The 57671-nt window shown below is 53.9% G+C and carries 48 protein-coding genes and 3 riboswitches (2 of these 51 cut by a window edge); of the genes, 10 read left to right on the top strand and 38 right to left on the bottom strand.

The genetic code is table 11. The features are described from left to right. From EDM54_RS06825 to EDM54_RS06835, 3 genes are all read right to left on the bottom strand, one after another. Positions 1–788, bottom strand: the 5' portion of a protein-coding gene (locus EDM54_RS06825; RefSeq protein ID WP_031932561.1) for a THUMP domain-containing class I SAM-dependent RNA methyltransferase. Its footprint begins 373 nt before the window's first position; 788 of the gene's 1161 nt are visible here — the first part of the coding sequence; the start codon lies at positions 786–788; its stop codon lies off the left edge, out of view. A gap of 210 nt (positions 789–998) precedes the next feature. Further along, positions 999–2294, bottom strand: a complete 1296-nt coding sequence (locus tag EDM54_RS06830; protein ID WP_031932560.1) for a (Fe-S)-binding protein — start codon at positions 2292–2294, stop codon at positions 999–1001. Beyond that, positions 2291–3703 (bottom strand): FAD-binding oxidoreductase, encoded by a 1413-nt coding sequence (locus tag EDM54_RS06835; protein WP_122957968.1) that lies wholly within the window; start codon positions 3701–3703, stop codon positions 2291–2293. Before EDM54_RS06835 ends, EDM54_RS06830 begins: the two co-directional genes overlap by 4 nt. A gap of 463 nt (positions 3704–4166) precedes the next feature. Here EDM54_RS06835 and EDM54_RS06840 point away from each other — a divergent pair, with 463 nt between their 5' ends. Both EDM54_RS06840 and mutM read left to right on the top strand, forming a co-directional pair. Further along, entirely contained in the window at positions 4167–4889 is a 723-nt protein-coding gene (locus EDM54_RS06840; RefSeq protein WP_024983724.1) for a FadR/GntR family transcriptional regulator, read from the top strand. An 82-nt stretch (positions 4890–4971) separates the two neighbouring features. Then, a complete protein-coding gene (mutM, locus tag EDM54_RS06845) occupies positions 4972–5781 on the top strand; it encodes a bifunctional DNA-formamidopyrimidine glycosylase/DNA-(apurinic or apyrimidinic site) lyase (RefSeq protein ID WP_122957997.1) in 810 nt (269 codons plus the stop codon). A gap of 9 nt (positions 5782–5790) precedes the next feature. Here the strand turns inward: mutM and EDM54_RS06850 are convergent, their stop codons facing one another. Together EDM54_RS06850 and EDM54_RS06855 are read right to left on the bottom strand one after the other, a co-directional pair. Continuing rightward, the gene (locus EDM54_RS06850; protein ID WP_122957969.1) at positions 5791–6696 is read right to left on the bottom strand and encodes a GNAT family N-acetyltransferase; all 906 of its coding nucleotides are present in this window, start codon (positions 6694–6696) and stop codon (positions 5791–5793) included. Between the two features lie 238 nt (positions 6697–6934). Then, positions 6935–7330, bottom strand: a complete 396-nt coding sequence (locus EDM54_RS06855; RefSeq protein WP_003388518.1) for a YkvA family protein — start codon at positions 7328–7330, stop codon at positions 6935–6937. 317 nt (positions 7331–7647) lie between these two features. Between EDM54_RS06855 and EDM54_RS06860 the strand changes: the two genes are divergently transcribed. Next, positions 7648–8292 (top strand): thiamine diphosphokinase, encoded by a 645-nt coding sequence (locus EDM54_RS06860; RefSeq protein ID WP_003388519.1) that lies wholly within the window; start codon positions 7648–7650, stop codon positions 8290–8292. Positions 8293–9230: 938 nt separating this feature from the next. On the opposite strand, the gene EDM54_RS06865 is transcribed toward EDM54_RS06860, so the two are convergent. Then, positions 9231–9938, bottom strand: a complete 708-nt coding sequence (locus EDM54_RS06865; protein WP_122957970.1) for a uracil-DNA glycosylase — start codon at positions 9936–9938, stop codon at positions 9231–9233. A 289-nt stretch (positions 9939–10227) separates the two neighbouring features. On the opposite strand from EDM54_RS06865, the gene EDM54_RS06870 reads away from it, so the two are divergent. Further along, entirely contained in the window at positions 10228–10746 is a 519-nt protein-coding gene (locus tag EDM54_RS06870) for a stalk domain-containing protein (protein ID WP_003388522.1), read from the top strand. A 255-nt stretch (positions 10747–11001) separates the two neighbouring features. On the opposite strand, the gene EDM54_RS06875 is transcribed toward EDM54_RS06870, so the two are convergent. The 4 genes from EDM54_RS06875 to EDM54_RS06895 all read right to left on the bottom strand — a co-directional run bounded on the left by EDM54_RS06875 (position 11002) and on the right by EDM54_RS06895 (position 16871). Then, positions 11002–12468: a sigma-54 interaction domain-containing protein gene (locus EDM54_RS06875; RefSeq protein WP_122957971.1), complete on the bottom strand. Its 1467-nt coding sequence runs from the start codon at positions 12466–12468 to the stop codon at positions 11002–11004. A gap of 33 nt (positions 12469–12501) precedes the next feature. Continuing rightward, positions 12502–13710 carry a trans-sulfuration enzyme family protein gene (locus EDM54_RS06880; RefSeq protein WP_031932553.1) on the bottom strand — a complete coding sequence of 403 codons (1209 nt, stop codon included), beginning with the start codon at positions 13708–13710 and terminating at the stop codon, positions 12502–12504. Between the two features lie 687 nt (positions 13711–14397). Next, positions 14398–16116, bottom strand: a complete 1719-nt coding sequence (locus tag EDM54_RS06890; RefSeq protein ID WP_003388526.1) for a GMC family oxidoreductase — start codon at positions 16114–16116, stop codon at positions 14398–14400. Positions 16117–16130: 14 nt separating this feature from the next. Continuing rightward, positions 16131–16871 (bottom strand): gluconate 2-dehydrogenase subunit 3 family protein, encoded by a 741-nt coding sequence (locus EDM54_RS06895; protein ID WP_003388527.1) that lies wholly within the window; start codon positions 16869–16871, stop codon positions 16131–16133. A 158-nt stretch (positions 16872–17029) separates the two neighbouring features. Here EDM54_RS06895 and EDM54_RS06900 point away from each other — a divergent pair, with 158 nt between their 5' ends. Continuing rightward, the gene (locus EDM54_RS06900) at positions 17030–17737 is read left to right on the top strand and encodes a hypothetical protein (protein WP_024983719.1); all 708 of its coding nucleotides are present in this window, start codon (positions 17030–17032) and stop codon (positions 17735–17737) included. A 175-nt stretch (positions 17738–17912) separates the two neighbouring features. On the opposite strand, the gene EDM54_RS06905 is transcribed toward EDM54_RS06900, so the two are convergent. The 6 genes from EDM54_RS06905 to EDM54_RS06935 form a co-directional block, all read right to left on the bottom strand. Next, on the bottom strand, positions 17913–18752 hold the full coding sequence (locus tag EDM54_RS06905) for an alpha/beta fold hydrolase (RefSeq protein ID WP_003388529.1): 840 nt from the start codon (positions 18750–18752) through the stop codon (positions 17913–17915). A 56-nt stretch (positions 18753–18808) separates the two neighbouring features. Continuing rightward, positions 18809–19597, bottom strand: a complete 789-nt coding sequence (locus EDM54_RS06910; RefSeq protein WP_003388530.1) for an energy-coupling factor transporter transmembrane component T family protein — start codon at positions 19595–19597, stop codon at positions 18809–18811. Beyond that, positions 19578–20414: an energy-coupling factor ABC transporter ATP-binding protein gene (locus EDM54_RS06915; RefSeq protein ID WP_003388531.1), complete on the bottom strand. Its 837-nt coding sequence runs from the start codon at positions 20412–20414 to the stop codon at positions 19578–19580. The genes EDM54_RS06910 and EDM54_RS06915 overlap by 20 nt, the downstream gene beginning before the upstream one ends. Further along, positions 20411–21256, bottom strand: coding sequence for an energy-coupling factor ABC transporter ATP-binding protein (locus EDM54_RS06920; protein ID WP_024983718.1), 846 nt, complete (start codon positions 21254–21256; stop codon positions 20411–20413). Before EDM54_RS06920 ends, EDM54_RS06915 begins: the two co-directional genes overlap by 4 nt. Beyond that, positions 21253–21858, bottom strand: a complete 606-nt coding sequence (locus EDM54_RS06925) for a QueT transporter family protein (protein WP_024983717.1) — start codon at positions 21856–21858, stop codon at positions 21253–21255. Before EDM54_RS06925 ends, EDM54_RS06920 begins: the two co-directional genes overlap by 4 nt. A gap of 776 nt (positions 21859–22634) precedes the next feature. After that, positions 22635–24302 (bottom strand): glutamine--tRNA ligase/YqeY domain fusion protein, encoded by a 1668-nt coding sequence (locus EDM54_RS06935; RefSeq protein WP_003388535.1) that lies wholly within the window; start codon positions 24300–24302, stop codon positions 22635–22637. Between the two features lie 317 nt (positions 24303–24619). On the opposite strand from EDM54_RS06935, the gene EDM54_RS06940 reads away from it, so the two are divergent. From EDM54_RS06940 to EDM54_RS06950, 3 genes are all read left to right on the top strand, one after another. After that, complete coding sequence (locus tag EDM54_RS06940) at positions 24620–25579, top strand: MBL fold metallo-hydrolase (protein ID WP_024983716.1); 960 nt, start codon at positions 24620–24622, stop codon at positions 25577–25579. Positions 25580–25793: 214 nt separating this feature from the next. Then, positions 25794–25881: riboswitch (cyclic di-GMP riboswitch) on the top strand. A 142-nt stretch (positions 25882–26023) separates the two neighbouring features. Beyond that, positions 26024–27757: a gamma-glutamyltransferase gene (gene ggt / locus EDM54_RS06945; RefSeq protein WP_003388537.1), complete on the top strand. Its 1734-nt coding sequence runs from the start codon at positions 26024–26026 to the stop codon at positions 27755–27757. 108 nt (positions 27758–27865) lie between these two features. Further along, positions 27866–29860 (top strand): methyl-accepting chemotaxis protein, encoded by a 1995-nt coding sequence (locus tag EDM54_RS06950; protein WP_003388538.1) that lies wholly within the window; start codon positions 27866–27868, stop codon positions 29858–29860. Positions 29861–30002: 142 nt separating this feature from the next. On the opposite strand, the gene EDM54_RS06955 is transcribed toward EDM54_RS06950, so the two are convergent. From EDM54_RS06955 to EDM54_RS07055, 21 genes are all read right to left on the bottom strand, one after another. After that, positions 30003–31160: a GNAT family N-acetyltransferase gene (locus tag EDM54_RS06955; RefSeq protein WP_031932548.1), complete on the bottom strand. Its 1158-nt coding sequence runs from the start codon at positions 31158–31160 to the stop codon at positions 30003–30005. Next, on the bottom strand, positions 31150–32502 hold the full coding sequence (locus EDM54_RS06960; RefSeq protein ID WP_122957973.1) for a F390 synthetase-related protein: 1353 nt from the start codon (positions 32500–32502) through the stop codon (positions 31150–31152). The genes EDM54_RS06955 and EDM54_RS06960 overlap by 11 nt, the downstream gene beginning before the upstream one ends. After that, positions 32493–33341 carry an MBL fold metallo-hydrolase gene (locus EDM54_RS06965; RefSeq protein WP_122957974.1) on the bottom strand — a complete coding sequence of 283 codons (849 nt, stop codon included), beginning with the start codon at positions 33339–33341 and terminating at the stop codon, positions 32493–32495. The genes EDM54_RS06960 and EDM54_RS06965 overlap by 10 nt, the downstream gene beginning before the upstream one ends. Then, positions 33316–34335, bottom strand: a complete 1020-nt coding sequence (locus EDM54_RS06970) for an NAD-dependent epimerase/dehydratase family protein (protein WP_003388544.1) — start codon at positions 34333–34335, stop codon at positions 33316–33318. Before EDM54_RS06970 ends, EDM54_RS06965 begins: the two co-directional genes overlap by 26 nt. After that, the gene (locus EDM54_RS06975) at positions 34332–35609 is read right to left on the bottom strand and encodes an ATP-grasp domain-containing protein (protein ID WP_003388545.1); all 1278 of its coding nucleotides are present in this window, start codon (positions 35607–35609) and stop codon (positions 34332–34334) included. The genes EDM54_RS06970 and EDM54_RS06975 overlap by 4 nt, the downstream gene beginning before the upstream one ends. Then, entirely contained in the window at positions 35599–36594 is a 996-nt protein-coding gene (locus EDM54_RS06980; protein WP_122957998.1) for a beta-ketoacyl-ACP synthase III, read from the bottom strand. The genes EDM54_RS06975 and EDM54_RS06980 overlap by 11 nt, the downstream gene beginning before the upstream one ends. A gap of 310 nt (positions 36595–36904) precedes the next feature. After that, a complete protein-coding gene (locus EDM54_RS06985) occupies positions 36905–37624 on the bottom strand; it encodes a glycerophosphodiester phosphodiesterase (RefSeq protein WP_003388548.1) in 720 nt (239 codons plus the stop codon). Between the two features lie 76 nt (positions 37625–37700). Further along, positions 37701–39038 (bottom strand): ABC transporter substrate-binding protein, encoded by a 1338-nt coding sequence (locus EDM54_RS06990; RefSeq protein ID WP_003388549.1) that lies wholly within the window; start codon positions 39036–39038, stop codon positions 37701–37703. Positions 39039–39197: 159 nt separating this feature from the next. Next, positions 39198–40025: a carbohydrate ABC transporter permease gene (locus tag EDM54_RS06995; protein WP_003388550.1), complete on the bottom strand. Its 828-nt coding sequence runs from the start codon at positions 40023–40025 to the stop codon at positions 39198–39200. A 60-nt stretch (positions 40026–40085) separates the two neighbouring features. Continuing rightward, positions 40086–41039, bottom strand: a complete 954-nt coding sequence (locus EDM54_RS07000) for a carbohydrate ABC transporter permease (RefSeq protein WP_031932545.1) — start codon at positions 41037–41039, stop codon at positions 40086–40088. Further along, positions 41039–42106 (bottom strand): ABC transporter ATP-binding protein, encoded by a 1068-nt coding sequence (locus tag EDM54_RS07005; protein ID WP_003388553.1) that lies wholly within the window; start codon positions 42104–42106, stop codon positions 41039–41041. The genes EDM54_RS07000 and EDM54_RS07005 overlap by 1 nt, the downstream gene beginning before the upstream one ends. Before the next feature lie 3 nt (positions 42107–42109). After that, positions 42110–42766, bottom strand: coding sequence for an HAD-IA family hydrolase (locus tag EDM54_RS07010; RefSeq protein WP_035979427.1), 657 nt, complete (start codon positions 42764–42766; stop codon positions 42110–42112). Continuing rightward, positions 42744–43346, bottom strand: a complete 603-nt coding sequence (locus EDM54_RS07015) for a glycerol-3-phosphate responsive antiterminator (protein WP_003388555.1) — start codon at positions 43344–43346, stop codon at positions 42744–42746. Before EDM54_RS07015 ends, EDM54_RS07010 begins: the two co-directional genes overlap by 23 nt. An 841-nt stretch (positions 43347–44187) precedes the next feature. Continuing rightward, on the bottom strand, positions 44188–44910 hold the full coding sequence (locus tag EDM54_RS07020; RefSeq protein WP_122957975.1) for a nucleoside phosphorylase: 723 nt from the start codon (positions 44908–44910) through the stop codon (positions 44188–44190). A 1-nt stretch (position 44911) separates the two neighbouring features. After that, positions 44912–45574, bottom strand: a complete 663-nt coding sequence (locus EDM54_RS07025) for a sulfite oxidase-like oxidoreductase (RefSeq protein WP_122957976.1) — start codon at positions 45572–45574, stop codon at positions 44912–44914. Between the two features lie 58 nt (positions 45575–45632). Next, complete coding sequence (locus tag EDM54_RS07030) at positions 45633–46550, bottom strand: ABC transporter permease (RefSeq protein ID WP_122957977.1); 918 nt, start codon at positions 46548–46550, stop codon at positions 45633–45635. Further along, complete coding sequence (locus EDM54_RS07035) at positions 46537–47607, bottom strand: ABC transporter permease (protein ID WP_003388559.1); 1071 nt, start codon at positions 47605–47607, stop codon at positions 46537–46539. The genes EDM54_RS07030 and EDM54_RS07035 overlap by 14 nt, the downstream gene beginning before the upstream one ends. After that, entirely contained in the window at positions 47582–49111 is a 1530-nt protein-coding gene (locus EDM54_RS07040; RefSeq protein WP_122957978.1) for an ABC transporter ATP-binding protein, read from the bottom strand. Before EDM54_RS07040 ends, EDM54_RS07035 begins: the two co-directional genes overlap by 26 nt. 84 nt (positions 49112–49195) lie before the next feature. Next, a complete protein-coding gene (locus EDM54_RS07045; protein WP_003388561.1) occupies positions 49196–50227 on the bottom strand; it encodes a BMP family lipoprotein in 1032 nt (343 codons plus the stop codon). Positions 50228–50433: 206 nt separating this feature from the next. Then, a riboswitch (SAM riboswitch) is annotated at positions 50434–50548 on the bottom strand. Positions 50549–50637: 89 nt separating this feature from the next. Then, positions 50638–52110, bottom strand: coding sequence for a methyl-accepting chemotaxis protein (locus EDM54_RS07050; RefSeq protein ID WP_122957979.1), 1473 nt, complete (start codon positions 52108–52110; stop codon positions 50638–50640). A 289-nt stretch (positions 52111–52399) separates the two neighbouring features. Further along, entirely contained in the window at positions 52400–53839 is a 1440-nt protein-coding gene (locus EDM54_RS07055) for an NAD(P)/FAD-dependent oxidoreductase (protein ID WP_024983705.1), read from the bottom strand. Positions 53840–53892: 53 nt separating this feature from the next. Further along, a riboswitch (purine riboswitch) is annotated at positions 53893–53992 on the bottom strand. A gap of 739 nt (positions 53993–54731) precedes the next feature. Between EDM54_RS07055 and EDM54_RS07060 the strand changes: the two genes are divergently transcribed. Next, complete coding sequence (locus EDM54_RS07060; RefSeq protein WP_024983704.1) at positions 54732–55553, top strand: DUF6492 family protein; 822 nt, start codon at positions 54732–54734, stop codon at positions 55551–55553. Between the two features lie 75 nt (positions 55554–55628). Here the strand turns inward: EDM54_RS07060 and EDM54_RS07065 are convergent, their stop codons facing one another. Continuing rightward, on the bottom strand, positions 55629–57056 hold the full coding sequence (locus tag EDM54_RS07065; protein WP_003388566.1) for an alanine/glycine:cation symporter family protein: 1428 nt from the start codon (positions 57054–57056) through the stop codon (positions 55629–55631). 195 nt (positions 57057–57251) lie between these two features. On the opposite strand from EDM54_RS07065, the gene EDM54_RS07070 reads away from it, so the two are divergent. Further along, positions 57252–57671: the start of an amino acid deaminase/aldolase gene (locus EDM54_RS07070; protein WP_122957980.1), read on the top strand. Its footprint extends 768 nt past the window's final position; 420 of the gene's 1188 nt are visible here — the first part of the coding sequence; it begins with the start codon at positions 57252–57254; its stop codon lies off the right edge, out of view.

The following is a 57671-nucleotide window of genomic DNA, read 5'->3' on the forward strand; positions in this document are numbered from 1 at the left end:
TCCTCGTCAATATCGGTTCCGATAATCTCCAGCGGCTGGTCGTATCTGGCCAGATCATGCGTCTCGGCCCGCGCTTCCCGCCATGCCGTCTTCGGTATCGTCGGCCAGCTTTCCGAAACGAATTCCCGGTTCATACCCGGCGCGATGTTTTGCCCGATCAAAGCCGCTTCGATCGGAATTGTCCCCGAGCCGCACATCGGGTCCATCAACGTCCGGTCCGGCTTCCAGCGTGACAGCAGAATCATCGCCGCCGCCATCGTCTCCTTCAAGGGAGCTGCGCCGATCAGGCTCCGGTAGCCGCGCTTGTGGAGCCCCGGCCCCGTCGTGTCAATCGTCAAGGTCGCGATGTCCTTCAAAAGCGCTACCTCGATTTTGTACAACGGCCCCTTTTCTTCAAACCAATCCTGCTTGTACGTCTTTTTCAGACTTTCCACGACTGCCTTTTTGACGATCGCCTGGCAGTCCGGTACGCTGAACAGCGTTGATTTTACCGATTTTCCTTCGACGGGGAATGTCGCATCTGCCGGTATCCAATCCGACCACGGAAGCGCTTTTGTCTGCTCAAACAGCTCGTCAAACGTCGTCGCCCGAAACTCCCCTATCTTTAGACGCACGCGATCCGCCGTTCGTAACCATAAATTTGTCCGGGGAATCGCGGAAATATCTGCCGTAAACTCAACTTTTCCATTTTCTACTCTGACATCCTGATAGCCCAGTGCCCTAACTTCATCGGCTACCACTGACTCCAGGCCAAATGTCGCCGTTGCGATCAATTCCACTTTTTGCATTCCATAATCTCCTGTCCGTGCGTAAATGGGAGGGTCTTTCCCCCTATACTATATTACCCGATTCTGCTGGTGTATTGGTAATCTTCTACAGGGGCAAACCAAAAAGTCCCGTCCAAACGGAAACGGGACTATGATCGTACGGTATGAAACGGCTCGCATTTGTCTGTTTCTTGGCAATTGGCGGCCTGCGGAGGAACCAATTGATCAGCCTTACAATGCCCGGGCCAGCAAATCCATGATGTGGACCGCTTCCATCTGCCCCTCCAGCCCTGCGCGCATGATGCCTTTTTTCATTTGCAGGAGACAGCCGGGATTGGATGTGACGATTACGCGGGCCTTTGTTTCCTTTACATGCTCCATCTTGCCGTCGAGAATTTGCATCGACATGTCGAAGTTGGTGATGTTGTAAATTCCCGCGGAGCCGCAGCAGCTGTCCGCACCGGTCATTTCAATCAGCTCGACGCCGGGGATGCTCCTCAGTAGCTGGCGCGGCTGGTTGCGAACGCCCTGTCCGTGAGCCAGGTGACAGGAATCCTGATAGGTGACACGGACGTTGAGCGGCTTGGAAAAGGTCAGCGGCGGCAGCTCGGCCAAAAGCTCGTTTGCGTCTCTCACCTTGGAGACAAACGCCATGGCCCGCTCCTTCCACTCGGGATCGTCGTGGAACCAGTGGTGGTACTCCTTCAACGCCGCGCCGCAGCCGCCTGCGTTGTTGACGACGAAGTCCACTCCGGCCCGCTCGAACGCTTCCATGTTGCGCTTGGCAAGCTCGACTGCCCCTTCCTTTTCTCCCGCATGAGCGTGCAGCGCCCCGCAGCATACCTGGTTTTCCACGAAAACGACCTCACAGCCCGCTTTTGTCAAAAGCCTTGCCGTCGCCTGATTCGTCTCGAAAAACATCACGTCCATGATGCAGCCCGTAAACATCCCGATCTTCAGGGCGGCCTTTCCTTCCGCTTTCATTACTTTTTCCCGCTGCTTGCGCTCCCTCGGGGAAGCGATTTTGTCGACCGCTTGCTGCATCTCTGCAAGCTCCCGCGGCAGAATGTTGATCAGCCCGGTCTTGTTGGCCATTGTTTGGAGTCCTGCGCTTTGAGCTGCCCATAGAGCCGTACCCAAGGCTTGCATCCGCTCCGGATAAGGAAATACCTTGTCGAACACGAGCTGGCGAAGAAAAGGCGGTGTGGCTTCGCTTTTTTTGTTGTCCTCGACTACTTCCCGCGCCGTTTCCACGAGACTGCCGTAAGGGACCCCCGCCGGACAAGCCGTCTCGCACGCACGGCAGCCAAGACAGGCGTACATGTTTTTCTCGAATTCCGGGTCTACGGAAAGCTGGCTGGTGGCAACGCCTTTCATGAGAGCGATGCGCCCGCGGGGGCTGTGCGATTCAAGGCCCGTTTCCCGGTAGGTCGGACAGGCCGGCAAGCAAAAACCGCAGTGCATGCAGTTCATGATCTCGTCCATGTTGAATTTCGACAGCAGCTCCTGACTGGTCGTCTTGCTCATCGTTTCACCACCACTCTGCGCCGGCCGCTGCTTGCGAACATTTTGCCGGGATTCATGATGTTGTTCGGGTCAAAAGCGGCTTTGATCCGCTTCATCAGCTCGATGCCGCCCGCACCTACTTTCAGGTCGAGGTAGTTCCTCTTGGCCATCCCTACGCCGTGCTCCCCGGTTATTGTTCCGCCCAGGCGAATCGCGGCGTGAAAAATTTCTTCAAACGCCTGCTCTACCCGGTGGATCTCTTCCTTGTCCCGCTCATCGGTCATGCAGGTGGGGTGCAAATTCCCGTCCCCTGCGTGACCGAACGTACAGATCTGCACCTGGTACTTTTCAGCGATTCGCTCCACTTCTTCGACCATCTCGGCCAAACGGGAGCGGGGCACTGTCGCGTCTTCGAGAATCGTGGTAGGACGCAGCCGGGAAAGCGCCGCCAAAGCTGAACGTCGGGCCGCCAGAAGCTTGGCTCCCTCCTCGGCTGTTTGCGCCAATTTGACTTCGGCCGCCCCCTGCTGCCTAGCGATCTCCGCGATCCGTTCCATATCCCGGACGACCAGCTCCTCCGGCCCGTCCTGCTCGATCAAGAGCATCGACTTCATCTCCAAAGGCAGGCCCAGCTTGGCAAAGTCATCGACGACCTTCATCGTGGACTGGTCCAAAAACTCGATCGTCGCCGGAATAATCTTGGAGGCAATCACTGTTTCCACTGTCTTGGCTGCGTCGACGAGGTTGGTATAGTAGGCGACCAGCGTCCGCTTCGTCTCCGGCAGGGGAAGCAGCTTTACCGTAATCTCGGTAATGACGCCGAGTGTACCTTCGGAGCCGACCATCAGTCTCGTCATATCATAGCCGGCCACGTCCTTCATGTTTTTTCCGCCGCAGCGAAGCACTTCTCCGGACGGCAGGACGTATTCCAGCCCCAGTATGTAGTCCTTGGTGACCCCGTATTTCAGTCCTCTCATCCCGCCTGCGCACTGGGCCATGTTTCCGCCGACAGTGGATATCCGCATACTCCCCGGATCGGGCGGATAAAACAGGCCCTCCGCTTCGACTGCCTGATGCAGGTCGGCAGTCACGACACCGGGTCCCAGCGTTGCCGTCAGGTTTTGCTTGTCGATTTCGTAAATGCGGTTGAACCGGTTCATATTCATGACGATGCCGCCCTCGACAGGGATTGTCCCCCCTGCGAGGTTCGTCCCCGAGCCGCGTGGTATGATCGGTATGCCGTGAACGTTTGCCAGCCTAAGCACAGCCGACACCTCTTCTACGCTGCCCGGCATCGCCACCGCATCCGGCATGGCTTGGTGGATGGGCGTCGCGTCATAGGAATACGCGTACAGTTCATTCGGCGTGTCGAGCAAATATTTTTCTCCTACAATCGCTGACAGCTTTTTGCGAATTTCTGTATCCAGCATGTCTAATCCCCCGTTTTAGTGATCAGGTCATCTGATGACTTTTGTCAAATAGTAACGCTTGGCAAGTAGAAACACCAAGTCTCCAGCCGTTGTCCATCAGGCAGCGAACGCCGATACTGCCTGGCCTGCTTCTGAAAAACCCTTGCTACATACCAGTTTATCATATATACCTAAATATTGAATCTATTTTAAAGAATCACAAAGTCAATTTTTGATACTTTGCTCTCGTCTTCACTCATCTGATGACTATACGACTGAATATTCCCAAAATATAGTTTCGAGACAGCTTCCAGCATCCAGCCATGCTCTCCTCGAAAAAAGATGTGACGGAAGCAAACCAACTATACGCGGCTGTGATCTTTTTCCGCATCGACACTGTTTTACTAGACAAACCTGAGGCAGATGCTTCGGGGGTTCCCGTATAGTAAAATGATTTCAGCACAAGGTAAAGGGTGGAAGCACATTGCCAATTCAGCAAATATCCAACAAAAAGATATATGAAGCCGTCACCGACGAGCTAAAGCAAATGATAATGGAGGGGCAGGTAAAGCCCGGGGATAAACTGGATTCCGTGCAGGCTTTGGCGGAAAAATTCCAGGTCGGACGATCTGCGGTCAGAGAAGCATTGAGCGCCCTGCAGGCGATGGGCCTGGTGGATATAAAGCAAGGCGAGGGCACCTTTATCCGCAAGTTTGAAACGTCCAGCCTGACCGCTCCCCTCTCTACCATCCTGATGGGTTCCGAAGACATTCTGGAGCTATTGGAAGTCCGCAAAATCCTGGAGGTCGGGAGTGCCGGTCTGGCTGCGCGAAAATGGGAAGAAGACGACCTGGCTGCGCTCAAACAGGCATTGGATGACATGAGGGCAGGCACCGATTCGGAAGAGGCGAGCGAACAGGCCGACATCGACTTTCACCAGGCGATCGCGCAGGCCAGTCACAACCGGCTGTTGATCGACATGATGAAGACGATCTCCGGAGCCATGACGAAGAGCATGCGGAACACCCGCAAAATGTGGCTGTTTGGCGAGAGGGCGAGCACGGAAAGACTGTACGAGGAACACGTCTTGATCTACAGGGCAATCCGCGAACGCGACGCCTTGATGGCGCAGCAGAGAATGCTCCACCATTTGCTGAAAGTCGAGGATGTGCTGCTAAACCGCCTGGAGCTTGGCAACGACGAGTAGCACGCAGACGCTCTGAGGCAGGACGCAGAAGACAGACGCTTTGAAACAGAACGGGGAAAACAGACTGGAGGGATATACGAAAATGCCGGAGCTGCCGGAAATGGAGACCTATCGCAGACTGCTGCAGGAGCGTTTAACCGGACAGGCGATTACAGATGTCAGCGTGCAGCGGGAGAAAACGATCAATATACCCGCAGCGGCCTTTGAAGAGCATGTGAAAGGCACTGCTTTTTCCACGGTCGAACGCAGAGGAAAGCACATCTTGTTCCGGCTGCAATCGGGCCGTGTTTTGTTGCTGCATCTCATGCTCGGCGGTTTTCTGTACTGGGGGACCGCGGAGGACAAGCTCGACCGGACTGCCCAGATGACGATCTCAGTGGGACGGCACGTTCTCTACTTTCACGGGCTGCGCCTCGGGTACTTGCATCTGCTGACGCAGGAAGAAGCGGAAAACCGGTTGGCGAAGCTCGGTCCCGAGCCGCTCGACCCCCTGTTTACCGCAGAGCAGTTTACCCGCTTGATACAGAAAAAGCGCGGCGTTCTGAAAGCCGCGCTGGTCGATCAGCATGTGCTTGCCGGCATTGGCAACTGTTATGCCGACGAGCTTTGTCATCACGCAGGGATCTTGCCGCTCCGCCGCATCCCTTCCCTCCAGCCGGAAGAGGAAAAACGGCTGTTTCACTCGCTGCAGGCTGTCCTCCACGATGCCTTGGAGCACGGCGGCTACATGGAAACGCCGTTTTTCCGCGGAGACGGTCTGACGGGCGGCTACAATGAACACTGCCGCGTCTATGATCGCGGAGGCGAGCCGTGCCCCCGTTGCGCTCATCCGATTACACAGGACATATGGTCATCCCGCAAAGTGTTCTACTGCACAGGCTGTCAGCAATGAAAAAGCCAGTCAGCCTTTTCTCTCCATCTGACGGGTCATGAATACCTGCTCATTGCCTGATGGGGCAAATCCCGCTTCCTCCAGTACCCGAAGAACCGTTTCCTGTGAGGCCGGGAAATTAAAGGTTCCCCTACGGCACGTATAGTCAAGCGGCCCGTAGGCATGGGCGAGCGCAAAACGAACGATGTCCTCCGCATCCGCTCGGTCAGGGTGATATGCACACTGACGCAAGGTGATCGCAGCCAGCTTTCCTTCCTCGTCGAAGGTCCGTTTGTACAAGGCGTAGCCAAGCGTCTCGCCCAGGGCATCCTCCACAAATACAGCCTCACCGTCGCGGAGGCTTTGCCACTGATTCTGCCAGGGAATGCTCGCCGGGGAAAAGGAAAGCGAAGCGGACTCCTGCGGAATTCCCCTGCGAATCCGGTACGGAAGCGAGGCCGGATCGCCGAACGGATGCGCGCTGGCAAACGCTTCATTATGCTGCCAGAACAAGAGCTTGTCAACCACTTCATAGCCGAGCTGCCGGTACAGCGAGATCGCCTTGTCGTTTTGACTGACTGCCTCCAAAGTGGCCAGCTCCACCTCCGCTTCCCGGTACAGGGCAAGTGTGGCTTCCATCAAGCTTTTGCCCAAGCCCTGACGCCGGTACTCTGTCGCTACTCCGGTGCCGCCGTTCCAGGCCACCTTTTTTCCGCCAATCGTTCTCACACCGCTCGCCACAACCCCCACCGGCGCTCCGTCTGCAAAGGCAACGACGGAAAGGGAAGCAGCATACCCTTCGGTTCCCAGCCTTTGAATCATGTTTTCCACCGTCATATTGACAGGGAAAAAGTACCCCTCAAATCCTCTGTTCCAGGCCTCGGTAATTTCAGACAACGTACACTCCGGAAAACGCTTGATGGAAATCGTGGACACGGGTAATCACTCTCCGTCTTTTTTATAAAAAGCTCGACTTCACCCATCCTTCGGCGAGATTTGCATGGATGCAGGAAGCAAGGAGTGGAATGGTCTTGGTTCGATAAAAAATTTTTAATCAATAAATTCGCAAGATTCAATCGTTTTGTTTTGGTTTCGATCATCCTGGCCATATCGCTTCACTCGAAAAGAAAACCTCTTGTTTACGTGGCTGAAGAAGGAAGAAAGCTGTGTCAGCCTACTCTTCCTTCTTGCTGTTCAGCTTCTCATCGATCTCGGAAAGTTCGTCCAGCACTTCCGTCCCGAACCAATCCGTCAGCTTGCCGCGGGCCTTTCCTTTGACATCGTCGTCAATATAGACAGCGACCATGAGCAAGGCTCCGATCAGCGTTGTCAGGTCATCTCCATATCCCACGACCGGCGTAATATCCGGCACCACATCCAACGGAGTGATGAAGTAGCCCAACGCCCCTAATATGACCGTTTTCGCCCACGCAGGCGTTTTGGGATTTTGCAGGGCGTAATAGAGCAGCAGCGCTACGTAAACTACTTTTCCTCCCGCTTTTTTGGCGAACTTCTTCACTTTGTCCCAAAAGGATTCTTCCGTGTACACCTTCGTATAATTATCGGACATGCTCTCGCCTCCAATAGTCATCTATCTTGGATAGTAAAAGTATCGTAGTACGTTTCCGGCATAGAAAGCAAGCGGGAGGTAGTACCTGTATTGCTTGAGTGCTTGCAGTGTTTGCAGTGTTTGCAGTGTTTGCATTGCCTGCATTGCCTGCATTGCCTGTATTGCCTGTATTGCTTACAGTAACTGCAATGTCTGCCCCTCCTGTCTCTTAACCGCACCTGCATGGTAAGATAAAGAAAGATGCTGTCAGGCTTGGCCGCTCAACAAATCAGCCTTTTCCTTTGACAGCCGCGAATCCACGTAAATGAGGGAACATCATGGAGAAATCGTCCAAAATCATACTGTTTGCAGGAGGAAATCTGGGCAGTTGGGCTTTGGAAGAAATAGACGAGGATGCCTTTTTGGTCGGAGTCGACCGAGGAGCGTTATTTTTGATACAAAACGAGAGACGTCCCCATCTGTCCATCGGGGACTTCGACTCGGTCACACCCGATGAGCGGGAGATCATCTGCCAAAACAGCGAGGAAATGCGTTCCTGCGACCCGGTCATGAAGGACTTGACTGATACGGAGATGGGCCTTCTCTGGGCGCTGGAGCAGCAGCCGGCTGAGATCGTTCTCGTCGGAGCGTTGGGCTCCCGGTTCGACCATACGCTTGCCAATGTTCACTTGCTGTCAAAAGGGCTGAAGGCTGGCGTGCCCTGCCGGATCGTGGACGAAAAAAACGAGATCATGCTCGTCACCGACCGAATCACCCTGCGGAAAAGCCGGTATTCCCACGTCTCCCTGCTGCCGCTCACAGAGACGGTCAGCGGAATCACCCTATCCGGCTTTCAGTACCCGCTGGACAAGGCGACTCTGCGGATGGGCGACACGCTGGGCATAAGCAACGTACTGGTTTCGGAAACCGGAACGGTTTCGATCGAGGCCGGTTGCCTGATTGTGATTCAGAGCATGGATTAGACAGTGAATCTCTCTGGCTGCGGGGAGAAGCTTTTTTTCTACTTTCAAAAAGCGGCTGCGGTGGAGAGAAGCCTGTTTCCACTCTCCGCTCCGGTCTTCGTCCCGCAAAGAAGCTGGGACTGTCCGCTCCGCAATGCTCCCGAGGGAATCGCAAAACGACGCGCAGCTGCGAAGTGTATTCATAGGTTGCGATTCTGCTTCCTCGGGATCATTGCGGAGCTGGGCCGGACTTCGCTAGTCGCTCCGACTGGAAACAGGCTTCTCTGGCGAGCGGGATTTGCTTCTCCCAGCTTTAAAGAGCATGTGGGATCGTTCAAAGGTGTCTAAGGTTCACCTGTCAGTAGGTTGGCTTCTAATTGACTACGGATTTCGAGCAAAAAGTCATGACCACAACTCTGGCTAAAAACCTCCGCAAGCATTTATCAGCAACTGACTTCATGTTGTTTAAGGCCCACGACAAGCCTGATCTCAGCAATCTGACGGATGTTCATTTATACGAGCTTCCTTGCAAACCAGCCTCTCTAAAAACAGTTCGGGCGTATGTCCGAACTGTTTTTTACGAGAAAACCAACAGATGTAGAGATGAAAAAGGAGAAAACCGCGAAGGTCTTTGGGACACCTCCCAGGCGGAATGGAAAAAGCAAAACACGCTTTTAGCGTCCAACTCTGAAACGCTCCATCGAGCAGTCTGCTTTTGGACGCGGTTTTGCTTTTGGAATGGAGCCGGCCAGTCCAGCCCCTTCGCAGTGTCCCACCGAACCTTGAGCTGTTTTCTCCTTTTTCATCTCCTCCACTAGAGCCGGTCCAACCACAAAAAAGAAAAGCGACTGCGTTTGAAGAGAAGCCTGTTACCGCTCCCCGCTCCGGCCTACGTCCTCCAGAGGAACGGTGCCTACCTGCATACTCACATCATTCATGGCTCGCTCATTTTCTAAAGCTTACGACCGAGCCGCAGTCGCCTCTTCCAGCTCCGCCTGCAAAGGAAGCTGCCAATCGATCTCCTGCATTCCCTGCGAACGCAAAAACTGGTTGGTCCGCGAAAAGGGGCGGCTGCCAAAGAATCCGCGATTGGCCGAAAACGGGCTTGGATGCGGAGACGCAATGATGAAATGCTTGTTCGTATCAATAAATGACGCCTTTTCCTGCGCATGCCGTCCCCACAGAATAAACACCAGCGGCGTTTCCCGGTCGTTCAAAGCGGCGATCACCCGGTCCGTAAAAATTTCCCAGCCTTTGCCTTTATGAGAGTTGGGATTTCCTCCCCGTACCGTCAACACCGTGTTGAGCAGCAGCACGCCCTGCTTGGCCCAATTGACCAAATACCCGTGCTGCGGGATCGTACAGCCCAAGTCGCTTTGAAGCTCCTTGTAAATATTTTGCAAGGACGGCGGCGTCGCTACCCCCGGCTTGACAGAAAAACTGAGTCCATGTGCCTGACCAGGACCGTGATACGGGTCCTGGCCGAGGATGACGACCTTGGCTTCCCGATATGGTGTGAGGTGAAGCGCATTGAATATATCGTACATGTCAGGATAGATTGCCTGGCTCTGGTATTCTGTTTTCAAAAATTCACGAAGCTGGATGTAGTATGGCTTTTCAAACTCGTCCGCCAATATCTCAGCCCAATCGTTCCGCAAAATAGACATGCTAGACACCTGCCTTTTCTCAGTAAAGCTTTCCCTCTATCATACCCTCTTCTAATTTGCTAGAAAAGAGACCGGGAAATCATCCCGCCATCAGACGGGCCTTCTTTCCTTGCCTGCCCGGGAAAACCATCCCCCTGCTAGGACCAACGCAGAGGGAACAGAATGCCTTTTTCCCGGTTTCTGGGCGTTCGCTCCTATGACCCTTGCTTGATAGCTTGGTCCTATGTTTTTTGTCATAATATCCCTTGGAATTCATTCATAGAAATAGAGATGGGAAAGAGGGTTTTTCATGAAGTGGGATGTGAAGTCATTTGTTGGGGGAATTGTCGTGGGATCAGCACTGTTCTCCGGACTGGCCTTGGCGGCACCAGCGTACCCGGATTCAAGCGAGATCAACAAGACGCCGTTCACCTATTATTTTGACGGAGTGCCAAAATCACCAGCGATGGACGTACAAGGAATATTGTACAAAAATTCAGTCTATGTACCCATCCGTTTTGTCGCGGAAAATCTCGGCAAGTCAGTCATTTACGACGGGAAAACCAAATCGATCTATCTCGGCAAGCTTCCCGCCGGGAAAATGTATTCCAAAATGGAAGCCGTCGAGCTGGTCAAAAAGAAATTCGCGGGCAGCCTGACACCGCAGCATATCGTCGAATACGATCATGACGACGAAAAAGGGCACTACGTCATCCAGATATACCAGACCGTAGTGAACAACTTCCAATCCGGCGACAGCTACACGAGCACGTATGGATGGTTTGTCGTCAATCCGAATACGGGTGAAATTCGTTCATTGCTTCAATAGCGACAGCATTCATTTTCACGTTTGGCCAAAGTCGCCTTCTGTCCGTTTATTTGGCGCTTGGCAGGCAAACCATGCAATGTCGCAGGAGTTTGTACCGGTCTTTTATTGACATAATCGACCATTCATGCAGAAAGCAGCGGCCCCAAAAGGGACGCTGCTTTTTTGCGACCCCAAGGCTGCTTTTCCCGGGGCTGGCGCTCGTAGAATAGGCCAAGACTGAGGTGACTGACAAGCATACACTCCGCCGAACCACAGTCAAATCAGCCTGTGCTTCTCCAGCTTTCGGTAAAGCGTGGACAGGCTGATTTGCAGCTCCTCCGCAATCCTCGTCTTGTCGCCCCCCCATTTGGGCGAGCGAAAATACTGCTGCAAAATATCTCGCTCATACACGGCTACCATATCCTCCAGGCTTCCGCTGGCCGCCTCGCCTCCCGTCTGTTCAGATACTGCCGGCAGCTCAAGCTGCGCCAGGTATTCCGGCAAGTCGCCAGCTCCGATCACCGTATCCTCGGCCATATTGACCATGTATTCGATCGCGTTCTCCAGTTGTCTGATGTTTCCCGGCCAATCATAGCCTTTCAACCGTTCCATCACGTCCAGATCGACCTCTATTCGACCTTTTTGCAGGAGGGCTCCATACTTGTTCAAAAAATGGTGAATGTAGAGCGGAATGTCCGCCCGCCGCTCCCGAAGAGGCTGCAGCCGAAGCGGAATGACGTTTAGCCGGTAGTACAAATCCTCCCGAAACGCACCTTCCCTCACCATGCTTTCCAAATCCCGATGTGTCGCCGCGATGACCCGCACGTCCACAGCGACAGGCTTGACGCTGCCTACGCGGTCCACCGTCCGCTCTTGCAGCACGCGAAGCAGCTTGGGCTGGAGCGAAAGCGGAATATCTCCGACCTCGTCAAAAAAAATCGTGCCCTTGTGCGCCAGCTCGAATTTCCCCGGCTTTCCCTCTCGTCTCGAACCGGTAAAAGCTCCTCCCTCGTAGCCAAACAGCTCGCTCTCCAGGAGGGTTTCCGGAATCGCCGCGCAGTTTACAGCTATAAATGGATGCGCAGCGCGGTTGCCTTCGCTGTGAATCGCACGCGCCAACAGCTCCTTGCCCGTCCCGCTTTCACCGCGAATCAGCACTGTAGAGAGGCTGTCTTTCACCTTTTTCGCTTTGCGGATGACCTCCTGCAAGCCGGTTTCCGCTCCGATCAGCTGGGCGAAATAGACGGCCTGGGCAGGGTCATAGGGCAATTCCTCCTGGATATTGCAGCCTTGTCTGCTCTCTTCCTCCAGCTCCAGCAGCTTGTGCACGATCAGAGCACTGGTATGGTGCAAAAACGTCATCAGCTTTTCCGAATGCTGTAGCATCTTCTCTTTTTGCTCGGGCAAAAAACCGATGAGGCCGATCACACCAACGGTCTTTTCCCGTTTGTGAACCGGAAACCCGATCGTCGCGAGCTCCCTGCACTGCAGCAGAAACTTGCAGTTCATGCACTGGGATTCGTTCTTCTTCATGTCGTAAATGATACCCGGCTGCCCGGTCTGCAAAATCATCCGAAAAAACGAACCTTCCGGGGCTGGCAAACCGATCAGGTCCCGGTAATCTCCGGTTCCGCTGACCCGGATGCCCTGTTCATCCAGAATAGTGACATCAAGCCCCAGCACCTCCGCAATATTATCCGCGTACCCCTGAATAAATGTGCGGATGCGAGAAAATTCCGTCATGCCCCGACCTCCCTGCCATTTCCCGGTCAAACGTTACACGCCGGCAGACACGTGATTCGCAAGCGGCCGAAGCGCCTGCTCCAGATCTTCGATAATGTCCGACACATCCTCCAGGCCCGTAGACAGCCGGATCAACCCTTCCGTAATATGAAAGGCTTCCCTCTCCTCTGGCGGTATGGAAAAATGCGTCATGGACGCTGGATGCTGAACCAGTGTTTCCGGATCTCCCAAGCTAAACGATATCATAGCCAGGCGCAGTCCGTTAATGAAAGATTTTGCTGCTTCATATCCGCCCCTTACTTCAAACGAAACAATTCCGCCCATCCCGCTCATCTGCCTTTTCGCCAGCTCGTGCTGCGGATGCGAGGCAAGACCCGGATAATACACCCGTTCGATCGCCGGATGCGCCTCCAGATACCGGGCAATCGCCTCCGCGCTCTGGCAGTGCTGGCGAATCCGCAAGCCCAGCGTCTTGAGCCCGCGCAAAATCAAAAAGGCATCCCAGGCGTTCAAATTTTGGCCCAGATCACCCATGATATTTTTCCGAATAAACCGGATCACATCCTGTTTGCCAACGATGAAGCCAGCGATCACATCGCCATGGCCGTTTAGATACTTGGTCGCGCTGTGTACGACCACATCGGCCCCCAGTTCCAGAGGCTTTTGCAGGTACGGCGTCATGAACGTATTGTCGACAATGACCGTAAGTCCGTGCTCGTGGGCCAGTCGGGAAAGCTCCCGGAGATCCAGGACTGTCAGACATGGATTGGAAGGCGTCTCCAGATAAAGCACCCGCGTGTTCGGCTTGATCGCCTGTTTCACAGCAGCGAGCTTGGTACAATCGACAAAATCGACCTCAATCCCGTAGCGTGGAGCAAGCGAAGTCAAAAATTTATGGCTGCCGCCGTACACATCCTTGGTACATACGACGTGGTCACCCTGCTTCAAAAAAGCGAGCAAAGCCCCGGAGATCGCCGCCATGCCGCTGCTGACGCCCAAAGCCGCCTCGCCATTCTCCAACGCGGCGATCTTCATCTCCAAAGAAGCAATCGTAGGGTTGCCGTAGCGTCCATAGTACGTTCCCTCCCTCTCCCCGGATACAACCGCAGCCGCGGCATCCGCATCGGAAAACGCATAAGCCACCGCCGGTACAACTGCCGGAGCTACCGCCCCCGTCTTATCGCAAGGCTGATGCCCGGCATGAATCAACGCTGTATCCATCTTCCATTTTTTTGCGTCCATGATGCTTCTTCCTCTCACTGTTCGTTTGCCTTTTACTTTTGCAAGGATTGTGCCAATTCTGCAATTAACTTAAATACCGAAACTAAGCGTTCCAAAACCGCCTTATTTTCCTTACCAACACGGTGTTTTTCCCTATTGGAGAAAAAGGCCGGAAACCGACCCGCAAATTTCCCCAACAAATCTACACCCGTTTTTTCGCATTTTCGCTAAACGTTTTAGCAAAACTGACAATCAGTGTGGAGAATGGACTTTGAAAGTGAAGAATGAAGGCTCGGGTGTCTGACTGACTACTGCGTACTCGAGCGTTTGAGTGGGCGCTGCGACCAACTGATAAAACCTAAAAGCTGTAGAGATGAAAACGGAGAAAAACGCGAAGGTCTTTGGGACACCAACCCAGGCTCCATTCCAAAAGCGAAACACGCTTTCAGCGTCCAACCTCTGAGATACCCCCTGAAACCGCTGCTTTTGGACGCGGTTTCGCTTTTGGAATGGAGCCGGACAGTCAATCCCGAGCAAGTGTCCCACCGAACCTGTAGCGTTTTTCTCCGTTTTCATCTCCTTCACGAAAGTCAGGCCCAGGTACGCTAGAGTCCGCCCCAGATGCGTATCATCAAGAAAAAAGAAGGAAGCGCCCAAGACGCCCCCTTCTTCAAACAGCCAGGTCCCTCCATCGAAAGACCAAACCACCTACACAAGCAGCCCTCCGTTGCCTTTCGCGTACTTCGCAATCCCCTCTGCCGCCCGGTAAGCAAGCGCCCCCACAGTATCTGTCGGGTTGTAACCACTGTTGTGGGGGAAAGCCGACGCACCGACCACAAACAAATTTTCCACATCCCACATCTGCAAGTAGTTATTCACGGCAGAAGTGTCAGGCGAGGCACCCATGATAACTCCACCCGTATTGTGAGTGGACTGATACGGGGTAATGTCGTATGGGCCAAGCTCGCGCCTCACATCGATATGGGTCGCTCCCATTTCCTTTAAAATTTGTCCACACTTGTCCGCCGTGAAGGCAGCCAATTGACGGTCCTGCTCTTCAAAGTCAAAGGTAATGCGCATCAACGGATCGCCGAAGACGTCCCGATATGTCGGGTCAAGATCGAGGAAGTGGTGCCTGAAGGGCATGGACGCCCCCTGGGCTCCGACTCCGAGGGCCCTGTTGAAATACTTGAGCGAAGCTGCCTTATATTCCTTGCCCCAGTTCGGCGTACCTGAAGGAACCGGATTGTTGGCGATCGGACGCTGTCCGGTCTGCGAAAGGCTGATGCTCGCTCCGTGCAGGAACTTCAGATCGGAGTGATCAAAGTTGTCCCCGTTGTAATCGTCCAGCGTCATGCCGAGAGAGCCTGCTCCTGCGTACAGGTTAAACTCCTTGTCTTCAAAGAAGCCTGTCGCTCCCCCGCGGATTACCTGATACGCATAGTTCTTCCCGATTACTCCTCTTCCGGTAGCCGGATCGTACGGACGGCCCAGCTTGGACAAGAGCAAAAGACGGGCGTTGTTGAACACGTAGCTGGTCAACACGACAATGTCCGCCGGCTGTTCGAATTCCTCTCCGGTCGTCACGTCTGTGTAGAGAACACCTGTCGCCTTGTTGCCGGTATGTAAAATTCTCCGTACATGGGAATGCGTCCGGATCTCAAACTTGCCCGTCTTTTTCGCCACAGGAATCACGGTTACGACCGGGTCGGCTTTGGCTCCGTACTCACAGCCAAACCGCTCGCAATATCCGCAATATTGGCAGGCGGCCCGCGATACTCCATCCGGGTTCGTATACTGCTGCGACAAGTTGGCCGAAGGCATCATGTAGGGGTGAAGCTTCAGCTTTTTAGCCGCTTCGGCAAACATTTTCATGGCCGGTGTCTGCTTCATCGGCGGTGTGGGGTATGGACTTGATCGTTTTCCGGCCAGCGGATTTTCCTCACCGGAGATCCCGCAGAGTTTTTCAAAACGGTCGTAGTACGGCTCCAACTGATCATAGGTGATGCCCCAATCCTGGATGGTCATGCCTTCGGGAATTTTCTTCTCGCCGTACCGCTCAATCGTCTTGCTGCGAATCTCGAAATCATACGGCAAAAAGCGGAAGGTCTGTCCATTCCAGTGGACACCGGCACCGCCCAATCCCGTCCCCAGCAAGAAGGAACCGTAGCTCCGCATCGGCAGCGCTCTGATCCTCGTATTGCTTCGGAAAGTAATCGTTTCCTTGGATAAATCCTGCATCAGCTCGTAGCGGAGAGCGTAGCGCAGCTCGTCGTGGACCATGAAATAGTCCTCCGTTTTTCGCTCTTTCCCTCGCTCCAAACCTACTACAGTCATGCCTTGCTTCGTCAATTCCGAGGCGATGATTCCTCCGCCCCAACCAACTCCGACAATCACGACATCTACCTTGGGCAGTCTTCTGGGCATGTCCGATCCCCCTCTTATCCGTGCTGATGGTCACGCAAGCTTTTTGGTTCCATTTTGACAAATTGGTCTTGCTCGATTACCTGGGTATAAGCCATCTGGTTCCCCGGGTAATTTTTCAGCCTCCAGCCGTCCATGTTTTTGTTGCCGCCGTAAAGCGGATCAGCGTAGACGCCCTCCATCGTGCTGGCACGCAGCATCTTGAAGAAGCCGCTGGCAGAGATGGTGGTCAACTTCACTTCGTCCGCTTCAAAGGCTTTTAATACAGCATCTTGCTGATCTGCCTCCAATTCGTAGAAACGCTTCCCGTATTTCGTTGTACTGTAGTTGTTCATTTCCTGAATCCCGATATCAAAAATTTCCCGCCTTCTGAGCCGGCCTTGATATCCTTGGGTAGCTTCACCGGGATAAAAAGGGCCTTGCATATAATCGCGGGCATTGAATCCCCAATCCCCTGCCAGTTGGTGGTCGATAAAATAAGCTGCACCAAGGGTTCTGGCTCCGGGGCCGTTCTCATCCTCAGGGAAAATCCTCTCTGTCGCCGCATCAACCACCCGGAATTGCTCCGGTGAAAAATACATCAGAGCCTGATTGAAGTCGGCCGGTGCAGGAGCTGCCGCAGGTGGGGGCGGGGCCTGTGTCCTGAGCAAGCTGCCCGCAACGCCGCCTACTACCAGACCGCCCAGAACCAAACCGGAGTTTTTCAAGAATTTCCTTCTTGAAACGGCTTGCTCTTGTCCTTCGTTTGTCTGTGCCAAAGCTACCACCTCCTGAATGTATATCTTTTATGTGTGCAATTCTTCGGCAAAATAACCATTTTCTCCAAAAAAATTTCCAACTGCGGACATCAATAAATAGGCAATAATCGGCAAATCATATCGGGTAGCTGGCAAACACTAATCTGGAGGGATTTTGGATGCGGATACGAAAAATGATCAGCGGGATCGGTGTCATTTGCCTTTTGACTGCGTGTACAAACCAGGCGACACCGAATCAAGGAGGGCAAAACCAAGGAGCAGCGAACCAGGGAGCGCAAACCCAGTCCATGCATCAGCAGGCTGCTCCCGGACACGACCACACGACTGTCATTCCCAGTGTTGACCGCGACAAGAAGCTGACCACCAATCAGTACGGAGCAACAAACAGCGGCATGGGGACAGCCACCTACAGCATGATGGGCAGCTCCGGCTTAAACGACGGCGGACCTTCGTCGAATCTGGAGGCTCGTCTGGCCGCTGCGGGAGTCAACGGAGTCAATGTTCTGGTCGTTCATGACTGCGTCTTCCTCGCTCCGGCAGACGGAAAAACCCTTTCCACCAACTCTATGGACGAGACACAAAACCACCTGCTAAGCCCCTATGAAGGAAGCTCCTACCGCGGACCTTCGCGGCCGACGGACAAAATCGGTACGATGGGCGCAAGCGCTCAAGCACAAACGCTGTCCAAAGCCAAGGATCAAATCGAACGCATTTACGGCGGGGGCGTAGAGATCCGGACTGTCACCAACCCGCAAGCGATAGCCGCCATGGATCGGATCAAGCAAGCGACAAGGCCGGGAAAAGAAAGCGCCAATATCGGGGATGACCTGGCTCTCCTGTTCCGCTCCGGTTCCAAACAGCCGTAAGGGCGGCTTGTGAAAGAAGCTCGGCTTCGTCAAGCTATCGGGGACGGCATCGCGCCCCAAGAACTCCAGCTTCGCTATGTGCTCCGGCGCGATCAGCCTTTATTGCTATGCGTTCCGGTCGTACACATGCAAAAGGGACAGGCTGATCTGGCAACCCAGTCAGCCTGTCCCTTTTCTAGTGGACAAACGATATGATTCTCTCCACCGTCTCTCGCGGGTGGGTAAGCATGAGCAAATGCTGTGCATGGGGAATTTTTTCGCATACAGCACGCGGAACCTTTTGTCTGTATTCGGCTGCTGCCCTCTGAAAAAAACGCTGCTGCTCCCCGTCGGACAGCGTCATCTCGTCTGCGAGCAGCAGCAATACCGGGCATTTCAGCGAGGCAAACAAGGCTTCCTTGTCAAATGCGGCATATGCCCGAAAGTAGCCGTCAAACGCTTCCCGCGGCAGCCTGTAGCCATAAGCGCCGTCTTCCTTTTGCTCCAGCTCGCTCTCCGGCAAGGACGACGGAATGCCGCCCTTTCCATAACGGGCGATATAGGACTCCCTCGCTGCAGCTATCGAAGGAAAGCGGGTTTCTGCCAGTCTGTCTACTGTGGACGCTCTGTCAAAGCCGGGCATCTCTCGCAGGCTATAGAAGCCGCCGTCCAGCAAAATCAAGTGTGTGACTCGTTCCGGGAAGGCTGCCGCAAACATTTGTGCCGGGACCGCCGAGAAAGAGGCGGCAACGATGGCCGCTTGTTCCACTTCCTCCGTATCCAGCAGGGTACGGATATCCTCAGCCAGCTGTTCAAATGTATAGGGCCCCTCTTTGACCGACTCTCCGTGTCCGCGCAGATCAACCGCAATCACCCGGCAACGCTTCGCCAGCTCCGGAAGGATGTGGTCAAATAATCGACTGGTGTTGCGAATCGCATGAAGCAGCAGAAGAGCAGGAGCCTCTGGTCTCCCTGCGACCGTATACGCCAGAACAAGTCCGTTTTTCACCAGCTGCTTTCTTTGTTGTCCGGCCATGATTCCCCCTACCTTCCGCAATGATTCAAACCCGGCACATCCGCATTTTGTGCAAATCAAATCCTCCCGGGTATCAACACGCCCATATGTTCAGGATGAATGCGGGCGAAGTAAAGCAATACGGCAACGACAACAAAACCGCAAGCCAGTACGACGAGCTCTTTGGATTTCCATTTGGGCATTCGGTAAAAGCGATGCTGGCGGTTTCTCATCCGGAACCCTTTCGCGTCCAGCGCATTGGCGATCAACTGCACGCGCTTGAGCGAGCTGAAAATGAGCGGAACCAGAACGAAGCCATACTTTCGCATCCTCTCCGGAATGCTTCCTTCACTGAGCTGCAGGCCCCGCACCATCTGGGCTTCCCGGATCGTGACAAGGTCATGCTTGACGAGAGGGATAAAACGAAAAATCAGCGAGAGCAAATAACTGACGGAAAATGGAACACCGATCCCCTTCAGTCCCATCGCCATTTCCCGGGGACTGGTTGAAAACAGGTAATACATCGACAGCAGAGCCACGTTTGCCAGCCTTAGTCCCATGCCTAATGCCCACAGGACACCTACGTCCGTCACTTGGATCGGATAATTGACCAAAGGGATCCTGCTGCTCCAATACGGATGGCCGATGCTGGTAAACGGCAGCCACGTGATCGCCGCAAACACGGCCCCGATTCCCCCGATCAACAGGTAGCCCTTCAACATCGATCGGCTCCACCCCAGCTTGGCGATCAACAAGGCATTGATCAGCAAAACGACCGCGAGAAATCGCGGGTCTTGAAACAGAAACGGCAACGTCCCCAGCAAGATAAACGACAGCAGTACAAAACTAGGATGAGCGTGTTTCATGCAGCATTCTCTCCTCTGTCACCCGCACCTTAGCCTGCTCCAGTGTGAGCGGTACAGGCTCGCTCCAGCCTGCGGCAACGCCGAAACGATAAACTGCAGGGGCCTCCACCTGGGCTTTCATCAGCACTTCCTGTCGGGCAAAAACCTCTTGTGGCGTCCCGTCGCACAGCAGCCTCCCCTGATGCATGACCAGCACGCGCAAGGCGTATTCTGCCACCAGCTTCATGTCATGGGTCACGACGATGATCGTATGGCCGGCCTGGTGCAGCTTTCGCAACAGCGCCATGATATCCCGCACGCCGCGGTAGTCCAGCCCTGTCGTCGGCTCATCCAGCACGATCGCCTCCGGCTTCATCGCCAAAATAGAGGCCACCGCAATCTTTTGCCGGGTCCCTTTGCTCGAAAAATACGGCTCGGCTGAGCGCATCTGCTCAAGTCCCACAGCAGCCAGAGCTTCTGTGACGCGCTGTTCTATCTCAGTCTGCGGCAGCCCCAGGTTTTTCGGCCCGAAAGCGACTTCTTCGAAAATGGTTGATTGAAAAATCTGATGATCAGGATTTTGGTAGCAGTACGTCACGGTGCGAGACAGCTCAGCAACCGATTGTTCACGCGTATCTCTTCCTTTTACTGTGACTGTCCCGCTCGTCGGTTTGTACAGACCGTTGCAATGCTTGGCCAGCGTCGTTTTCCCGGAGCCATTTCCGCCGATAATGGCGATGAGTTCGCCTCGATCCACGTTCAGGGAAACATCCTTGAGCACCTGCTTGTCAGCTTCATAGCCAAATGAGACGTTCTCAAAACGGATCAAGCTGCTCATGTCTCATCCCTCCTGCCGCTTATGCGAGCTTCGCGGTACCACTCGGCCAACTCATCCACATGGAGCGGCACCCCGTATTTGTTCGCGGTGATGACGCCTGTCCGGCACATCTGCAAATACAACTGTATGACATCGGGGACGAGAATTCCGTGCTTCTCAAGCTCCTCCACCTTGCCAAAAAACGGACGTACGGGCAAATCGAGTTCAATCCGCCCGTCCGCCAAGAGCAAAATGCGATCGCAAAATTGAGCCAATTCCTCTGTCGCGTGGGAAGAGACGACTATCGTGATTTCCTGCTCCCGCTTTAGCTGTGAAAGCAGTTGAAACACTTCCCTAGCTCCTTTTGGGTCCAGCTCGGAGGTAGGCTCATCCAAAAGCAAGATTCGGGGTTGATGGGCCAATGCCGAAGCGATGGCCACCCGTTGCTTCTCTCCTCCGGATAATTCAAAGGGAGAGCGGAGAGCAAAGCCTTCCAGACCGACCAGCTTGAGGACTTCACCAATCCGCTGCTCGATTTCCTCATCCGCTTGCCCGCTGTTTTCCAAACTAAAGGCGATCTCTTCCTCTACCGTAAGGCCGATAAACTGTGTCTCCGGGTCTTGAAAGACGATGCCCAACTCCCCGGTGACCCGGCGTTCGCCGGAAAACTGCCCGGAATAATTGCGCGGTACCAGCCCGCCCAAAGCCAAAAGAAGCGTTGTTTTGCCCGCGGCAGAGGGGCCGACGATTCCCACCACTTCGCCCGGATAGAGGGAAAGATTGATGTCGGATAGCGCATGCTTGGCGCTATCCTCGTACTGCCAACGAACGTTCTCCAAACGGAGCAGCGGCTGACCGGTCACGGACGAAGCCCGCCTTCTTCAATGGAAAGCAGTCCATTGCCGTGTGCTCGTCCCCGGTACAAGCCTGCCCGCTTCACAAACGGATACAGCAGCTTTAGCAGAACTGGCCCCAGTATTGCCGTCGATACTGCCTGATTCAAAAAGACGGTCGGAATAAACAAGGTTGCGATGGCCATCGGCGTAAAGCCAAGCGCCACATTGATCAAAATCGAGCAGGCCACCACTGCAGAGGCAATCAATACAACAAATATGTAATATTGCAAGATGCTGCGCCCTGTTTTCAAGGCCGGATGACTGACAGCCAAATAACCGATCAATCCTCCTAAAAAGTTGCCGATGAAGCCGACGATGACTGCATGCGGCGGTGTGCCTCCCGTCAGCAGATCGCTGGCCACGTTTCCAAATGCTAGACCCAGGCAGCCGGGAATGCCAAACAAAATGCCGAAAACAGGCTGCAGCGCATTCGCCGGTCGAAGCGGTACGGATGGAGCTAATTTGATGTTAGCGAGCATAATCAAGGCGACCGCGTACAAGGCCGCCGTGACGACGATCAGGACAAAGTCGACAGTCGTCCACTTTCGCCGAAAGAGAGACGTTCCCATCTCTAGTAACCTCCTTTATCTATGAAAACGGTTTACATGATCATGATGCTAGTTTACCCCTCCGCGCTGACTCTCGCAATGGCTTGAACAGGTTTATAGATGGACTTGGGTACAGCAAATCTTCTTTAATCTGCTAGGGCCATTTTGATAAGAACGTCAGATGGATACCGGGGGTAGCGATAGTAGTTTTTTAGAATGAGCGTTGTTCGGGCTTTGGGGGGAGGAGATGAAACAGGAGAAAAACGCTCCAGGTTCGGTGGGACACTTGCCGGGGGTAATCCTGGCCGGCTTCGTTCCAAAAGTGGAACCGCGTCCAAAAGCAGCCCGTTCGCAGAAGCCTCTCAGAGGTTGGACGCTAAAAGCGTGTTCCACTTTTGGAACGAAGCCTGGGTATGTGTCCCAAAGACCTTCGCGTTTTTCTCCTGTTTCATCTCTACAGCTTTTGTTTTCTCCCCGAGATACCCGAAAGAACCCGCGACGACAGAGAAGCATATTTCCAGGCGGAGCGACTAGCGGAGTCCAGCCCAGCGGAACAACGAAATCGCGGGAATCAGGAGCGTAACTCTGATTGGGCTTCGGAACGGCTGCTGCTTTTACGCTCCCCCGCGAATCGTTGTAGAGCGGACAGTCTCGGCTCCCTTGCGGACGCAGACCGGAGCGCAGCCTGGAAATATGCTTCTCTCACTGCAGCCACGTTCCTAATCCTATGTAGCCAATAAAAAAAGCTGTTGAACGCCTCAATGAGACTTCAACAGCTTTCTGCTTTGCATTCTCTGTTATCCCTGCTGCTTCGGCAGTTCAAACGAGCTCTTCAAGGAAACAATCCGGTTGAACACCAGCTTGTCTTCTGTCGTATATTTCGGGTCGACATTAAAGTATCCGTGACGGAAGAATTGGTATTTGTCGTGGGGCTTGGTCTCTTTCATGTTAGGCTCCACGTATCCGTTCACGATCTCCAAAGAGTTTGGATTGATATTGTCAAGGAACGTGGTTCCTTCCTCCTGATCATCCAAAATCAGCGGTTCATACAGGCGGAACTCCGCAGGGAGCGCATGCTTGGCGTCTACCCAGTGGATCGTTCCTTTTACTTTGCGACCGGTAAAGCCGCTGCCGCTCTTCGTTTCAGGGTCATACGTACAGTGGATTTCGACGACATTGCCTTGCTCATCCTTGATCACGTCCGTGCACTTGATGAAGTACGCGTGCTTGAGCCGTACTTCATTTCCCGGGAACAGGCGGAAATACTTGCTCGGCGGGTTCTCCATGAAGTCGTCCTGCTCAATGTAGATTTCGCGGGAGAATGGAATTTGTCTGGTTCCCATTTCCGGATTTTCCGGGTTGATCTCCGCATCCAGCAGCTCGACCTGGTCTTCCGGATAATTGGTGATGACCACTTTCAGCGGGCGCAGTACAGCCATCGTCCGCGGCGCTTTCAGCTTCAGGTCCTCGCGGATGAAGTGCTCCAGCATTTTTTCATCCACGGTGCTGTTGCTTCTGGCCACACCGATTTCCCGGGCAAATGTACGGATGGACTCAGGAGTAAAGCCGCGGCGGCGAAGTCCCGAAATGGTAGGCATGCGCGGATCATCCCATCCGTCTACTACCTGTTCGTCGACCAACTGTTTCAGCTTCCGTTTGCTCATTACCGTATTGGTCAGGTTCAACCGGGCAAATTCGTATTGTCTCGGCACGTTTTCCATTTCACATTCGCGGACAACCCAGTCGTACAGCGGGCGATGATCCTCGAACTCAAGCGAACAGAGAGAGTGGGTTACGCCCTCGATAGCGTCCTCCAGCGGGTGTGCATAATCATACATCGGGTAGATGCACCATTTGTCTCCCGTGTTGTGGTGGGTAGCATGCGAAATCCGGTACAAAATCGGGTCACGCAGGTTGATATTGGGGGAGCTCATGTCGATTTTGGCGCGCAACACCTTTTCGCCGTCCTTAAACTCGCCGTTGCGCATCCGCTGGAACAAATCCAGGTTTTCTTCCACCGACCGGTCGCGGTAAGGGCTGTTTGTACCCGGCTCCGTCAAGGTCCCTCTGGTTTGGCGGATTTCTTCCGGGGACAGATCACATACGTAAGCCAGTCCTTTTTTTATCAACAGAACGGCGCGATTGTACATTTCCTCAAAATAATCCGATGCAAAGAACAGTCCGTCCCACTCAAAGCCAAGCCATTGTACGTCTTCCTTGATCGCTTCTACGTACTCCGTGTCTTCTTTCACCGGGTTGGTGTCGTCAAAACGAAGATTGGCTCTGCCATTGAATTCCTTTGCCAGTTCAAAATTAAGGCAAATCGCTTTGGCATGTCCGATGTGCAAATACCCGTTTGGCTCCGGAGGAAAGCGGGTAACGATTTCCCCGACTCGGCCCTCTCGCAGGTCTTCCAGGACAATGTTGCGGATAAAGTTGGATGATGATGCCGATTTATTTTCCACAGAAATTCAACCTTTCCCTTCACCTTTACATTCCATAATACTGATTCCCCGGCGATAGTTCAACAAATTCGCCCGGCTTCTGATGTTGGGCCGATGCATCATCGTTATCAGTCACCCCTTGGCCAACCGGCTTGTAGCAAGAATCACCTTCTCTGGACCAGGCGCTTTTACAAACCGCCCTTCAGAGGGTTTTTACTATCATAAGCAGGAGAGCCCCCGTGGGTGTTCACACGATGTATATAAATTGAAGTTGTTTCCAAAAGATTCCCATTTTATCCTACAGGCAGAAACATATTTTATGATTGGGGTGATCTGTTGTGAGTGTGCTTGAAAAAATCAATACACAATCCTCCTTTTTTACATTGGCAGAAATTGCGGAAGGTGTTTTTGCCGCCGTTATCAAAGCAGGCACAGGAGCCATGGGCAATGCCGCCATCGTCGATCTGGGCGATCGGACGGTCGTTTTTGACACCATGTACACGCCCAAGGCAGGGCTTGCACTGCGAGAAGCAGCCGAGCAATTGCTTGGACGCCCTGTATCGTTGGTTATCAATTCCCATTTCCACTTTGACCATGTGGGCGGCAACCAAGTCTTTTCCGATGCCATTATCCTCTCCACAGAAACCACCAAAAATCTCATGCTCGAGCGTTGTACAAGCCTCGTCCAATTCGCAAAGCAGCACCCCGAATACCCTGACAAGGTTCGCCAATCTTTGGAAGCCGAATCAGATCCGGAAAAGCAAAAGGAGCTTCGCACCGACCTCGGAGACATTCTCGCCCTTGACGCTGCACTGCCTACGTTCTCCGCGACCCCTGCCTCCCTGACATTTTCTGATTCTGTCACGCTCCACGGCTCGAAGCGAACTGCCGTACTGACCGCCAAAGGAAACGGACACAGCACATGCGACTCTGTCCTGTACCTGCCCGAAGACCGCGTTCTTCTGGCCGGCGACCTGCTTTTTGTGCAAAATCATCCCAGTATGCAGACAGGAAATCTTTCCCACTGGGTCTCCGTTTTGAAGGCTTGGAAAGACCTGCCCATTTCGGCAGCAGTCGGCGGCCACGGCCCGGTCGGAGACCATCAAACTGTGGATAGCTGTCTTCACTATTTGGAAGCTTTGTGGGACCAAGCCAAGCATCTGGCCGAGAACGGCTCCACACCCGAAGCCATCGAAGCAATCCCCATACCCGAACCATATGCCTCCTGGAGCTATCCCAGCCTCTTTGCTCGCAACCTTCAACAGCTTAGCCAGCAGATCTTAGCCGTTTCGGAGTAAGAAAGAGAAACGGAAGACGGATATGCATCTGTTTGAAAAAAATAAATAAATTTTTCACTAAAGTACTAGTCCAATATTACCGAATATAGGTAATGGATAGATATTTTTTGCATCTATGGAATCAGATTCAATCTTACGAATCTTTTCCCATATGTACAATTTTTCATATGTACTAAGTTTCACAAATTGCGTTCACTATCTTATTTCACATTGATATCGATAATGGCAAACCCGGGGAAATCCGGCGACGCAAAGCTACAGGGGCTACCTCCAGCAAATGGACAAGCCAGCCAGCTGCCGAAGTATTGATGTAGGACCAAAGACCAATGATCCTATGTCATTGGTCTTTTTGTGTTGTTATGCAAAGGAGGTGATGCCAATCGATTTTGACCCGAACCGTTCAACCTTTCATGCTTCGACCGTACACAACAAGGAGGATGGAAAGTGAAAAAGTCAATCTGGAAGAAACTCTCTGTTTTAGCGCTGACCGCGACGATCGGTCTGTCCAGCTTCACAACTGCCGCAGTGGAGGCGGCAAATCGCCCCACAACAATGTCGCCAAACGGCATGGTTACGGCTCCTCACTACCTGGCTACAGCCGCAGCTCTCAAAACACTCGAGGAGGGCGGAAACGCAGTCGATGCCGCGATTGCCGCCGCGTCTACGCTCGCCGTTGTTTACCCGCACTACACGTCGATTGGCGGCGACAACTTCTGGCTGATCTACAATGCAAAGACGAAAGAAGTAAGAGCGCTGAACGGAAGCGGTCGAGCTGGTGAAAAGGCAACGATCGAATATTACAAAAAGAAAGGCTACGAAAAAATTCCTTCCCGCGGGTACGAGTCCGCCAACACGGTCCCTGGTGTCGTTTCCGGTTGGTGGGAAGCGTACAACTACGCACACAAGGAATTGGCTGGAGATAGCAAGCTGAAATGGGACAGACTGTTGGAGCCGGCGATTGGATATGCGGAAAAAGGCTATCCGGTCTCTCCCAACCAAGTGTACTGGACCAAATACGCGATCGATCCGACAGACAACGATCTGAAAAATCTGCAGCGCTTTGAAGGGTTCCGCAAGACCTACCTGAAAGCGAACGGCGAGCCGTACCAGGCCGGCGAAATCCTCAAGCAGGAGGATCTGGCGAAAACGTTGAAAGTGATCGCCAAAAAAGGCGCAGACGGTTTTTACAAAGGCGAGATCGCCGAAAAAATCGTAAAAGACATGCAGGCAAACGGCGGTTTGCTGACTCTGAAAGACTTTGAAAAGCACACGTCCACCTGGGCTGATCCGATCACCGTCGACTATCGCGGATACCAAGCCTACAACGTACCGCCCAACTCTCAAGGCATGGCCTCATTGTCGATTCTGAACATATTGAACAACATTGACCTGAAGAGCATGGGCGAAGGCACGCCGGATTACTACCACGCTATCGTGGAAGCGACGAAGCAAGCGTTTGCCGACCGCGACAAATGGCTGACAGACCCTGAGTTTGTTGACATTCCGGTAGACGAGCTGCTGTCCAAGCAGCACGGCAAAGACCTTGCTGCCCGGATTGACATGAAGCAGGCTGCCAAAACCGTAGAACCGCTCGATCCCAAGGGCGACACTACCTGGCTCGGTGTAGTCGACAAGTACGGCAATGCCGTTTCCATGATCCAGAGCCACTACTTCGATTGGGGCTCGGGCGTCGTCGCGAAGGACACTGGTGTTCTCTTGCAAAACCGTGGAAGCTACTTCTCTCTGGACCCGAATCATATCAACCACCTGGAGCCAGGCAAGCGCACCTTCCACACGATCAACCCGGCTATGCTCTTGAAAGACAACAAGCCTTACCTGCTGTACGGTACACAGGGCGGTGAGGGGCAGCCGCAGACACAAGCCGCTCTCGTCACGCGCATTATCGACTTCGGATTCACGGTTCAAGACGCGATTGAAGCACCGAGATGGCTGCATGGCCGCAACTGGGGCTCCTCCTCCAACAATCTGAAGGTAGAGAGCCGCATTCCGCAGGAAGTCCTCGACGAGCTGGTAAAACGCGGTCATCCGGTTGAGAAGCTGGAAGCCGCTTATACCGATGCGATGGGTCAATCCGGTGCCATTCTGATCGATCCGAAAAGCAACATCAAGTTTGGCGGTGCAGACCCGCGCGGCGAAGGGGCTGCCATGGGCTATTGATTTATAATACGTGCAGACTGCTGGGATTATCTCAGCAGTCTGCATTTCCAGCTTTATACTCTGTCCCTTCCGGATTCCCAGCATGAATTATGAAAGGATGCTGCAACGATGCGTCTGTTCAGCAAGCTTCGGAATAAAATCATTATCTGGTTTTTGCTTGTGGCCGTACTCCCCTTGATCGCCTGCTCTTATCTGGTACTGACCGAAAGCACCAGAATTTTGATCGACAAGCAAAAGGATTCCTTTGTTCATTTGACGGAGTCGACTGCAAACGCCATGGACCAATGGCTGGACAGGAGACTGTCGGAAGTAATGATTCTGGCACGATCCTCGGACATCCAATCCTTTGACAATGAAGCAAAGAACAAGTTCATTCGCAAATTTACGAACGAAATCAAAATCTTTGACGGAAATACATTTATTTCCCCGGACGGGAAGGTAACAGCGGACACGTTTGAAGGCAGCGTAGGGATCAACCTGGCGGAGCGTCCGTTCTTCAAACTCGGCATGGAGGGAAAAACCAGCTACTCTGACATGCTGATCGCAAAAACGACCGGAAATCGGTCGATTGTAGTCGCTTCTCCCGTTGTGAGCAATGCCGGAGAAAAACTCGGCGTACTGACCGGGCTTGTAAACGTGGATTCGTTCACCTCGACCTTTTTGGACAATGTACAACTGGGTGAAGGCGGTTACCCGATTTTGGTCGATAACCAAGGACTGATCCAGGTACACCCCAACCCCGACCTGATCGGCAAAACCATTGAGGAAGCAGCTCTCCCTGAAGGCTTGAGCAGCATTCTCAAAAATAACGCACCCGAATCGGGCTCCTTTACGTATCTGGACGGCGGTACCGAATACGTCGTTACGTACGCTTCTATCCCCAAGACTCATTACAGCCTGTTTTTCCACATCCCGATCGAGTCCATCACCTCTGAGGTAACAGCGCTGACACTGAATGTGATGTTGATTGTAGGTATCGTAGCAGCCATCGTCATTGCAGCCGCCTACTTTGTGTCTCGTCAAATCAGCCGTCCCATCGTTGAGGTTGCCGCCGTGGCCAGCCGAATTTCCGATGGCGATCTGGCGGTAGATCCGCTGGCCATCAGAAGCCGGGATGAAGTAGGGCAGCTCTCCGAGTCAGTCAACCATATGGTAGGCAATCTGAGGTCAATCATCGAACAGGTAAACACAGCAGCCGAAGAGCTCGCTTCCTCTGCAGAGGAGCTGTCGGCCAATGCCGAGGAGACCAGCAAGGCAACGGAACAGATCGCCTCTTCGATTCAGGAGGTGGCATACGGAGCGGAACAGCAGGTACAAAGCGTGGCGGAAAGTGTAGGAGCCATCAATGAAGTCTCAACGGGCATTCAGCAGATAGCCGTTAACGCACAAAATGCAGCTGACTCTGCCGTGACTGCTTCGGAAATTGCTGTCGGCGGCAACAAGGCGATCGACACGGTCATGAGCCAGATGCAGTTGATTCACAGCACAGTAAACGAGATCGCCGGCATCGTCAAACGCCTCGGAGACAGCTCACAGGAAATCGGACAGATCGTCCAGGTGATTACCGACATCGCCCAACAGACAAACCTGTTGTCACTCAATGCTGCAATCGAGGCAGCAAGAGCAGGAGAGCAGGGAAGAGGCTTTGCCGTGGTCGCTGACGAGGTGCGGAAGCTGGCCGAGGAATCGGCGAAATCAGCCCAGCAGATTGAACAACTGATCACAACGATTCAGACCGAATCCCATACCGCCGTGCTTTCCATGGAAAAAGGAACGAAGGAAGTGGCACTCGGTATTGAAGTGGTTAACGAGGCTGGCAGCTCATTCGTTCAGATCAGCGAATCCGTCGCTCAGGTCGCCAGCAAGATTCAGGAAGTGCAGGCCTATTCCCAGCAAATGACGGCAAGCACGGAACAAGCCGTCTATTTGATCGAGCAAATATCCAAGGTGGCAGAAAACTCGGCAGACGGTACACAAAACGTTTCCGCCGCAACCGAAGAACAACTGGCTGCTGTCGAGCAGGTCTCTTCTTCTGCCGAATCACTCGCGAGGGTTGCCGAGAAGCTGCAGGACCAAGTCCGGAAGTTTACCCTGTATCGGTAACGCGGAACATCCGATTGTCCGGCATGCACGCTGTTCGTTTGTCTTTGGCAAATCCCTTGCCCGCAAAAAAAGAGCACGGTATCGATAGACATAAACCGATACCGTGCTGACTTGAATGGTTTCCAAGCTGTCTTTTTGTCCGTTACCACTTGTACTTTTTCGCCATGCCGATGACAGCGCGATCGAGGATCGCAGCCAAGGCTCTCCAGATCATCTGTCGCCGGTAAGGAAGATGCTTTATATACACTGCCGTATACTCCGCAGTACCCTCTGCCCCGCGATCCGCTTTGAACGCCCCGACTCCGGCGCTTTGATGAAGCAAGAGGCCCTTTTGTTCCGCCTCCGACACCAAAAGGCTGGAGAGCATCCGGTACAGCCCCAGTTTTTTGGGAAGAGCGGTATCGTACCCGAACAGGGGAGTGGTCATCATGCCGTTTCGCTGAAAATAACCGAGAATCCCGTCCAATCTGCCTTCCTTTTCCAGACCAATCAAGGTCAGTATCTGCCTGTGCAGCGCCAGTCGGACAAAGGCCGGCGTCAATTGCGGATTCAGTTGGGAGTATTTGTCCAGGTAAAGCGCTTGGTAAAGTGCGGCGATCCTCTCTGCATGCTCCTCCCCAAGCTCCTCGTGCCGAAGGATGCGATAACCGCTTTTCTTCAGCATATCCCGGTCCCGCTTTAACGTATTGCGAACGCGCCAGCCCTTTTCATTAGCCTGTTTGGGGTCAAACAGGTACACATACCGACTCGGCACCATCACATATCCGCTCCGCTCCAGGCCGGTCCATGCCTCCGGACAGACGATTGGACTTACGGATCGAAAAGCCACGGCGTGGTCCGGAAACCTCCTGGTCAGGAAGCTGGTGATTTCCCGGACCTGTTCAGCCGTCAACGGGTGATACAGATTGGTGGACAGAAGCCAATTGTTCACGAACACAATCCGATTCACACGGCTAAGCTTCATCAGGGCACCTGCCCCGGACAACAACGGCCCGCCGAGAGAAGCTATCATGGAAGACGTGACCAGCTTCATTTCCTCGCGGGCATAGCTGATGTAGTGTGTATAGGGCGAGCATACGTATGAGTTGTCGTACTCCTCGTCATTGACAGTTACAGGCAGTACGAGATCATCGATGACAAGCGCCCCCATCCGCGTGCGGACATTAGACATGTACGCCGGGACAGAATCGAGAATCAGCGGCTCCAGATAGGCGCGGGCATACTCTCCGTCCTTCATCCTCTCCCAGGCAAGCTCTGCCAAATCCGTTTTCTCATACAGGCGGACGCGTTCAGCGTTCATCAGGTTGGAACATCCTTTCCACGCGCCGGAGCTTCCTTCCCCGCTCCGGTGGTTGATAAGGAGAAAAAACGATTTCGGGCCCTGCGTACCCCTGCCTCTCTATTTCCCGCTGCAGCTTCCGACGGACGTCCTCTTCCACATCCTCCCGCCGATATCCCGACGAAATGACAAGCGAGACTTCTACGTGCTCGGGACTTTTTTGACGGACGATGTACTCCTCAATTCCCTGTGACGCAGTCATCACTGCCCGGCGGACAAAATCAGGGAAAAAGGGGCGGAGCCCCTCGCCTCTTTCAGCAGAACCATCAGCGCCTTTGGCAGATGGAAAATAGAAAATGTCATCTGCCCGTCCCTCGATCTGTTCGAGAGCCAAAAACACGGAGCCGCAGGGACAAGGGTCCTTCCGTTCCGTCAAGATGTCGTTCAAACGGTATCGGATCATCGGCTGCGTGTACCGGGAAAAGTCGGTAATAATCGGATGGAACCGGGTTTTTTCCTCGTCCAGATACTCCTTTTCCATTACCAGGATGTCCTCGTTTACATGCAGAGTGCCATGCGAGCAGGTCGCCGCCAGGAAGCCTTCCGTACATTGGTAGATCTGGTGGACGGGCCCGCCGAATGCCTCGCGGATCACCTCTTCATCGATCGGGTCCAGCACCTCCGCTACGGAGATAACCTTGCCTGGCCGGATATCAAGGGAGCCTTCCTGCTTGGCGACGGCCAGCAACCGAAGCATGGAGGGAGGCGCTACCAGTATCGTCGGCTGGTATTGCTGCAGATGGGCAATATGCGCTTCCAGCGAAAGAAGCAGGTCGAAAAAGGCGAATTGCAGCCGTTTCCGTTTTACCGATGTATACAAATTGCTGTTGGCCCGCAGAAAAAAGGCGACCCGCTGCTTCTCCCAGAGCGGCCCCGGCAATGCCTTCGCCAGTATGGCACCGGCCCATCTGACCCGCTCATCCGGCCCGACCAGGAAAATACCGCGGCTGCCGCTGGTTCCTGACGATAGCCCAACCGTAACCTCTCCGATTTTCGGGGTAAAATCCCGTGTCTCCTCGGCCTCCTCCGCAATCCGAAGCGCTTCGTCACGCTTGATTCCAGCCGTGTTCAGAAGATCAAAATGCTCCATCATCTCCCGCTTTTCAATCGGAGAGATCGTTTTCCAACCGTGCAAAGGATCGCTCCCGATTCGCTCGCGGTAAAAAGGCGAACGGGGCAAAACGTAGCGGAGCAGCTTCTGGACCTGCTTCTCCTGCCAGCAGGCAAGCTCCTGGCGGGTGTGAAACCGCTTGGCCAGCCGCCTGGTCTTGATGTACTGCCAGAGGGTACCGATCAGCTCCATGCAAATTCCCCCTTGCTCAGCTCATGTACTTCTGGACAATGCGTAGGCAGGATGTACAGCTCCGGCCAGCTCCGGTGAAGCTCATGGAGGCGCCTCAGATTCCGCAAATAGGAAGCAGCGTCCGCCTTGATCAGGTGTGCAACAGGATGTGGTGGCCGATGCTTCCGGTACGCCTCGCTGGACCAGGCCGCATCCGCGCAAAGAAAGATGTCGCGGTCCTGCGTGTCGCGCAGGAAAAGGCCGAACTGTCCTTTGGCGTGTCCGCTCAAATCGATTGCCAGCAGGCTTTTGTCTGCAAACGGATCGTACGCTTCCTCAAACGGATGGTACTCCCCGGACAAGCGTATCTTTGGACCATCGTCAATGAAAATGGCACGCTCCTCAAAGTCTTCCGGCATCAACTCCGGCAAAAATCCCCTTCTGACGGCGGCGATTCCTTTAAGTCCCTTGACCTCCTCATAAGCCGAACGGAAACAGTACAGCCGGGCCCCCGGAAAATCGTGCAAGCCGGCAATATGATCCGCATGGAAATGCGAAATGAAGATGCCAGTGACCTGTTCCGGTCCAATCCCTTTGCTTGCCAGCTGTTCCTTCACACACTGGCTCCGCTCAGTAAAGACCGGAGTCGCTTTGGCGTAAAGAGAATAGGGAAAACGTGCGGCTGCTGTAAAAAAATGAGGGGCGTACCCGGTGTCAAACAACAGCAAGCCGTGGTCCGGATGATGCATGCACCCTGCCACAGCGTGAAACCGGATCGATTGGAATCGCCCTCCGCCAAGCGAGATGGCCTCCAACTGCCGGCAAAAGCCCGTATCAAGCAGGGTCAGTGTTACGTTCATGCTCTTGTCGCCACCAATTCGCAAAGATTTCGATTCCTTCTTGCAAGCCGACCCGCGGCTCGTACCCCAGCTCTTCCCGGGCCCGGGTAATATCCAGCGTCTGACTTTTCGCCAAGACACCCACCGTGTAACGAGTCAGCATCGGCTCTCTGTAGGCGAGCAGCGTGCGGGACAGCAGCTCCAGTACGGACGCAATGCCGTACGCTTGCCTATAGGAGACCTCCTTGCTATTAAGCGGCATGTCCAGCTTGGCAAAGACCGACTTCAGGACATCGATGAGCATGACCGGCTCTCCATTCGTGATGTTGTACACCTTTCCCAGCGTTTTTTCGGAAGAATCCATGCACAAAAGAAGCGCATCCACCACGTTGTCCACATACGTCAGGTCGATGACGGCCCGGCCTCCCTCAATAATGGGCACAAACCGATTTTTGTTGGCCCGGATCAGTCTGGGCAGGATTGCATTGTCCCCGGGTCCAAACAATGCCCTCGGGCGGATCGTAATCGTCGCCAGGCCATTTTCAAAGGCGTTGTCGACTTCCCGCTCGGCGAGGAACTTCGTCTCGGCATACTCATTGGCAAAGCGCTGCGGCAGCGGATCCGATTCCTTAATGCCCAGCCTGTCTTCAAAAGCGAAATACAAGCTCGGAGTCGAAACGTGTATCAATCGCTCTACATTGTGCTGCCGGCAGCCTTCGATCACATGGCGTGTGCCTTCCACATTGGCGGCGTACATATCGCGGTACCTTCCCCACGGTGAAGAAAACGCCGCCGCATGGATCACAATCTGCTTCCCGTAGCAGACGTCCCGAACGGCCTTTTGATCCGTGATGTCGGTGCAGACAAAGCGGATTCCTTCCTTTTGCAATGCCTCGCCCACCCGTTTGTTCCGGCCCAGCACCGTTACCTCTGCGCCCTGCTCATGAAGCCTTCGCGCCAGCTTCTGTCCCAAAAAACCGGTGCCGCCCGTCACCAGTACACGTCTGTTTTTCATTCGTCACCATTCCATTCAATATCGCTTGTGGAGCACTCGATCATGCTCATCCCGGTCTTTCTTTTCATATCTGCCAATATCCACAGCAAACGCAGCTGCTCAAAGGCGGGGAGGGGGTCGCTCCAGCGAAACACAACATCCCGCGACTTCAGGAACTCCCCCAGCCAGCGCCTTCCTTCTCTCCAACTGCGAAGGGAAGGCAGTCCGTAGAAGAGCATAGCCATCGACAACGCTGCCGATGCATTCGCGGAAGGCACAACTACAGGCTGTTTCTCCGCGTGCACCGGGAGAGTCGCTCGTTCCGGCTTTTCCAAAGCCTCGTTATTGTCGTTTCCGTCATGTTCCCCGCCAGCTCCGCGACCACCAAAAAACGCCTCTGCCGCCTCCCTTTTTCCCCTGAAGAGGTGGATACCGCTGGTCAGGCGCGGGTTGCATTCGATTGGGTACAGCTCCCCTGTGCGTGTCTCGATAAAATCAAAGGCGATCTGCCCGGTAAAACGGCGGAGCCCGACCATCTTTTCGACAAACGTTCGCACTCCGGGATGGTCCGCAAAGCTGAAAGAAATAGACGCCCCCTGCCCGGCCGTGAACGTCGTGGCATAATCGGCGTACAAGGCAAGGCGGCCTTCCCTGGCTACCGCATAGCTGCACAGCTGCCTGCCCGCGATGAACTCCTGCACGAGCCATGTTTCTCCCTCTCTTATAGCAGGGAGTTCGCTCGCTGTATACCAATCCTTTCTTGGCGAAGAGCGGCGCAAGATATGGACACGGGAAGAAAACCGGGAAAAAGCAGGCTTCAACACGACGCTTTTTCCCGGTTCGACATCTTGGAGAGCTTCCAGCAGCCCGGCAGCCGATATAACCGATCTCGTCTGCGGGACGGAAAAACCGGCTTGCTCCGCCAGCCTGACAAACGCTGCTTTATCATGCCAGATGCGCAGTTCTTCAAGGCTTTCCACAAACGGTTCCACATAATGACGGAGACGCTCTCTGCCCTTTGCGACGAAAAAAACTTCCTCGCATGTCGGGACGAGCAGGTCTGCTTTTTCCCTTTCTGCAATGCGGCAAAGCTCTTCGATATATTCTTTTTCCTGCTGTCGGGGAGGGGGCACGAGGTAAGAACGGGCAACCGCTCGGGATACCCGGCACAGGTGAGCGGGCAAGCTCTCCGCCACCACAACGCAGTGTCCCGCCTCGTCAAACAGCCGAGCCAGCTCCAAGGTAGCCGGTGCTCTTCCCCCTGTCAGCAGGATCGTCTTCCTCTCAGTATTCAAGCAAAATTCCTCCCAGGGACAGCCCTGCTGATGTTCCTAGCAGAAGCAGCAAGTCCCCGCGGGCCACTTTTTTCTCCTGGATCGCTTCGTGCAATGCCATAGGAATAGAGGCAGCGATCACATTTCCGTGATTTTCAATAATATTGATCATCTGGCCCGGCGCAAGCCCCAGCTTTTGTGCCATGATGCGCATCGCCATACCGCTGGCCTGATGAGGGACGACCGCCTTGATTTCGGAAAGGGAAATAGTCGTGTTGGACAACAACCTCTCGATAAAGCCCTCAAGAAGCTGGGAGGTCATCCGAAACAGCTTGCGTCCATCCATGTCAAACATAAAGTCGCTCTCATTTCCCTTCCCGTACTCGCTTGGATGGATCAAGGTCCCGCCGCCGCGAATCTCGGAGTAATGCGCTCCTTTGCTGTACGTCTCCATCCGGGAGCAGAGAATCCGGGAAGAAGAACCGTCCTGCGCAAGTCCGATGACAGCCGCCGCTGCCCCGTCTCCAAACAGGATACTGCTCTCCTTTTGCTCCCAGTTCAACCCTACTGAAGAAATTTCAGTAGAGACTATCAAAACCCGCTTATACACGCCAGCAGCCATCGCAGCCGACATCACATCCAGCGCTGTGACAAAACTGAGGCATGTGGAATTGATATCAAAGCACGGGACGCCGGAGTCCGACTCCCCCAGTTCCTCCTGAAGCAGCGCTGCCGTACAAGGAATTTCCTGCTGAGCCGTCCCGCTGGCGCAAACCAGACAGTCGATGTCAGCAAACGTAAGGCCTGCATTCTGAAGCGCTTGTGTAGCTGCCGCGGCCCCCATTTGCGTAGCAGTTTCATCTGTCACAAAATGCCGAACCCGCACTCCCGATTTCTTTTCCACCCATCCAGCCGGCAATCCCAGCTTTTGGTCCAACTGCTCTGCCGTCACTTGCCGCTTGGGCAAATATTTGCCTGTCCCCAGTATTCTAACCGGTCTCTCCATCATTCGTTTGTCTCCCCTTGATGCTGCCTCTTTTTTCATTCGCATCATCATTTTACCAGATGATTGCAAACCCTCCGAACAAAATTACACCGCCAAACGGCAAAGAAAGGGATGATGCGGCCTCGCTTTGCCTCTTGGAGCTTCCAGATGTATCCTTCTATGTATTTACGTTTCCGGGCAGCTTTTGTTTCATTCCCCCCAGACATACAGACGATTGCCCCAAACATGAAAACCGGAAGGGGCTCTCCCTTCCGGTCCATCCATATAGCCGCAGCCTTTTATAAGGTTCTTCTGAACTTTTTGCCTGTCCTTAGCAAACAGCCAACATTCGATCCGGGTGGTTGGTACAAATCTGCACACGTGGATAGTTCTTTACAATATGGCGAATTGTTTGGGGATCATCGACTGTCCAGGCGATTACCTCATAGCCCTGCTCAATCGCAGCCGCAGCGAGCTCTGGCGTCAGGTACGGATAGGCCATCGACAAAATATGGACTCCTGCTTCGCGAAGCTGCTCCAGCATCAGTACGGGATTTCCGAGGACGATCAGGCCGGTCTTCACTTCGGCATCGAGCTGGCGGACATGGCGGATCTCTTCATGGTCAAACGACGTCACGTACACGTCCCGCTTCATGTCATGCTTCTCCAGCAAAGCCAGTACACTTTCCGCCAAACCGGGGTACATGCCGGGCGCTGTCTTCAATTCAATATTCAGCGTGCATCGCCCCTTTACTGCTTGCAAAACCTCATCCAGCGACGGGATTCTCTCACCCGCGAACCGCGCGTCAAACCATCTGCCCGCATCGAGTGTCCGCAACTCCTCAAAGGTGTGGTCCCGAACGAGTCCGCTTCCGTTCGTCGTGCGCTCCAGCGTAAAGTCGTGGCAAAGTACAGGTACGCCATCCTTGGACAGTTGCACGTCAATCTCCATCGCCTTGATTGCCGGTTCTGCCAGCGCCAGGCGGATCGCTGTCATCGTGTTTTCCGGCGCTTTTCCGGACCAGCCGCGGTGTGCCATACAGACGTTCATCATGTTCCCTCCGTTTTTCCCGGTCGCTGCTTGCTCTCAGCCCAGGCCAAATTCCTTTTTCACGAAAATGCTGCGGTTACTTTTTCAACAGCTTCTGCCCTTTTTCCATCGCTTTGCCGATCGCCTCGTCCACGGACGCCTGCCCCAATACCGCACGCTGGATTTCGGTCATGATCACTTCCTGCAGCTCCTTGTAGCCTGGCACCATCGGGCGCGGCTTTGCGTACTCCAACTGCTTCACTGCCACCTGGAAGTTCGGCTCCTTCTCGTACGCTTTTTTCATTTCTTCCGACTCGACTGCTTCTTTTGTCACTGGCATGTACCCGGTTTCCAGCGACCACGGAATCGTTTGCTTCGTATCGGTCATCCACTCGATGAACTCCCAAGCGGCCTTTTTCTCCTCTTCGGAGGACTTCGCCAGCATCACCAGATTGGCTCCGCCCGTAGGAGCGCCGTAGCTCTTGTTGGCCGGCAGGAACGCGGCGCCCAGGTCGAATTTGGCTGCTTCCTTCAGTCCGCGCAAATCCCCGGTAGAGGTAAAGATCATGCCCACCTGCTGGTTGAGGAAGTCTTGCTTGGCCACATCCCATGCATTGTATTTTTCACCCGGAGGCGCCTTCATCACGCCTTCTTTCAACATGCTCGTCCAGAATTCGAGTGGTGCCACTCCGGCTTCTTCATTGATCAGCAGGCTTTTGCCGTCTTCACTCAAGATGTTGCCTCCGCTCTGGAACACCAGCGCTTCGTAGAACCAGATGTCGATCGGGGTGGAGAAGCCGTATGTTTTGGTCTTGTCGCCCTCTTTTTTGGTCAGAGCCTTGGAGAATTCACGCAGCTCCTCCCAGCTTTTCGGACCGTTCGGATCGAGTCCGGCCGCCTTCAGCATGTCGCGGTTGAGGTACAGCAGCGGAGTGGAACGGTTGAATGGGATCGCGTACAGCTTGTCTTTCCAGTACGAGTTGCCCATCAGTCCGGGAATGTACTTCTCTTCGGCTCCGTTCGTGTAAGGCGTCAATTCCTGCAGCACTTTCGCGTCCGCAAACGCCCCGATGGAGCCTACCTCGACCATCGTCACGTCAGGCTGGTTTCCGGCAGACACAGAGGCCAGCACCTTGGCGTGGTTCTCATAGTAGCTGCCCTGGTAGGACGGCTTCACCACAATGTGCTTGTGGGATTCGTTGAATTGTTTTACCATGCTTTCGATCATTTCCCCGTTGCGGCCGCCGAGCGCGTACCAGAAGTCGATCTCGATTGGCTTGCCCGCATCTGCCGTCTGCTGCTGCGCTCCGGATGCCGCACCGCTCGTCCCGCTTGTCTGCTCTGTGGCCGCCTGCTGATTGCCGCCGCCACAGCCTGCCAGGATAGCCGTTATGCTCATTGCGCATGCCAGTAAAGATACACGAACTTTTTTCACCACAATTGCCTCCTTTAAAGTAAGGGGTTTTCCCCCTGTTTCCCGGATAGGTAGGGTTCCATGAAATGCTGTCCTGCCCTTTTGCCGAAATGGGCAAAGCTTCTGTCAAAGCAGGTTTTTTCTGGTCAAGGTTCCTTGTTCCCTTTTCATTGTCCCTTGTTACTTGGACTGATAGACAAACGCGCTGATGATGTGCCGCTGGGCGAAGAAGAAGATCGCCAGAATCGGGAGGACGAGAATCATATTTCCGGCCATAATCACATTCCACAGCTTGCCGCCCTCCGCCGCCTTCAGCATGGAGATCCCGATGGGAAGCGTCCGGACTTCATTGCTGTTGGTCATGATCAGCGGCCAGAAATAGTCGTTCCAGTGGTAAATGAAGCTGAACAGGCCAAAGGTAACGAGTACCGGCTTTGCCATCGGCACCATGATCGTCCACATGATTTTCCACTCGGATGCGTTGTCGAGCCGCGCCGCTTCGATCACTTCATCCGGCACCTGCATGAAGGACTGGCGCAGCAGGAAGATGCCGAAAGCGCTCGCCCCGTAGGGAAGGATCAACGCCCACAAAGTGTTCACCAATCCCCAGTGGCTCATCTCCACATAGACCGGCAGGAAAATGACCTGCGCCGGAATCATCAGCGCGATCAGCGTCAGCCCGAACAAGGCTTCTCTCCCGCGAAAGCGATAACGGGCAAACGCGTATGCGGCCGGTACCCCTGTCAAAAGCTGCAGCACCAGAATCCCGGCTGCCACGAGAAAGCTGTTCCAGACGTAGGTCAGGAATGGCCCGGAGCTCCAGGCAATTTCAAAGTTTTGAAACTGCCACGATTCCGGCCACCAGGTCGGCGGAAATTGGTATACCTCCGGCATCGTCTTGAAAGCCGTCAAGAACATCCAGAGAAACGGAAACACGAAGATCAGGCCCACAGCCGCAAGCAGCAGCCACTCCACCGTTTTCCACGCCGTCAAACCGGCTTGTCGCATGTTGTCTCCTCCTCTCTTCCACTATCTTCTCTGCTTTTCTTCGTTCATCACTTGCATTTTTTAGCGGTAGTGAACACGCTTTTCCATCACCCGGAAGTGCAGCAGCGTCAGCAGTCCAACGATACCAAGCAGGATGACAGAGGCTGCCGAGGCGATGCCGCCGTTGTAAAAGTCCATGCCTTGCTCGTAGATGTAGAAGACGAGCATATTGGTGCTGTTGACCGGTCCGCCCTGCGTCATGATGTAGATCGTATCAAACACCTGGAACGAGGAGATCGTATTGATCACCAGCAAAAAGAACAGCGTGGGCGAAAGCATCGGGATCGTGATGCGGGTCAGTGTCCGCCACCACGGCGAACGATCCAGGGAAGCCGCCTCGTATATGTCCCGGGGAATGCTTTGCAGCCCGGCGATAAAGACGAGCGTATTGTAGCCGACTCCTTTCCAGACGCTGACGATGATCAGTGAAAGCAAGGCGCTTTTTGTATCAGACAGCCAGGTGTAGCCGGGCAAGCCGATAAATTCCAGCAGCGCATTGAGCAGGCCGTATTGCGGGTCCATCAGCCACATCCAGAGCATCGCCACCGACACCAGCGAGATGATATGCGGGCTGAAGACCGCCGCTTGCACGAGCCCAAAAATCTTGGCTTTGCGGTTTAGCCAGAGCGCCAGGAAAAAGGCGATCCCGATTCCCAGTGCAACGGTACTAAGTGTATAGATGAGAGTCGTCCCCAGCACCTGGCGAAAATCCGCGTCCTCGAAAAGCGCAGTAAAGTTGGCCAGTCCCACCCACTCGATCTCGTCCAAATTCAGCAGAGACCAGTCGTGAAACGAGAGGTAGATCACATAGGCGATCGGAAAGAAGAAAAAGACGCCGAAGAAGGCCAATGCCGGTGTGACATACAAATAAGGACGGATCGTCTCAAACAGATTCAGCCTGGCTTTTGTCGCCTCCGTTCTCCCAAGAGCATGACCGGAAGCCGTCATTTCGTGTGCGGCCGCTGCCTTTCGCATCAGACCACCCCACCTGCCAGGATTTGCTGCCTGACACCGTTTTCTGCCCGTGCTATCCGCTTCCCGGTCGCGCGGTCAAACACGTAGATGCTCGAAAGCGGCACCGTTACGTGTACGGCCGATCCTGCATCCAGAAGAGATTCGGTGTCCGTCTTGACCACGACCCGTCCTTTGTCCGTCTCGACGTGATACAGCGTGTCCGATCCGAGAATCTCCCTGGAGACGATATGTCCGTGCATATCCATTGCGTCAGCGTGACCGACAGAGGAGACTCCTGCGTGGCGGAGCAGCGCTTTTTCCGGGCGAAACCCCCAGACCTGATCCTCGCGCTCTGCCGCCGGGACGATGTTCATAGCAGGAGAGCCGATAAACTGGGCAACGAACAGATTGTCCGGCTCCTGATACAGATCCATCGGCGCCGCCACCTGCATGATCTGCCCTTCGTTCATCACGACGATCTGGTCGCCCATCGTCATCGCTTCCACCTGATCGTGCGTTACGTAAATGAAGGTGCTGCCAAGCTGCTTGTGAAGGCTTGTCAGCTCTACCCGCATCTGGTTGCGCAGCTTGGCGTCGAGATTGGATAGCGGTTCGTCCATCAGGAAGACCTGCGGTTTTTTGACCATGGCCCTGGCCAGTGCGACCCGCTGACGCTGGCCGCCGGAGAGCTGCGAAGGCTTCCGCTTCAAATAAGGAGCCAGTCCCACGACCTCGGCGATTTCCTCTACCAGCACCTGGCATTCCTTCTTGGAATAGCCGCGGTTTCGCAGACCATACGAGATGTTGTCATAGACGCTCATCGTCGGATAGAGTGCGTAGTTTTGGAACACCATGGCGACGTCCCGTTTTCCCGGCGGCAGATCGTTGACCGGCTGTTCCCCGATCAAAATCTCTCCGCCCGTCGCCTGCTCCAAGCCGGCGATCATCCGCAGCGTCGTCGACTTTCCGCATCCTGACGGCCCGACCAGTACGGTAAAGGAGCCATCCGGGATCACCAGATCAAGGCCCTTGACCACTTGCTGGCCGTTGAACTCCTTCGTCACCTGTTTCAACACCACTTTTGCCACCTGTCATTCCCCTCCCTGTGCCTTCACAGCAAGCATTTCCTCGGCAAAGCTGCGAAAATCCGCATATCGAAAGTCCGGAGAAACGTAGTTCCATTCCTCCGCACCGTACCATTCCAGCACCACTGATTTGACGCCCGCCCCTACAGCAGCCAGGACATCATACCGGCTGTCGCCAATCATCAGCGCCTGCTCCGGCTCCATTCCCAGCAAGGACAGCGCTTTTTCAATCGGCTCGGCGGACGGCTTGCCACGCGAAACATCGTCCACGCTGACAACAGCCTCGAACAGCTCGGATAAGCCCGCCAGCTCCAGCCCGGCAACCGCAAACTCGCGCTGTTTATTCGTCACGACAGCGAGACGGAAGCCCGCTTGTTTCAACCGTTCCAAATCTTCGCGAACATGGGGAAACAGCCGGACATGCTCTGCATGGTGAGCGCGGACATACGAGAAGTAGCTGTCCATCACTGCTTTGCGGTCGTACTCCTCCCCAACTGCGGCGGCCAGAAAATCATCAAAGGACTCTCCGAACCGCCCCACCAGATCTTTCCTCGTAAAAACGCCCGGGGCGAAGCGTTCCGCCGTGTGAGCTACCGCGTCAATGACCGCTTCTCTGCTGTCCAGCAAGGTACCGTCCAGATCAAACAACAGGCATGGATACATCGGCAAGACACTCCTTCCATAGTGAATAGCTGCCCACAGAAACGGCTGCGGCCCCGTATTGCAAGGCGGTCTCCATTTGTTCACGTTTACGGATCAGCCCACCCGCTATAATCGGCGTGCCCTTCAGCTCCTGCGCGTACTCCGCGATGAATTCCGGGAGCAGCGCCGGCATGAGCTCTACGGCATCAGGCTGTGTTTCCTTGACCGATAAAAGGCCGGACTTGAGCGCGTCGCTGTCTACCAGAAAAAGCCGCTGGATGGTCAAAAGCTTCTCTTTTTTCGCCAGCTTGATCAGCGTATTGCGCGTGGTCACGATCCCGTCCGGCTTGACGTAATGAGCGACAAACGCGACTCCTTCCCGGTCGTAGCTGATTCCCCCGATCCGCTCCAGATGGAGAAAGACCGGAACATCGTGACTTTTGAAAAAGTCGACATAGCGCTTGATGACACCGATGTTTCCCGTAGACAGGACCACCGCGCCTACCTTGGCTTCAGCCGCTTTTTCCAGATATTTGGGTTCTTTGACTGACGCGATCATTTTCTGCCGGGTCAGCCGCTCGAAAAATTCCGCCTGGTTCATCTCGGTTCTCCTCCTTTTGCAAAACAAAAAACCCCGCGACAAGACAATTGCCAAAGACTTTATGTGAAAGTGCTTGGTAATGAATGTCGGGGGTTTCTCCAGGGCTCCAACCGAACGATCTATTCACTTGTTAGTTAGAATGATACCGGGGTTTCGTTAAGAGAACGTGAATGCAGGGTTAATGTTGTGAAAGGAGTCTGTTAAGAAAAGTGGTAGGTCTGGCTTTGGGGGAGGAGATGAAACAGAAGAAAAAAGCTCCAGGCTCGGTGGGACACTGCGTGGGGGATTCACTGTCCGGCTCCATTTCAAAAGCGGGACCGCGTCCAAAAGCAGACTATACAAGGGGGGATCTCAGAGGTTGGACGCTAAATGCGTGTCCCGCTTTTGAAATGGAGCCTGGGATGTGTCCCAAAGGCCTTCGCTTTTTTCTTCTGTTTCATCTCTCAAGCTTTTGTTTTTTACGTTCTTTTTGGAGTGAATCTGAGAATAGATTCTCAGATTTTCCCCTAAGACCAATAAAAAACATATAAATGAAGCCCTCCTGCTAGAACAAACGATGGTACTACGCTATTTACACTCCAGGTGACTTCCAACAACGGCCGTTGATCCTTCAAGCTGTCAATAAAAAAGTGCATCCACATCGGATGCACGGGTGTTAAGGGTGGTCGGCTTATTAATCGTAGCCGTACTGTCCTTCCACAAAAAGAAGTAGATCACCCCTGAGTTTGGCAACCTGGTGATCTACTTCCCGCAGGTTTGAGCCGCTCCTGAAAAGAGGACGACTAATGTACTGCCGTCGGTATTGCAGCACCGACGGTCTTTTATTTCATTACCTAACTGCCTACTCGACCGCCACAATCGCATCCAGCGCGATCCGGGCCTCGGCTTCGATGGCTTTCCGGGTAAAGTCTGTGTGCGGGTCGTACGTCTCCAGCAGGTTGGCGTCAGCGTACCCGTCGATCGCCAGGATCGAGCCGGCCTTCATGCCGCGCAGCGAAGAGATGACAAACAGCGCGGTGTTCTCCATTTCGACGGCTAGCACGCCCGCCTTTTGATAGAGCTTGTGCGGGAAATCCACCACGCCGCTGTAAAACACATCAAGCGTCAGCGTGATGCCTTCGGCGACATGAAGACCGGTATTTTGCTTTTCTGCGGCTGTGACCAGGGCGTCTACCACACGACGATTGGCTACCGCAGGAAAGCCGGGAGGAACGAGCTGACTGGTCAGTCCGTCCTGGCGTACGGCTGCCGAGCTGATCACCAGACTGCCCGGCTCGACCTCCTTTTGATAAGAGCCGGCGGTGCCGACGCGGATGATCGTTTTCACCCCGCCCTTGGCCAGCTCCTCAAAGCAGACCGCCGCTCCCGGCGAGCCTACGCCGTGGCTGACGACCGCTACTTCTGTTCCGTTCCACTTCCCTTTGTAGCTGTGGTACTCGCGGTTTTCCGCGATCAGAGTGCTCTCTTCCAGCAGCTCGGCGATGCGGGCAGCCCGCTTCGGGTCTCCGCACACAATCGCTCGCTTTGGCAGTTGCTCCGGATCAATTTTCAGATTGGGCAGCATCTCAATCAAACTCCTTTTTCTCCCACTCGTCTTCCGGGATCGGCAGCGCTTCGCCGGAGAACCGCTCTTCGCGGAACGGGTCTCCGTTCAGATGAAAGCCGTTCTGCTCCCAAAAGCCAGGCTTGTTTTCGTTGGTAAATTCAATGCCCCTCAGCCATTTCACGCTTTTCCAAAAATAGAGGTGAGGCACGATCATTCGCAGCGGCCATCCGTGCTTTTCCGTCAGCGGTTCCCCGTCGAAGGAATGGGCCAGCAGAACGTCATCCCGGTCCAGATCGGACAGAGCCAAATTGGCCGTATACCCGTGGTCGCCGTGCAGCATGACGTAATCGCTCTTCGGCACGATGCCCGCTGCTTTTAGAAAGTCGCGGAACCGGACTCCTTCAAAGCGGTTGTCAAACCGGGACCACCGGGTCACGCAATGAATGTCGCACGTCAGTACACTCTGCGGCATGGCCCGGATTTCCTCGTAGCCAAGCGTCACTTCCCGCTCCACTTCTCCAAACACCCGAAGCGTCCATGTTTGCAAATCGTAGACCGGGACCTCTCCCTCGTGCAGGATCGGAAATCTCTCCGTCAGCACCTGGCCCGGCGGCAGCCTTTTTGCCAGAGCAGGGTCTACAGCCGGCACCTTCATCCGTTTGATACGATCAGCCTTGTTCATCCGAGCCTCTCCCCTTTATGTCGTAAATGAAAATGTTCATACTCCGCTTTATTATCAGCTATCGCGTGCTTTGCTGGCTGGAGCCGGCTGACGAAGCGCCCTTGTCCTTTAAAAAGAACATCGCCGCGATCGTCAGCACATACGGCAGCATGGCGGTAAACTGCGTCGGCAGCGAAAAGCCTTGCAGACGAATGCTCAGCGCGTCCATCAAGCCAAACAGGAAGCTGGACGCGAGGATGCCGAGCGGATGGGCTTGCCCCAGCATCATCGCCACCAGTGCGATAAAGCCGCGTCCGGCTGTCATGCCTTCCGTAAACATCGTCACCTGGCCGAGCGATAGCTGGGCTCCGGCCATCCCGCACAGCACGCCGCACATGACGATCGCCAGCACCTGCAGGCGAGTCGCTTTCAACCCAAGGCTGCGGGCCGCAGTCGCGTTCATGCCGACAGCCAGCGCGCGAAAGCCGGTAACGGTCCTGGTAAAGAAAAAATGCAGCAGAACTGCGGCCAAAAAGGCGAAGTACACGAGCGGCGAATGCCCGGAAATGATGTCTCCCAGCACTGGAATGTCTTTGATTAGCGGGATTTGCCACTGCGGCAGTCCGGCCATGTCCTTGTCGTAAAACGCGCCCTTTACGTCAAAAACGGCACGCAGGGCAAACGTGGTCAGCCCCAGCCCGAGAAAGTTGATCGCGACGCCGACGACGATCTCATTGGCCCGTAGACCGATCGTCATGTAGGCAAACAGCAGCGAGAACAGAACGGTTACGAGAGCTGCAAACAGCAGCGCCAGCAGCAGGCTCCCGGTAAAGTGATTGCCGACGATGGCGGAAAAGGCGCCAACCAGGATCAACCCCTCCAGACCGACGTTGAAAATGCCGACGCGCGAACAGAGCGCACCGCCCAGGGCTGCGAGCAAAATAGGCGTCACCATGCGGATGGTGGAACTGACGAGGGACCAATCAAACAGCTCCATGAGATTCCCTCCTCTTGTTGTTGCGATTTTTCCACCAGTCGTAACTGAATTTAGCTGATATAAACAAAATTAAAACAGCTTGAATCACACTGGCCAGTTCAAGCGGCACATCCGTATTCCGCTCCACTCCCATGGCACCTGTCTGCAGAGCCGCGAGCAGCAAGGAAGTAAACACAACGCCAATCGGGTGAGAGTTGGCCAGCAGGGTCGCCATCAGCCCGGTCCAGGCGAAGTTCGGAAGCGTCAGGGCGCCTTCCACATACCGATAATGCGAGCCCAATACCTCGACAGTCCCGGCCAATCCGGCCAGTCCGCCGCTGAAAAACATGCCGGTCAGCATCACCCGAACTCTGTTCACTCCGCCATAGCGGGAAAAGAACGGGTTTTGCCCGAGCATTTTCACTTCGTACCCGAACGGAGTATAGCGAATGACGAAAAAGATCAGAAGAGCAGCAGCCAAGGCAAACAAAAAGCCTGCATGGACGCTCATCCCGGCGAACAGCTTTGGCAGCCAGACGCTTTTTTCCAGCATCGGGGTCTGGGCCATGGCAGCGGACCCGGTTTTGTCCTGGAACGGCTCGCTGACGAGATACCCTGCGAACAAAACGGCGACATAATTGAGCAGCAGCGAGGAAATCAGCAATTGAATCCGAAAGCGCGCCTCCAAATACCCGGCAAAAAGCGACCACAACCCTCCGGCAAGCACGCCCGTTACCAGAGCGGCCACCATTTTGACGAAGCCGGGCGCGGGCAGATAAAGGGCCACCAACGTCGCACTGATCGCTCCCGTTACCATCTGTCCCTCGGCCCCCAGATTGAATACCCCGGCGCGAAAAGCGAGCGACAGTCCCAGTCCGATCAGCATGATCGGCGTGGCCCGGGCCAGCGTGGAGGTCAGGAAGTAGAAGCTGCCAAAGGCTCCCTTCCACATCTCTTGATACGTACCGATAATCGATTCGCCCACGGCGGCAATGACCAGCGCACCTGTCAACAGGCCGATGATCACTGCCAGCAGCGGCTGAACCAATGACTTACATAGCTGCTTGACTGCTGCCATACACGCTTCCTCCCGCCATCAATACGCTGATTTTCTCCTCTGTCGCTTCCGAGCGTGTCAGCTCCCCGGCGATCCTCCCTTTGTACATCACCAAAATCCGGTCGGACAGCGCCAGTATTTCTGTCAATTCAGACGAGACGAGCAAAATGCCGTCTCCATTGTTCCGCTTTTCCAGCAGAGCCTGATGGATGTATTCCATCGCGCCGATGTCAACGCCGCGAGTAGGCTCGGCCGCGATCAACAGTGGTGTATTCTGTCCCAGCTCGCGGGCGACAATCAGCTTTTGCAAATTGCCCCCGGAGAGGTTGCCTGCCTGCTCTTTCAAATGAAGAGAGCCTGTCTTGATCGCAAACCGCTCGACCCACTCTTCCACGACACGGCGGAATTTGCTGCGCAAAACGACACCGCGGCGCATGTACTCCGGCTTGCGCTGATAGCCCATCAGCGCGTTTTCCTCGACGCTTTCCCGCTTTGCTGTCCCCCACAGGTAGCGGTCTTCGGGAATGTGGGCCAATCCTGCCTCGCGAATCGCTGCCACCGACTGGCCAGTCACATCCTTTTCTCCGAGATAGACTTTCCCTTCCGAAACAGCCCGCAGGCCGGTCAATGCCTCCAAAAGCTCGGATTGCCCGTTGCCGGAAACCCCGGCGATCCCGACGATCTCCCCGTGGTGTACGGAAAACGTCACGTCGTCTACGAGCGTTTGTTTTTCCCGGACATTCAAGCCCTGCACCCGCAAAAGCGGCTTTCCTTCCAGGCGGACCCGGTCACTGAGCTGCTGAAGCTCGCGGCCTACCATCATACGGGCGAGGTCGTCCGCATTGGTTTCGCTTCGGGAAACGGTTCCGGTCACGCGCCCCCCGCGCAGGACAGTGACCCGGTCTGCCACCTCCATGACCTCCTGGAGCTTGTGGGTAATCAAAATGACGCTTTTGCCGCTTTCGGCCAAATGGCGGATCGTCTGCAGCAGCTCCTTTACCTCCAGCGGCGTGAGCACCGCAGTCGGCTCGTCCAGCACGATAATATCTGCACCCTGGTAGAGCACCTTCAGGATTTCTACCCGCTGCTGCTCCCCTACGGAGCAGCTGGATACCTTGGCGTTCTCGTTGATCGGTATCCGGTATCGCTCACTGAGCGAGCGGACTGCACTCGCCGCTTCTTTTCGCTGAAACAGCCCTTTGCGCTGCGGTTCGTAGCCGATCACGATATTTTCCGCAACGGTAAAGTCGGGAAACAGCATGAAGTGCTGGTGAACCATGCCAATCCCGTGGCGGATCGCATCCTCCGGGCCGCGAAAGACGACGGGCTTGCCATTTACTGCGATCTCTCCGGCAGTGGGCTGCTCCATACCGTACAGCATGCGCATCAGCGTGGTTTTGCCCGCTCCGTTCTCGCCGACGATCGCATGGACCTCCCCCTCTTTCAACGTAAACGAAACGTTGTCATTGGCGGTAAAATCGCCGTAGCGCTTGGTCATGCCTCGCATTTCCAGTCGGTTCTCCACCTTTTTCCCCTCCCTCTTTTGTCTTCCCGGTAGAGCAGGAAACCGACTACGCTCATGTAGCCGGTTTCCGAATCAGCGCTCTCGCTATTGTTTCAGCGGGTCTGTCACGGTTCTCGTCCCCGCGACGATCTCATCCTTGATCGCCTTTACCTTGCTGACGACTTCTTCTCCAATGAACGGGTTCAACGGAGTCGGGCTGTCATGCGTAACATAGGTCACGCCGACGCCGTTCTCCTTCAGTCCGTAGGCGACGACACCCGGCTTCAAGCTGCCGTCCACAAATGCCTTCACCGTTTCATACACAGCGGAGTCCGTTCCTTTCAACTGGGACAGGACGATATGCTCAGGGTCGATGCTGGTCCGGTCAACGTCTTGTCCGGAGGTGTAGAAGCCTTTTTCCTTGGCTGCTTCAAACACGCCAAGATCTCCTACAGCCGCTGCGCCGTAAATAAAGTCCGCTCCTTTGGAAGCCTGCAGCAGCGCCAGCTCCTTCGCTTTTGCCGGGTCGCTGAAGCTGCCGACGTAGTTGATCTGCACTTCCGCGTTCGGGTTGGTCGCCTTGAGCCCTTCCTGAAAACCGACTGTCCATTTTTTCAGGATCGGAATGTCCATTGCTGCGACGATCCCTACCTTGTTGCTTTTGGTTGCCAAACCGGCAGCCGCTCCGACCAGGTATGCAGCCTCTTGCTCGCGGAACATCACGCTGCGGACGTTGGGCAAATCAACTTGCGTATCGATGATGGCGAAGGTGCGGTCAGGATTTTCTGTCGCTACCTTTTTCAGCGCATCCTCGGCTTCAAAGGAAGACGTGATGATCAAATCGTATTGCTCGGCCACTGCCACGCGGATATTTTCCTCGATAGCCCCGTGGTCTGTGGATTCAATCGTCTTGACATCCACCCCGAATTCCTGGGCGGCTTTCTTCGCTCCATCGTCCATCTGCTGGAAGAACGGGTTAACCCCGATTTTCTCGGGCAGCACCAGCGCGATCCGCTTTTTCGCTGTTTCTTGTCCGCCTGTCTGGGCTTGTCCCTTGTCTTCGGGGGCGCTGCTGTTTGTCGAGCATCCGGCTGCCAGTACAGCGAATGTCGTTAAAGCCAGAAGCAATTTTTTCATGATGTCCTCTCTCCTATCTATATCCCGAACGATAATATTCGTTTTTATAACAAAATATCGTTGGTTTATGGCGTGTATTAAAAATCAATTTGAATAAAATACGAATATTATTATATTTAATTAAATTAACGTTCGTCAATAACCTCCTTTGTACAAAGAAAAAACTCTTCCCGGAGGAAGAGTTTTGCGGTATATCGCCAACCTCTTCCTCATCTCTCAAAATCCAAATGGATTTTGTAGGAATTGGCACCTTTCTGTGCACGTGTGCACAGTGGTTGCCGGGCTTCATCGGGCCAGTCCCTCCGCCGCTCTTGATAAGGTAAGGTGAAACTATTTAATTGATATTGAATTCATTCTAGCAGATCAATTGAAAAATGCAATTCTTTTTTCTGCAATTTCAAACATTACGATTATCGCTGAAATGATTGCTGCAGCTTTGTCGACAAGGCGTTCAGCTCGCCGAGCTCCTCGGTAATCTCCCGCACCTTTTGATGCTGGTTCTCCGCCGTCGCAAACAATTCCTCCAGGTTGGCAACAGACTCCTCGGTGACCGCTGTAATCGTAGACATCTCGGCCGCCACTTCCCCGGAGCGCATTTTCACGCGATCCATGCTCGTCCGCACATGCTCTACGGCCTCGAGGAACGCTTCCATGCCTGCACGAACCGTCTCGATAGACGCCACTGTCTCTACCGCCAGCTCCTGCCCCTTTGCTACCGACACTTCGCCCGTGCTCATATGCTTCACCGCATTTTCACTTTCTTGATGCAGCGACTGCAAAATTCCGGCGATCTCCTGCGTGGCCGTCGCGCTTTGCTCGGCCAGCTTGCGCACCTCGTCCGCCACGACGGCGAAGCCCCGGCCGTGCTCACCCGCACGAGCCGATTCGATCGCGGCATTGAGCGCGAGCAGGTTCGTCTGTGTCGCGATCTGGTTGATCGTCTGGACGATTTCCTCGACCTTGTTGGCTTGCTTGTTCAGCTCGCGGATCGTCGAAGACGCCACATTGACCGCCTGAACGATTTGCTCCATTTGCTCGGAAAGCTCGCTCATCATGCTGATGCTTCCTGCCAAGCGGCGGCTGTTCTGATCCGCTTCCGCCTTCATGACGGCCGCTTGCTCGTTGACAGTCACAATTTCCTGGTCGATCGACTGCACTTCTTCCTCGATTTTGACAGTGGAATTGGCTTGGGATTCCATTCCGGTCGCCACTTCCTTGAAGGCGACCATCATCTCGTCCGTGTTGCGCCTTGTCGTCTCGGCATGCTCATGGACATGCACGGATGTGCGCTCCACCTGCTCTGTTACCATCTTGATATTCCGCAGCAACTCTTCCAGGCGCTGCTCTTTGTTTTCGGCTTCCCGTCTCGCGCTGTCCGCTTTTGCAAGCGACGCTTGTCCAGCCAGACAGAGATAGGTGAGCCCCGCGATCATCAGCACGAAAGCGACAATGCGAAGCAGCAAATTGACTTCCGAAAAATGGCCGTCAAACAACTGGTAAGAACCGGTGTAAAATCCGATTAATGTCGCCGCAACCTGCATCGCCCCCGCCGATACAATCAGCTTCCAGTCCAGATAGGCTGCCAAAAAGCCCAGGACGATGAACGCGAGAAACGAGATTTCCTGAAACGGTGTATAGTGGTCAAATGCAATCGAGTAATAGAGAAGACCAATTCCGACCAGATACCGGATCAAGTAGCTGTCCTTGCGAATGAAGTACAACGGAGAAACGATCAGTGTTGCCAGCAAGCCTGCGGAGGTGACCTTCCAGAAGTTCACATCCATCTGATACGCGATCCAGCCTGCAACCCAGAGATGATTCCATAAAATAAAGATCATAAAGCCTTCTTTGTTCGTCAAGGTGTTGCGGACCAACTGAAACATATGTACCCCCTCTTGCCTGTCGTACTTGCGAAATGCTCTTGATGCCATTATAGACTGAGAAAAGTCCCAGCGACTACGAATAATGTAAGAATGTGTGAAAAAAGTTCCATCATTCGACTGGTTCTGAAGATGCACAACTGGTCGTTTTCGGCCTCGCATGCTGGCCAAACAATCTGCTGTCGAATTTCGTACCCATGCCCGCCACTCCCCTATATGCAATGCAAAAGCAGGTGCCCCGCTGTCTGCTTGAGACTTTGGAGCACCTGCTTTTTCCGATTTATAGACTATGCTACTGCAACGATTTTTTGATGATATTACGGGCGATCCATACGCCTGCAGCCCCGGCCTGTGCCAGTCCGCGCGTAATGCCCGCACCGTCGCCGCCGCAGTACAGCCCTTTGATTTCCGTCTCGAACTCCTCGGTCAGCTTTGGACGGGCAGAGTAAAATTTGGCCTCTACGCCATAGAACAGTGTGTGCTCGGAAGCGATTCCCGGTGTCACCTTGTCCAGCGCCTCGACCATTTCGATCAAGCTTTTCATCGTATTGTACGGCAGAACCAGGCCCAAATCGCCGGGAACGGCTTCCTTGAGCGTCGGCTCCAAAAACCCTTCGCGGATGCGGGACTCGGTAGAGCGGCGTCCGCGCAAAATGTCTCCGTATTTCTGGACGATGACGCCGCCATTGGAAAGATCGTTGGCGCGTTTGCAAATTTCGCGAGCGTATTCGTTCGGCTTGTCAAACGGCTCGGTAAATTTGTGCGAAACGAGCAGAGCAAAGTTTGTATTCTGGGAGCCCAGCGCAGGGTCCTTGTAAGAGTGGCCGTTTGCCGCCATGACGCCGCTGTGGTTTTCCACGACGACGTGACCGGACGGGTTGCTGCAGAAGGTGCGCACCCTCGTCCCGACCGATGTGTTGAAGATGAATTTTCCTTCGTACAGATGCTCATTGATCTCGCGCATCACCACGTCGGACGTCTCGACCCGCACGCCTACGTCTACCTGGTTGTTGTACATTTTCAGACGGCGCTTTTTCAAAATCCCCGTCAGCCAGGCGGAACCGTCACGGCCGGGCCCGATCATCACGTTGTCGCTCAAATATTCCTCGCCGTTTTTCAGCACCACGCCTCGAACGCGGTGACCGTCCGCTTCCTTGACCGTCAGGATATCTTCGACCTCGGTCTTGAACATCATGTCGATGCGCGTTTTCAAGTATTCATAAATCGACTTGAGAATCTCCAGGTTTTGCTCCGTGCCCAGGTGGCGCACCTCAGCTCTCAGGAGCTTCAGCCCTGCTGCATATCCGCGCTGCTCGATGCTTTTGATCGTTTCGGTCGTCGGATCGGTAATTGCTGTCGTCGCACCGTGCTCCAGGTTGATGGAGTCGACGTATTTAATCAGATCCAGCACCTGGGATGGAGCCAAATAATCGGTCATCCAGCCGCCGAATTCGGTGGTAATGTTGAATTTCCCGTCGCTGTACGCGCCGGCTCCGCCAAATCCGGCTGTGATCGAACAGGCCGGCAGACAGCCTGCGAAATCCTTCTTTCCTGCCGGGGGCGGGCAAAGCTTGATTTTCTCCTCCAAAATCGGGCAGCGGCGCGAGTAAATGTCATGGCCTTTATCAATCAACAGGACTTTTGCCTTCGGCGCTTTCAGTGTCAATTCATAGGCAGCGAAGATTCCTGCCGGTCCGGCACCTACCACAATCACGTCATATTTGTTGTTCATATTACTCATGTTCATATCCTCCTCGCAATAAAAAAACCCAACAAGCGAACGGGTATAGCGATACACCCATTCGTAGTTAGGAATTTACGGTTCCTTGTAGAGACCCTCAAACCTTATTTCTGAGGATATACGAATCTGTCGGATTTTTCGTTTTTGAAACTCGCAACAATTTGCATGATAACGCAGATAATGAATTATGTCAATCAATTGGATAATTTTTATTCGCCTTTTTATTGGTTTGGGCGTAAAACCATCGAAAGATCAGTCGTCTGACAACCTAAATCCGAACATTAAAACCGAACATTCGTGATTTAACTGTGGGATTTTCGTACATCAGCAGCTTATTTCCTTCACCGGACAGCGTGCCAAGAATTCTCCCAAATAGGACCGGCTGCTCCGGACGCCTCGTACACGATCAACAGTCCTCGTGAAAGCCCTGCATGTTCTGGTATGTTAAATATCTTTTTTGTCCTTTTGATTTGCCTGAAGCAATTCAATAATCTGTTTGTTTTGTTTTACGAGTTCTTTTGAGTTCATTGCGATAGAGAGTAAACAAGCAAAACTCAGCATACTGAGGATAAATATACCTAAAATCACATGATCACCTTCCCTTTTTTCCCACAATTATACAAGACCACGCATCATTCATTACAATTTCTCTGATTTCGACGAGACAAAGTGAGGAGGGTTTCAGGGTTTTACATAATTTGAACAATACATACTTAACTCATTGACTCAAGAAGGCAGACAGACCCCCATTTTGCAGGTTTTCCATATCTGTCGTATTCACCCTAAGGAAAAAAATCATATCCTATCTGGAACGTTCGGACACACTAGCCGACCTGTTCAGACACATATGCTTGAAAGTGCTAAGCGAAAAGGAGTTGAGAAGTTGACACATTCAGCAAACAGGACCTTCAACAGCTCTATCAAAATTGATGTCCTGATCCCGGCTATCGAGAAAGACCTTGGCACTCTTCCCTATGTCATTGACAGTATCCGTACACAAGTAAAGCATCCGATCGGCAAGATCATGGTTGTATCGCCACCAAGCAAGCGAATCCAAGCCCTTTGCCGGCGTAAAAACTGCACCTTCATCAATGAAAAACGCGTCCTTCCGATTACAAAAAAAGACATTCGCTACCAAACCAAACGCACCAATCGCTCAGGCTGGCTGCTTCAACAATTGTTGAAGCTGGCGGGAGGAAACCTGACCAAGCGAAAGTATTATCTTGTGATCGACGCCGACACCATTCTCATCCGCCCTCATGTCTTTCTCGTCAACGGGAAAACCGTTTTTTACTGCCGTAACTGGAGTCGTCCCGAGTATTTTCGCACCTATAAGAAATTGCTGGGGACCAAGCCAACCGCCTCGCGCTCTTTCGTTGCCCACTATATGCTGTTCGACAAATCGAAGCTCTCCCGACTGAAGTGGAAAATTGAAGCCAGGCATAAGACTAGGTGGTACTGGGCGATTATCAAGAAGACCAACAAACAGAGTTATGCCGGCTTCTCCGAGTTCGAAACCTACGGTAACTTCGTGAAAGCTCACTACCCCGGTCATCTGGTTGCAAGAAGTGCCCTTAACAAAAGCTGCTCCTCAACACCAGCATCACTTACTCGTGAGCAACTCTTCAGAATGGCCCAGAAATACAGGTCTATCTCCTTTCATAAACGCCGCTGGTATATCCGGAAGACCGGCTTGAGAAAATGAAGAGCCCGGTTTTTTATCAACAAAAAAAGAGCGGTCCCCTGTTTAAGGACCACTCTTCCATATCCGTTGCCAACGTTATGATACTGCTTTTTTCTCGCTCGCTTCCTCTGACCAGCACTCGACCTTCGGGAGGCCTGGGATGGAGCTTGCGTGAAATACCGGATTCTTGCCGGCTTTCTTTTGCTTTGTATAATCCTTCAGAGCGGCAAATGCGACTTTCCCCAGCACGGCGATTGCAAACAGGTTGAGGAGCGCCATCAAAGCCATGAAGAGATCGGCGAGATCCCAGACAATGCTGATTTTGGCTACCGATCCGAACATGACCATGCCCACTACCAGCAGGCGGTAAATCGTCAGCCACTTCTTGTCCGACTTGATAAACTCGATGTTGGTTTCCCCGTAGTAGTAGTTGCCTACCACCGAGCTGAAGGCAAACAAGAGGACGATCAAAGCGACAAACGAGCTTGCCCAGCCGCCTACATGCGAGCTGAGCGCGGCCTGGGTGAGGGCGATTCCGTCCAGTCCTTCTGTCGTATACATGCCGGAAAGCAGCACGATAAATGCAGTAGCACTGCAGACAAGCAGGGTATCGACGAAGACACCAAGCGCCTGAATGAGCCCTTGCTTCACAGGGTGCGTCACATCAGCTGTAGCTGCAGCGTTGGCTGCGCTCCCCATACCCGCTTCGTTGGAAAACAGTCCTCGCTTGATGCCCTGCATGATCGCAGCACCAAGACCGCCGCCGACCACCTGCTCCATGCCGAACGCCGACTTGACGATCAGGGCCAGCACGCCCGGAAGCTGTCCGATGTTGGTCACGACGACGAAGAGCGCAACGAGTACGTAGGCCCCAGCCATGAACGGCACGAGGAATTCAGCTACCTTCGCAACCCGTTTGACACCACCAAAAATGATAATACCAGTTACAACCGAAAGAATTACTCCCATCAGAGTGCGGTTGACGCCATAGGCAGTCTGAAACGCCTGGGTGATCGTATTCGCCTGTACGGCGTTGAACACAAACCCGAAACAGAGCGTAATCAGGATGGCGAACAGCACACCCATCCAACGCTTTTTCAGCCCTTGCTCCATGTAGTAGGCAGGGCCGCCGCGAAAGCCGCTCGCATCCTTCACCTTATAGATCTGCGCCAGTGTGCTTTCCACGAACGCAGAAGCGGAACCGATCAGGGCGATCAGCCACATCCAGAAGACAGCCCCGGGTCCTCCCACAGAGATCGCCATGGCTACACCGGCCAAATTCCCTGTTCCGACCCGTGACGCGGTACTGATGCAAAAAGCCTGGAAGGAGGAAATGCTCTCTTTCTTCTTTCCTGCCCCTTTTGCTCCTTCGCCCAGGAGGCGGAACATTTCTCCTGCCATTCGAAATTGCACGAATTTTGTTTGAAAAGTAAAATAAATACCTAAAATAATGAGCACTGCAATGAGGATTTTCGACCACAGGAAATCATTGAAAATCCCAACAAGATTCTCTAAAAACGCCATCAATGCACGAGCACCCCCAGTTGTCTATATATCAACAAATTATACGTCAGTTAGTTTATCACAAAACGTTCAAAAAGAAGTGTGCCAAATTTTCTATTTTGTGCTTCCCTGGCAAAACACAAATATTTCATGAATAAACGGAATATTTGTACTATGATGAGTGTTAGCAGTGCATTGCGGGAAGGTGGCTGTTCCGTGCGCGATTACCGCTACTATCAAACGATATTTGCTGGAATCCCCAAGCCTTTTGCCTTTGTCGATCTGGATCTACTCGGGATCAATGCCCAGCAGATCCGCCTCCGCAGCCAGGGAAAAATGATTCGCATTGCCAGTAAATCGATTCGCAGCGTCGAGCTTTTGAAGCATTTGCTGGAGATGGATGACTGCTTTCGGGGAATCATGTGTTATTCGGCCCCGGAAGCTCTTCATCTGGCTAACCACGGTCTGGATGACCTGTTGCTGGGATACCCGATATGGGAGCCGGTTTGGCTGGAGAAGCTGGCTATAGCCGTCAGGGACGGACACGCCATCACATTCATGGTCGACTCGGTCGAGCATGCAGAACACCTGGAAAAGTTCGCTCGTCAGTTCAAGGTAAGACTGCCTGTATGTCTG

This window comes from Brevibacillus borstelensis (genome assembly GCF_003710865.1).
In the GTDB taxonomy this organism is placed as follows: domain Bacteria; phylum Bacillota; class Bacilli; order Brevibacillales; family Brevibacillaceae; genus Brevibacillus; species Brevibacillus borstelensis.

Bases quoted from the DNA above. Each gene is read 5' to 3' on its own strand.
- EDM54_RS06830 (WP_031932560.1), bottom strand. From the start codon at position 2,294: ATGAGCAAGACGACCAGTCAGGAGCTGCTGTCGAAATTCAACATGGAC.
- EDM54_RS06835 (WP_122957968.1), bottom strand. From the start codon at position 3,703: ATGCTGGATACAGAAATTCGCAAAAAGCTGTCAGCGATTGTAGGAGAA.
- mutM (WP_122957997.1), top strand. From the start codon at position 4,972: ATGCCGGAGCTGCCGGAAATGGAGACCTATCGCAGACTGCTGCAGGAG.
- EDM54_RS06855 (WP_003388518.1), bottom strand. From the start codon at position 7,330: ATGTCCGATAATTATACGAAGGTGTACACGGAAGAATCCTTTTGGGAC.
- EDM54_RS06860 (WP_003388519.1), top strand. From the start codon at position 7,648: ATGGAGAAATCGTCCAAAATCATACTGTTTGCAGGAGGAAATCTGGGC.
- EDM54_RS06865 (WP_122957970.1), bottom strand. From the start codon at position 9,938: ATGTCTATTTTGCGGAACGATTGGGCTGAGATATTGGCGGACGAGTTT.
- EDM54_RS06870 (WP_003388522.1), top strand. From the start codon at position 10,228: ATGAAGTGGGATGTGAAGTCATTTGTTGGGGGAATTGTCGTGGGATCA.
- EDM54_RS06875 (WP_122957971.1), bottom strand. From the start codon at position 12,468: ATGACGGAATTTTCTCGCATCCGCACATTTATTCAGGGGTACGCGGAT.
- EDM54_RS06880 (WP_031932553.1), bottom strand. From the start codon at position 13,710: ATGGACGCAAAAAAATGGAAGATGGATACAGCGTTGATTCATGCCGGG.
- EDM54_RS06890 (WP_003388526.1), bottom strand. From the start codon at position 16,116: ATGCCCAGAAGACTGCCCAAGGTAGATGTCGTGATTGTCGGAGTTGGT.
- EDM54_RS06900 (WP_024983719.1), top strand. From the start codon at position 17,030: ATGCGGATACGAAAAATGATCAGCGGGATCGGTGTCATTTGCCTTTTG.
- EDM54_RS06905 (WP_003388529.1), bottom strand. From the start codon at position 18,752: ATGGCCGGACAACAAAGAAAGCAGCTGGTGAAAAACGGACTTGTTCTG.
- EDM54_RS06910 (WP_003388530.1), bottom strand. From the start codon at position 19,597: ATGAAACACGCTCATCCTAGTTTTGTACTGCTGTCGTTTATCTTGCTG.
- EDM54_RS06915 (WP_003388531.1), bottom strand. From the start codon at position 20,414: ATGAGCAGCTTGATCCGTTTTGAGAACGTCTCATTTGGCTATGAAGCT.
- EDM54_RS06925 (WP_024983717.1), bottom strand. From the start codon at position 21,858: ATGGGAACGTCTCTCTTTCGGCGAAAGTGGACGACTGTCGACTTTGTC.
- EDM54_RS06950 (WP_003388538.1), top strand. From the start codon at position 27,866: ATGCGTCTGTTCAGCAAGCTTCGGAATAAAATCATTATCTGGTTTTTG.
- EDM54_RS06955 (WP_031932548.1), bottom strand. From the start codon at position 31,160: ATGAACGCTGAACGCGTCCGCCTGTATGAGAAAACGGATTTGGCAGAG.
- EDM54_RS06960 (WP_122957973.1), bottom strand. From the start codon at position 32,502: ATGGAGCTGATCGGTACCCTCTGGCAGTACATCAAGACCAGGCGGCTG.
- EDM54_RS06965 (WP_122957974.1), bottom strand. From the start codon at position 33,341: ATGAACGTAACACTGACCCTGCTTGATACGGGCTTTTGCCGGCAGTTG.
- EDM54_RS06970 (WP_003388544.1), bottom strand. From the start codon at position 34,335: ATGAAAAACAGACGTGTACTGGTGACGGGCGGCACCGGTTTTTTGGGA.
- EDM54_RS06980 (WP_122957998.1), bottom strand. From the start codon at position 36,594: ATGGAGAGACCGGTTAGAATACTGGGGACAGGCAAATATTTGCCCAAG.
- EDM54_RS06985 (WP_003388548.1), bottom strand. From the start codon at position 37,624: ATGAACGTCTGTATGGCACACCGCGGCTGGTCCGGAAAAGCGCCGGAA.
- EDM54_RS06995 (WP_003388550.1), bottom strand. From the start codon at position 40,025: ATGCGACAAGCCGGTTTGACGGCGTGGAAAACGGTGGAGTGGCTGCTG.
- EDM54_RS07000 (WP_031932545.1), bottom strand. From the start codon at position 41,039: ATGCGAAAGGCAGCGGCCGCACACGAAATGACGGCTTCCGGTCATGCT.
- EDM54_RS07010 (WP_035979427.1), bottom strand. From the start codon at position 42,766: ATGTATCCATGCCTGTTGTTTGATCTGGACGGTACCTTGCTGGACAGC.
- EDM54_RS07015 (WP_003388555.1), bottom strand. From the start codon at position 43,346: ATGAACCAGGCGGAATTTTTCGAGCGGCTGACCCGGCAGAAAATGATC.
- EDM54_RS07020 (WP_122957975.1), bottom strand. From the start codon at position 44,910: ATGCTGCCCAATCTGAAAATTGATCCGGAGCAACTGCCAAAGCGAGCG.
- EDM54_RS07025 (WP_122957976.1), bottom strand. From the start codon at position 45,574: ATGAACAAGGCTGATCGTATCAAACGGATGAAGGTGCCGGCTGTAGAC.
- EDM54_RS07030 (WP_122957977.1), bottom strand. From the start codon at position 46,550: ATGGAGCTGTTTGATTGGTCCCTCGTCAGTTCCACCATCCGCATGGTG.
- EDM54_RS07035 (WP_003388559.1), bottom strand. From the start codon at position 47,607: ATGGCAGCAGTCAAGCAGCTATGTAAGTCATTGGTTCAGCCGCTGCTG.
- EDM54_RS07045 (WP_003388561.1), bottom strand. From the start codon at position 50,227: ATGAAAAAATTGCTTCTGGCTTTAACGACATTCGCTGTACTGGCAGCC.
- EDM54_RS07050 (WP_122957979.1), bottom strand. From the start codon at position 52,110: ATGTTTCAGTTGGTCCGCAACACCTTGACGAACAAAGAAGGCTTTATG.
- EDM54_RS07055 (WP_024983705.1), bottom strand. From the start codon at position 53,839: ATGAACAACAAATATGACGTGATTGTGGTAGGTGCCGGACCGGCAGGA.
- EDM54_RS07065 (WP_003388566.1), bottom strand. From the start codon at position 57,056: ATGGCGTTTTTAGAGAATCTTGTTGGGATTTTCAATGATTTCCTGTGG.